Below are 52,485 nucleotides of genomic sequence, written 5' to 3'. Positions count from 1 at the left end.
GGGTGAAAACCATGGTGATGCGCGGCGGCTACCATGGCGGCGTGCTTACCTTCGCCAGCGAGCGGAACGCGGTGAACGTTCCGATCCCGCTTGCCTTCACCGACTTCAACGACCCGGAGGCGGCACGCCGCGACATCCTGGCCGAGGGCGACCAGCTCGCCGCGGTGCTGGTCGAGCCGATGCTCGGCTCCGGCGGCTGCATCCCGGCGACGCTGGGATTTCTCACCGCGCTGCGCGAGGCGACGCGGAAGACCGGCGCGGTGCTGATCTTCGACGAGGTGATGACCAGCCGGCACGGCGCCGGCGGGCTGCAGCAGCGGACCGGGGTGATCCCAGACATGACGACGCTCGGCAAGTACATGGCGGGCGGGATGAGCTTCGGCGCCTTCGGCGGCAGGCGCGAGATCATGGCGGTCTTCGACGGCCACCGGCCGGGCACGCTGCCGCATGCCGGCACTTTCAACAATAATGTCTGGTCGATGGCGGCCGGCTGCGTCGCCATGGGCGAGATCTTCGACGCCGCGACGGCCGAGGCGCTCTACGCGCGTGGCGAGGCGCTGCGCGATGCACTGAATGCCGCCTGCGCCCGGGCCGGCGTGGCGATGCAGTTCACCGGCCGCGGCTCCATGCTGACGGTGCATTTTCGCGGCAACGCCATCGACCGCCCCTATGCCGCCAGCCCGGCGGAGGACCGGCTGCGCGAGCTGTTCTTCTTCGACATGCTGGCGACCGGGATCTACCTGGCGCGACGCGGCATGGTGGCCCTGTCCCTCCCGGTACAGGAGGCGGACTGCACCCGCTATATCGCCGCCGTCGAGGAGTTCATCGCGGCCCGTCGCCCCCTGCTGGCGGGGGAGGCCGGTCGGGGCTAGCCTGCGCCGCCCGCCAGTTGCACCCGATACCCTGGCCGGCTTCTGGAGACCGCCATGCCCACCACCGTCGCCGCGGATCGCCGGTCGCCCAACCAGGCACGCCGGGTCATGCTGCTGACCGGCGCCTCGCGCGGGATCGGCCATGCCACGGTGAAGGTCTTCTCGGCCGCCGGCTGGCGGGTGATCACCGTCTCCCGCCACCCTTTCCCGGAGGAATGCCCCTGGGAGGCCGGGCCGGAGGACCATATCCAGGCCGACCTCTCGAGCGCCGAGGACACGCTTCGGGCGATCGAGGAGATCCGCCAGCGGCTGGAGCCCGAAGGCGGCCGGCTGGACGCGCTGGTGAACAATGCCGGCATCTCCCCGAAGGGCCCGGGCGGCAGCCGCCTCGGGACCATCCAGACCCAGCTCGACGACTGGAAATGGGTGTTCCAGGTGAATTTCTTCTCCTCCATCATGCTCGCCCGCGGGCTGATTGAGGAGTTGCAGCGCACCCGCGGCGCGGTGGTGAACGTCACCAGCATCGCAGGCAGCCGGGTGCATCCTTTCGCTGGCGCGGCCTATGCGACCTCGAAGGCGGCACTGATGGCCTTGACGCGGGAGATGGCGCATGACTTCGGCCCGCTCGGCATCCGGGTGAATGCGCTGAGCCCGGGCGAGATCGACACCTCCATCCTATCGCCCGGGACGGAGAAGATCGTCGAGGAACAAATCCCGTTGCGCCGCTTGGGCAAACCGGCCGAGGTGGCCAAGGCGATCTACTTCCTCTGCTCGGATGCGTCGTCCTATGTGAACGGCGCCGAGATCCATGTGAACGGCGGGCAGCATGTGTGATCCAGGCCCGCCGATGCCATTTGCGCAGGCCTGACCGGGGGCCGGAATGCGAAGCGCCCGGTCAGGCCGGCCCGGTTTCCGCAGCAGGCCGGGCCGGCCTGGCTCGCCGCAGGGTCGCTGCCTACAGCGTCTTAAGATATTCGATGATGGCATAGCAATCGGCGTCGCTCAGCGCGGCATTGCCGTAGTCGTGCCCGGCATTGTCGTTGCCGGGCTTCGGCAGCCCGGCCTCCCGTGCCACGAAGCGCCAGCGGTTGGCCGGGTCGGCAGGGTCGGTACTGTAGCCGACTTTCACCGGGTCATACTCTCGCGTGCCGAGCGGGAAATCCGCCGATCGCTGTGATTCCGGCAGCAACAGCTCATGAGAGGCTCGGCACCGAGCCATCGTGCAGATAGGGCGCCGTCGCCCAGATCCCGTCGAGCGGCCGCGACTTGTAGCCGAGCAGCGCATTGTCCGCCTTCAAGCAGGCCTCGAGCGCGGCCGGCACCGCGGCCGGCGCTGGCGGCAATGACAGCAGCGCGCCGAGTTCGCGGCGCGGCGGCCGTCGCGACCGCATCCCCGCCACGTTGGGCAGTTGCGGCCAGCCGAACCAGCTCCGCGCGAGGATCGATGCGTCAAGCGTGAAAGACTGGTCCAGCATCGCGCCGGCGACGGTGGATTTCAGCATGTCTGCGACCGCCGCGGTCTCTCCCAGCGGGCCGCCGGCGATGTAGTTCGTCGGCTGGCCCCGTAGCGCGCCGGTCACCGAGCGATAGAACAGAGCATTGCAGGCCATGGCCGGATCGGTTCCTGGCTTTACGTTCGGCGTCGGGTCTCCGGACTCAGGCTTCTTGCTCGCGTCGAGGAAGGTGCTGATGCGGGCGGGGTAGCGGCCATCGGCGAGCGTGGTCTGGGAGACGTGGCAGGAGGCGCATTTCGCCGCATAGAGCGTCGCGCCAGCCTTTACCTTCGCCGGATCGAGTGACGGGAACATCTCCGGCCAGACCGGCGGCTCCAGTCGCATGAGCTGCTGTTCCAGCCCGATCTGGCTTTCCAGCTGCAGGCTGCTGACCACGCGGCGCCTGGCACCCTTGCCCGGCTTGGCCGGCATCTCGATGGCGACGTCAGCGAAGACGCCCACCACCTCGCCCGCATTGCGGGCGACCGCGCCGAGATCGAGCGTGCCGCCGCCATGGCCGACGCGCGGACCGTTGGTGGCGATGGCGTTGTACTGGACCCGCGGCAGGCGGTGGATGTTCCAGAGGAACGGGTAGCTGACCGGCGCGATCGGCAATTGCCGGGTGCCGTCGGCACGGCGACCTGCACAACCTTGTTGAAGATATGGCCGAAGGCATCGACCCGCCCGAAGCCGGCGGCGACCGCCGAATCATTGGCCTGCGCCTGGCTGGCCTGCAAAGCCTTCAGCCGATCGACCGCGGCCTGCAGCAGGTCACGATTTTCCGGATTGTTCCCTTGCCGAAGCACGGCCGCGGCGAAGCGGTCGAACTTGGCCTGATCCGCTAGCGTCCCGTCGAGGCTGTCGTTCAGGGCGCGCATGAAGGCGTCGAAATCGGCCAGCGCCTGGCCGCCCTCGATCCGAAGATTGCGGCCGCGATAGGCGATCTGGCCGGTATGACAGGCGGCGCAGTTCATGCCGACCCATTTCTCGTTCAGCGCCTGCGCCTGCTTCCAGCGCAGCCAAGTCAGCGACAGCCGCTCATCCGGCTGATCGTCCACCGCGAAGCCGAGCGGCAGGCCGGCATCGGTCACGTCGGGGATGTAGCGGAAGCCGGCGATGTGTTCGTCGGCGAGAAAGGGAGGGTCACTGGCCCGCTGTTCCAGCGCATTCAGCCAGTCGAACGGGATGAGGCGTGAGCCCCTGGGTGGCCTGGTACCAGACCATGCGCTGCTCGGCCGTCCAGCCCTGGACCGTGGGATTGAGGAGCGTCTGCGGCCGCGGCAATTGCATCCTGCCAGGGCCAGCAGCGCGAGCGCGGCGCCGCGACGCCGGCCGGGATGCCGATGTGCCCGCATCATTACAGTCTCCGGATGCTAGGAATGCTGGCGCACTCAAACTCAACAAGAAGCGATAATCTGCGTCAGCGTCCGCCGCTGACCGGCAGCAGCGCCCCGGTGACGTAGCTCGCCGAGTCCGAGAGCAGCCACAGCACCGCCTCCGCCACCTCCGCCGCGCTGCCGCCGCGCGCCATTGGCACGCCGGCCGACATGCGCGCGACCCGGTCTGGCATGCCCGCATTGGCGTGCAATTCGGTGTCGATCAGCCCGGGATTGACGGCATTGACGCGGATGCCCTGCGCCGCGGCCTCCTTTGCCAGACCAATGGTCAAGGTATCAACCGCGCCCTTGCTAGCGGCGTAATGAATCCATTCCCCTGCCCCCCGATCTCCGAGGCCCGGGAGGAGACGTTGACGATCGCCCCGCCCGCCGGCAGCATCGCCAGAGCGGCGCGGCAGCAGGCGGCGAGGCCCAACACGTTGGTGCGGAACACCGTCTCCCACACCACATGGGTGCTTTCGCGCAACGTTGCCTTCGACCCGGTAATGCCGGCGTTGTTGACCAGCGCATTCAGCCGGCCGAAGCGATCCCAGGTCGCGGCGAAGGTCGCCGCTACCGCTTGGGGCTCGCCGACATCGGCCTGCATCGCCAGCACCTGCGCACCGGCCGCCTTCGCCGCGGCCTCGGTCTCCGCCGCCCGGGCGGCATTGCCGGCATAGGTGAAGGCGACATCCCAGCCCCGCGCCGACGCCAGCCGCACCACCGCCGCGCCGATGCCCCGCCCGCCGCCGGTCACCAGCAGCACCTTCCTGTCCGCCATGGCCCTCCCCTTCCCCTTCGTTTGCGGGCAGCATAGCCCGGAGAAGAAGACGGAGGGAGCGATGTTCAGGGCGGACCTGTTCGCCGGCCAGCGCGTGCTGGTGACCGGCGGCGGCAGCGGCCTCGGCCGGATGATGGCGGAGAAGCTTGCTCAGCCTCGGCGCCGCCGTGGAGATCTGGGGCCGCCGCGGCCCGGTGCTGGCGGACGCCGCCGCCGCCATGGGCGCCGGCGTCACTCACCAGGTGGTCGACATCAAGGACCCCGAGGCGGTCGAGCGCGCGGTCGCCGCGATGTGGGAGGCTGGCCGCCCCGCGACCCACCTGATCAACAACGCCGCCGGCAATTTCGTCAGCCGCACGGAGGACCTCTCACCGCGCGGCATCCGCGCCATCAGCGACATCGTCTTCCACGGCACGCTGCAGGTGACGCAATCGGTCGGCAAGCGCTGGATCGCGGCGAAGGACGGCAACCACGCCGTCGTCTCCATCACCACCACCTGGGGCCGCACCGGCGCGCCCTTCGTCATCCCGTCGGCGATGAGCAAGGCCGCAGTGGATACGATGACGAAATCGCTGGCAGTGGAATGGGGCCGCCACGGCATCCGGCTCAACACGATCGCGCCCGGCACCATCCCGACGGAGGGAATGTATGCGAGGCTGCGCCCCGGCGACCACGATCCGACGGCGAAGGCGGCCGCGGCCAATCCGCTCGGCCGTGTCGGGAGTGCCGAGGATATCGGCAACCTCGCCGCCTTCCTGCTGGCGCCGAGCTGGATCAACGGCGAGACGATCGCGCTTGATGGCGGATCCTGGATGATGAATGGCGGCGGCTTCCGCGACTTCTTCGCCTATGGCGACGCCGAATGGGCCGATGCGCGCGACCGCATCAAGGCGCGCAACGCGGCCGATCGGACGCAACGTGATTAGCGCCGGCCGCCGCGCGGCGCTGGCCGCCCTGCTGGCGGCGCCCGCCATTGCCCGGGCGCAGGCCCGGATCGTCCGCCTGGTGCTCGGCTTCCCGCCGGGCGGGTCGGCCGACTTCCTCGGTCGTGCCATGGCGGAGCGGCTGGGCCAGGGGCTCGGCGCCACCATCGTCATCGACAACAGGCCCGGCGCCGGCTCGAACATCGCCACCGAATACGTGGCGCATGCCGACCCCGACGGCACCACGCTGCTGCTCGGCGGCAATTTCAGCCATGCGGTGAACCCGGTGATGTATCGCCGCGTCGGCTTCGACCCGGTGGCCGACTTCACCCCGATCGGCCGGGTCTGCGACCTGCCGACCATCATCGCGGTCAGCGCCGCCAGCGGCATCACCAGCCTGGGCGACCTGCTGGCGCGCATGCGGGCGAAGCCCGGCGCCTGGAACTACGGCACGCCCGGCATCGGCACGCCGAGCCACCTGGCCGGCGCCATGTTCAGCCGCGTCACCGGGCTCGACTGGACGCATGTGCCCTTTCGCGGCGGCGCGCCCTCGCTCACGGCGCTGCTGTCCGGCGATGTCGAGGTGATCATCGCCACGCCGCCGGTGGTGCTGCCGCAGATACGGGCCGGGAAAGTGGTCGCGCTGTCGCTCACCACGGCGAAGGCATCGCCGGTGATCGCCGGCGTGCCCGGCGCGGCGGAAGCGGGGCTGCCGGGGCTGGACATTGCCGGCTGGTACGGCCTCTGGGGCCCGGCGCGCATGCCGGCGGCCATACGCGACCGCTGCTTCGCGGCGCTGGGCCTAGCACTCGCCGACCGCGGGGTGCAGGAGCGCTTCGCCGGCGAGGGCCTGCGCGCCTGGCCGAGCGACGGCCCTGAGGAATATGCCGGCTTCATCGCCCGGGAGATCCCCTTCTGGGCGCAGGTGGTGAAGGACGCGGGAGCGACAGCCGAATGAGCACAAGCATCCATCGCTGGCCGGCGCAGCAGCGCGTCCGCACCGGCCGGGTCGCCGAAGCCCTGCCGCCGGAGGTCGCCGATTGCACCCGGGTGCTGCTGGCGACCACGCGGTCGCTGGCGAAGAGCGACATTGCCGCGGCCACCCGCCAAGCCCTCGGCGCGAAGCTGGTGGCGGAGCACGCGACGATGCGGGCGCATTCGCCGGTGGAGGACGTGCTGGCGCTGGCCGCCCTGCTGCGGTCGAGCGGCGCCGAGCGGGTGGTGGCGCTCGGCGGCGGCAGCGTCATCGACGGTGCCAAGGTCGCCTGCCGCGCGGTCTGGGCCGGCGCGGCCGACAAGGCGGCACTGATCGGGCTGGCGGTCTCGCGCGGGGCGGAGACGGATGCCTGGGACGCGACGGAGCCGGTGCCGCGGATCGTCGCGGTGCCGACCACGCTCTCGGCAGCCGAATTCGCGCCGCATGCCGGCTACACGGACCTGGAGGCCGGGCGGAAGATGCGCGCGGTGCAGGCGAGCCAGGTGCCGCGGGCGGTGATCCTCGACCCGGCGGCGATCCTCGAGACGCCGGCCAAGCTGCTGCTCTCTTCCGGCATCCGTGCGGTGGACCATGCGGCGGAGCGGCTCTGCGCGCAGGAGCGCGCGCCCTTCTCCGATGCCGTCTCCCACCAGGCGCTGACGATGCTCGCGGGGGCGCTGCCCACGATCAAGCGCGACCCGGACAACCCGGCGGCACGAGCGGCGGCGCAGCAGGCGATGTGGCTCTCGGTGATGGGCGGCTGGTCGGGCGTCGCGGTCGGGGCCAGCCATGGCATCGGCTATATCCTCGGCGGAGCCCGCGGCGTGCCGCACGGCATCACCTCCTGCCTCAGCCTGCCGGCGGTGATGCAGTGGAACGCGCCGGTCAACGGGGAAGCGCAGGCGGAGATCGCCCGCATCCTCGGCGGGCCAAGCGGGCACGAGGCGCTGCGGACCTTCATCCGCGGCCTCGGCCTGCCGACGACGCTGGCCGAGGTCGGCATCGCGGCCGAGGAAATCCCCGGCCTGGCCGCCCGCTGGGACGGCGGCCCGCCCATTGCAACCAACCCGCGCCCCGTTCGCAGCGCCGCGGATGTCGCCGAAATCCTGTCGCTGATGGTCTAGTCAACAAACTCACGGAAAAAGGAGGAACTTGGGAGAAGCCTCTCCCGGTCTTTCCTGCTTGCCTAGCCGCGGCAACCGGGGCGAGCATCGGCTCGCAACCGGGGCCAAACCCGGGCAGAGGAGGACGGCCCGATGGAATTCGGCTATTTTTCCATGCCTTCCCATCCCCCGAGCGGGGCCTGAAGGAAGGCCATGACTGGGACTTGCAGACTATCCGCTGGCTCGACGAGCTTGGCTTCTCGGAGGTCTGGATCGGCGAGCACCATACCGCGCCCTGGGAGCCGCATCCGGCGCCCGACCTGCTGCTGGCGCAGGCGATGTTGCAGACCAGCCGCATCCGGCTCGGCCCCGGCGGCTTCCTGCTGCCCTACCACCACCCGGCGAAGCTCGCCAACCGTGTCGCCATGCTCGACCACCTGTCGGGGGGCGGCTGGATTTCGGCATCGCCGCCAGCGGCCTGCCGAGCGACTGGGCGATGTTCAACGTCGACGGCATGTCCGGCGCAGATCGCGACATGACGCGCGAGGCGCTCGACATCATCCTGAAGATGTGGTCTTCGGACGAGCCCTTCCACTACGAGGGGAAGTTCTGGAAGGTCGACAAGCCGGACACGATGTTCGGCTTCCTCAAGCCGCACCTGAAGCCGCTGCGAGGCGCCACATCCGCCGATCGGCGTGGCCGGGCTGTCGAAGAACTCCGACACGCTGAAGATGGCCGGCGAGCACGGCTTCCTGCCGATGAGCCTCAACCTCAACCCTGGCTATGTCCGAAGCCATTGGGACAGCGTCGAGGCCGGCGCGCGCAAGGGCGGCCGGACCGCCAACCGGAACGACTGGCGCCTGGTGCGGGAGATCTTCGTCGCCGACACGGATGAGGAAGCCTGGCGGCTTTCGGTCGGCGGCATGATGGGCCGCATGATGGGCGAGTACTTCCTGCCTCTGCTGTCGGATTTCGGCTTCAAGGAGTACCTCAAGCACCATCCGGACGTGCCGGACAGCGACGTCACCGTGGACTACTGCGCCAAGCGGAACTGGCTGGTCGGCTCGCCCGCGACGGTCGCCGAGAAGCTGGAGCAGATCTACGAGGATGTCGGCGGCTTCGGCCAGCTCTGCGTCTTCGGCTTCGATTACCTCGAGAATCCCGGCGCCTGGCGCAATTCGCTGCGGCTGATCCAGGAGGAGGTGATGCCCAGGGTGAAGCACCTAGTGCCGCAGCCGCCGGTGGCGACGCTGGCCGCCGCACAATAACGCCCATAGAGATGGCCGCGGCGGCAATCCCGCCGCGGCCGGTCGCGTTGTCGCTGCCGTACCTGCCGGGAGAACGACAATGCGAATGACCTGCCTTGGACTGTTGCTGCTGCTCGGGGCCTGCGGCCCGGGCGGCATCCAGCCCGGCGCGCGGTATTCCGGCATGCCGGACACCATCACCGGCGACGCCCAGAAGAATCAGGCGACCGGGACCATCAGCACGGGCGGCACGGTCTGGTCGCGGCAGCAGGGCTACCTGACCACGCCGAGCCGCTAGCCGAAGCGCTCCACCGCGAAGGGCATCAGGTTCTGGTTCGGTGCCGGGCCGAGCATGGCCCGCGCCAGCAGCGCCCCGGTTGGCGCCGACCCGGTCAGGCCGAGATGGCCATGCCCGAAAGCACACCACAAGCCGGGCCAGGATTTCACTGGCCCCAGCACCGGCAGGCTGTCCGGCAGGCAGGGGCGGTGGCCCATCCAATGGCCCGCGGCGCCGTCCGTCCGGGCCTGAGGGAAGGCCTTCAGCAGGTCTTCCAGCAGCAGCGCCCCCCGGCGCGACGTCGGCGGCGCGTCCAGCCCGCCGAACTCCACCGTGCCGGCGACGCGCAGGCCGCCCTCCATGGGGGAGATGAAGGCCTTCCGGTCGGCCGGCACTACGGGGCGTTGCAACGTGATGCCCGCATCCGGAAGCATGACATGGTAGCCGCGTTGGGTCTCGAGCGGGACGCGTAGGCCGAGCGGCGCCAGCAGCCGGGCCGACCAGGCGCCGGCCGCCAGCACCACCTGGTCCGCGGCGATGGGGCCGGCCGCCGTCGCCACGCCGGCCACCCGGCCGCCCTCGGTCAGCAGCGCCCGTACCGCCTCCCGCCGGATCATGCCGCCCAGCCGTTCCACGCCGCGCGCCACCACCTCTGCCTGCCGCTGCGGATTGACGCTGCTGCCCTGCTCGCGGATCAGCAGGCCGAGCGCGTAGTCGCCCCGCATGTCCGGCTCGAGCTCACGGATCGCCTCGCCACCCTCGAGGAATTGGATCCGCATGCCGTGCTGCTGCCGCAGCGCCCAGCCGCCGGCGTCCTTCGCGTATTGGGCGCGGTCCCGGTAGAGATAAAGCTGCCCGGTCTCCCGGATCAGGTCGAGCGCGCCTTCCTCCGCCAGGATCCGCCGGTGCTCCTCCATCGCATTGCCGAGCAGGCCGGACAGCGCCTCGGCAATGGCGGCGACGCGGGCGGGACGGGCGCTGGCGACGAAGCGCATCAGCCAGGGCGCGGCACGCAGCGCATAGCCCGGCGGGATATGCAGCGCGCCGGCCGGGTCCAGCAGCATGCCCGGCACCTGCTTCAGCACGCCCGGCATGGCGAGCGGCGCGACCGAGCCCGCGCTGATCGCGCCCGCATTGCCGGACGACGCGCCGCTGCCTGGCGCCGCCCCATCCAGCACCGTGACCGCGGCGCCGGAACGCGCCAGGTGCCAGGCGACGCAAAGCCCGACGATGCCGGCGCCGACGACGATGATCCGCTGGCTCATTCCGGCTGCACGCCCGTGCGGGTGGCGATGCGCTGCCACTTCGCCTGTTCCGCCGCGATGAAGGCGCGCGCGGCGGCCGCATCGCCGCCCAGCGGCTCCAGCCCGCGCTCGCGGAAGGCGTCGGTCAGGGCCTCCCGCATCGCCACCTGGACGGTCTCGCCGATGCGCGCCAGCACTGGGTCCGGCGTGCGCGCCGGCGCGACCAGCGTGGACCAGGTGCTGCCGGCCAGGAAGGGAAAGCCGGCCTCCGCCGTGGTCGGCACCTCGGCCAGGGTGGCGGAGCGCGTGGCGCGGCAGAGCGCCAGCGCGCGCACCCGGCCGGACAGCAGGTGCGGCAAGGCGGAGGGAATGACATCGAGCAGCATCTGCACCTGGCCGGATACGAGGTCGGTCATCGCCGGCCCGCCGCCGCGATAGGGGATGTGGGTGATGGCGATGCCGGTCTCGACCCGCAGCAGCTCGGTCAGCAGGTGGTTCGCCGTGCCGGTGCCGTGCGAGGCGTAGTTGAGCCTGCCCGGCTGCTTCCGCGCCAGTGCGACCAGTTCGGCAAGGTTGCGCACCGGCAGGGCGGCATTCACCAGCACCAGGAAGGGCTGCTCGGTCAGCAGGGCGACCGGCGCGAAATCCTCCGGCTGGTAGGGGATGGCGCGCATCACCGCGCGGGCGATGGCCATTTCGGCCGAGGCGCCGACCAGCAGCGTGTAGCCATCGGGCGCGGCCTTGGCGACCAGGTCGGCGCCGAGCGTTCCGGCCGCACCGCCGCGGTTCTCCACCGTGACCGGCTGGCCCCAGGCGCGGAACAGCCGCTCCGCCAGCAGCCGCGCGGACGAGGTCGGTGCTGCCGCCGGCCGGGTAGCCGACGACCAGGCGCACCGGGCGGCTGGGATAGTCCGTCGCGGCCAGCGCCGGCGCCGCCAGCGCCATCCCCAGCATGGCCCGCCGCCCGAACCTGACCATCCGCGCCTCCCCTTGTTGCGCCAATGCTGCGGCGCTGCCGCGCGGCGCGCAAGCTTGACCGCGGGCGGGTGCTGCCGACTCTCCGGCTCCTGGAGGAAACAACGATGCGCATCACGCCGAACAATGCCGGGCTGGGCGCGCGGGTCGAGGGCATCGACCTGGCGGCGCCGCTGACGGACCCGGATTTCCGCACCGTGCTGCGCGCGCTCGGGCAGTATGGCGTGCTGTGCTTCCCGGGTCAGAACATGCAGGCCGCACACCTGGCCGAATTCGGCAGCCGCTTCGGCGAGCTCGAGGTGAACGTCGCCAACCTGTTCCATGCGCCGGACCATCCGGAGGTAATGATCCTCTCGAACATGAAGGATGCGGAGGGAAAGCCTCTCGGCCTGCACGATGCCGGCCAGGGCTGGCACACCGACATGTCCTATTCGCACGACATCGCCCTGGCCAATGCGCTGCATGCGAAGACCATCCCGATGCGGGACGGCAGGCCGCTGGGCGACACCCAGTTTCGCAACATGCACGCGGCCTATGACGACCTGCCGGCCGAGGTGGTGCAGCGGCTCGAAGGTCGAGTCGCCATCCATGATTTCGAGAAATTCTGGGAGGTGATGCGCACCCGCCCGGGCAGTATCCGCAAGCCGCTGACGCCGGAGCAGCGGGCGAAGAAGCCGCCGGTGCCGCAGCCGATCTTCCGCATCCACCCGATCACCGGTCGCCGCGTGCTGTACTGCAACCCCGGCTATGCCACGCGGATCGAGGGCCTGGAGCCCGCCGAGAGCGACGCAATGCTGGAATACCTGTTCCGGCACCAGGCACAGGAGAAATACCTGTATAGCCACGCCTGGACGCCTGGTGACCTGCTGATGTGGGACAATATCGGCACGGTCCACAACGCCGCCGCCGATTACGGGCCGGACGAGCCGCGATACATCCTGCGGGTGCAGGTAATGGCAACGCGCGATTATGCCGCGTTGGCCGCCTGAGATGAAGCTGGTCACCTTTCAGGCCGTGGATGCCGAGCGCATCGGCGCCGTGCTTGGCGAGAGCGTCGTGGGATTCCAGCCGGCGCTTGATGCCGCCCGCGCCGCGGCGGGCGAGCCGCCGCTGGTGCTGCCCAGTGACATGCTGGGGCTGCTGGCCGCCGGCGAGGCAGCCATGGTGCAGGCCGCTCGTGCGCTGGCCTTCGCCGCCCGGCCGGAGAACGCGGCGCTACGGCGGCCCCTGTCCGGCGTGCGGCTGCGGGCGCCGCTGCTGCCCGGCAAGATTCTCGGCGTCGGGCGCAACTATGCCGACCATGCCAAGGAGGTCGGCGGCCCGAAGCTGGCCGCGCCGCGCATCTTCCTCAAGCCGACCTCCTCGGTCAGCGGCCCGGGCGATGTGGTGCGCATCCCCGCCGCGGCGCTGAAGCCCGACTGGGAGGTGGAACTGGCCGTGGTCATCGGCCGCACCGCCTGGCAGGTCAGCGAAGGCCAGGCGCTCGATCACGTCGCTGGCTACACCGTGCTGAACGACCTGACCGATCGCGCGCTGCAATTCGACCACCCGATCGGGATGACCAGCTTCGGCAAAGGCCTCGACGGCTTCTGCCCGATGGGGCCCTGGATCGCCACGGCGGAGGAGGTGGGAGAGCCCTGGGCACTCGACCTGACCTGTCAGCTGAATGGAAAGGAGGTGCAGCACGGCAACACGCGCGACCTCATATTCCCGGTCGCCACGCTGATCGCCTGGCTGTCCCGGTTCGTGGCGCTGCACCCCGGCGACGTGATCGCCACCGGCACGCCGGCAGGCGTCGGGCATTTTCGCAGCCCGCCGGTCTACCTGAAGCCGGGCGACCGGCTGCGGCTGGAGGTGGAGAAGGTCGGCGTGCTCGAACATTCGATGGGAGGCCCGGCATGATCGCCCGCACGCTGGCGCTGCTTCTGGCGCTGGCCGGCACCGCTGCCGCACAGCCGAAGGCGCCAGGCACCGACTACCCGAACCGGCCGGTGCGGATCGTCGTGGCGCTCGCCCCAGGTGGCAATGCCGACCTCAACGCGCGGCTGGTGGCGTCGCAGCTTTCGGCGCAGCTCGGCCAGCAATTCGTGGTGGAGAACCGGCCGAGCGGTGGCGGCACCGTGGCCTTCGAGACGGTCGCGGCGACGCCGCCCGATGGCTATACGCTGCTAGTCGGAGCGCTGGGGTCGCATACGCTGAACGTAGGCCTCTATGGCGAACGGCTGCGGGTGCATCCGCTGACCGGCGTTGATCATGTGACGATCTCCAGCCATTCGGCCATTGCCGTCGCGGTGCAGCCGAGCCTTGGCGTGAAGACGCTGGCCGAGTTCCGGGCGTTGCTGGCGGCCAATCCGGGCAAGTACGACTACGGCTCCTCCGGCAACGGCACCACCGGGCATATCGCCGGCGCCATGTTGGTGCAATTGCTTGGCGTGCAGGCGCAGCACGTGCCCTATCGCGGCTCGGCCGCCGCCTTCACCGACTTGGCGGCGGGGCGCACCGCCTTCCAGGCCGACACGATCTCCTTCCTCTCGGACCACTTCAAGGCCGGCACGGTGCGTGGCATCGTCATCGCCACGCCCGAGCGTTCGCCCATGGCACCCGAGGTGCCGACCAGCGCCGAGGCTGGGCTGCCGGAATACCAGGCAACCACCTGGACGCCCTGGAGCACGACGCTCGGCACCCCTGCCGATCCGGCAGTTCCTGTATGAGCAGATCGCCGAGGCGCTGCATGTGCCGGCAGTGCGCGACCGGCTGCTGCAGCTCGGCAACACCATTCCCGAGGGCATGACGCCTGAGAAGACCCGCGCCTTCATCGCCAGCGAGATCGACCGCTGGGTGCCGATCGTGAAGGCGACCGGCGCCCGCGTCGACTGAACCGCTTCAAGGAAAAAGACGAAACCCATGGCCAAGAACGTCACCAGCGGCCGGCCCGTGCCGGCCGAGAGCATCCGGGCGCAGATCCACGCCATCCTGACCGCCTGGGGCATGCCGGACGACCACGCCAGGACCACCGCGGATGTCATGGTCGAGACCGACCTGATGGGGGTCGACAGCCACGGCCTTTCCATGCTGATGACCTATGAGCAAGGGGTGAAGGCCGGACGGCTGCAGATGCAGGCGCAGCCGCGCGTCGTCCGAGATACCGGGCCGACCGCGTTGCTCGATGCCGGCAACGGCCTCGGCCATCCGGTGTCGGCGCTGGCTATGAACATGGCGGTAGACAAGGCGCTTGCCCATGGGATCGGCGTGGTCGGCGTGGTGAACAGCCACCATTTCGGCGCCGCCGGCGCCTATGCCCGCATCGCCTCGGCGCGCGGCGTGATCGGCATGGTGACCAGCTCGGCCCAGGGCATCACCATGGTGCCGACGCGCGCCGCCATGCCGGTGCTGGGGACCAATCCGCTGGCCTTCGCCGCCCCCGCGAAGCGCAACCCGCCCTTCGTGCTGGACATGGCGACCACGACCGTTGCCGCCGGCAAGGTGAAGGTGCACCACCTGAACGACGCGCCGCTGCCGCCCGGCTGGGTGGTGGACGGCGCCGGGCAGACCATCACCGACCCGCACGAGGGCAATGCCTATGTCTTCGAGCGGAAGGAGGGCGGTATCACGCCGCTGGGCGGGATCGAGAACCAGGGCAGCGCCAAGGGCTATGGCCTGGCGATGCTGGTCCATATTCTGGGCGGTACGCTGGTCGGCGCCGCCTTTTCGCCGATCCACAAGCGCACCTGGACGCCGGACCAGCCGCAGAATATCGGCCACTTCTTCCTGGCGCTCGACCCCAAGGCCTTCCGCGAGGAAAGCGCCTTCGAGGGCGACCTCGACGACATCCTCGACGTGCTGCACGCGACGCCGCCCGCCGACCCGGCCGAGCCGGTGCTGGTTCCAGGCGAGCCGGAGGACATCATGCGCGCCAAGCGGCTGGCCGAGGGCGTGCCGGTGCCGGATACGCTGGACGAGCTGATCCGCGGCATCTGCGAAAGGTCGGGTGCGCCCTATCTGCTGCGGCCGAACAACTGAGGATGTTCGGGGAGGAAAATGCGTTTTCTTCCCAAATCCTGTCTCTGCTTTTTGTGGACCTGCCTGCGGCCTTAAGGCCGCACCGCGGGCGTCTCCACCACCAGCCCGCGGGCGCGCTGCGCCAGATAGGCCTCGAGCGCGACGTATTCCGGCGCGCCGGGCGGGTAAGGCTCCGACCGGACGCCGGCGATGCAATTGCGCAGCCGGCGCTGCAGCGATCCCAGTCCCTGCCATTCGAGGCGGTAGAGCGGATAGCCGTTGGCATGCCCCTCGGGGATGGTGCTGCCGGCCAGCTTGCGGCCGGCATTGTCGTCGTGGCACTGCGCGCAGGACAGGTTGAGCTGGCCGCGCCGCTCGCGGAACAGCGCCTCGCCCTGCCGCCGAGCCTCGTCCAGCCGCGGGTCGGGCTGCAGCGGCATCCCGCGCGACTGGTGCGCGACGAAGGCGGTCAGAGCCAGCATCGGCGCGCCTTCGCGCGGCAACGGCGGCTTGCCCTGCCGCGTCTCCCGGCACTGGGCGATGCGGCCGGTCAGGTCGGTCGGCGCCTGGCTCGCCGCGTCGAGCGCGGGGTAGCGCGCCGCAACGCCGCGCATGGCGGCGGCCGTGTGGCAGGATCCGCAGCCCTCCCGGTCCCACACGGCCTCGCCTTCCGCGACATAGAGCATGCCGGGATTGGCCAGGTCGTCGCGCTGCATCGCCTGCAGCCTCCGGCGTCATCGTCTCGAAGCCCGAGCGCGGCGCGGCCCCCAGCGTCAGCGCCGCCAGCGCCGCGGCCGCCAGTCGCCTCATGCCACCGTCAGCGCGCGGGTCTCGGTCTGCGAGAAGCCGTTGTCGCCCTCCCAGGTGAAGGCGAGGATGCCGCTCTCCTCCACGCGCAAGCTGAAGGTCAGGTATGGGTTGGCGGCGATCGCCGGATGCAACTCCGCCTCGAAGACCGGGCGATTGTTGTAGAGGCAGGTGAACCGTCGGATGATGTCGCGCTCCAGCATTCTGCCGTTCTCGCCGGATCGGAACCCGGTCTCCATCGGATGCTGGATCAACGTGCGGATCTCCACCACCTCGCCGCGCGTCGCAGTGGCGGGAACCCGAAGCAGCGTGCGCGCCATGGCTCAGCCCTCCACGCAGGCGGCGAGGGTGACGATCACCTGCGCCTCGCCGAAGCGGTAGCTGCCATCGCTCAAGGCCGCGACGGCCACCAGGCGCTGGGTATTGGACAGGCGGATGCGCGTGCCGATCCGCGCCGCGCCGGACCAGGGACCGAGCTTCGCAGTCAGCACATGCGGCAGCGGGTTGCGTTCGTTGAACAGGCCAATGGCGCGGACGTGCTCGGCCTCGGTCATCGGGCTCTCCACCTCGACCGAGACCGGTACGGTATTGCCGTTCTCGACCAGCGGGGGGATATCGAGCACGACGCCGCCGGGCCGCGGCGCGACGCCCTTGGTGAAGTCGAGGATCGCCTCTCCCAGCGCCTCCGGCGTCGCCCCCACCGGCCGCACCAGGGTGATCGCCAGCAGCCCGCCGAGCAGCGCCCGACGGTCAGTCACGCAGCGTGGCCAGGAAGGCGACGACATCCTCGATCTCCTCCGCGGTCAGCACCGTGCGGCCCTGCCAGGCGCGGCCGACGCGCACCAGCCCCTCCAGGCTGAAATAGGAAGGCATGATGGTGTCGGTGTTCAACCGCCGTCCATCCACCATCCGCAGGCGCAATTGCGCCTCGGTCAGCCGGGACCCGGCCCTGGTCAGGCTGGGTGCCAGGTCGCCCTGGAACCGCTCCTCCGGGAAAGGGCCACTGTGGCAGAGAAGGCAGAGCCCGCGCTGCCGATCCAGCACGATGGCCCGGCCGCGCGCCGGGTCGCCCGGCGCACCGGTGAGCGAGGCTGGGATGCCATCGCCCACCACCACCGGCTCCGCGGCCGCTCCGCCCCCGAGCAGGAGGAGGAGGAGCGCCGCGAGGATCCGCCTCACGCCCTCCGCAGGTCGGCGTGCTTCAACGGCAGCTGCCGCACCCGCCGCTTGCCGGTGGCGGCGAAGATCGCATTCAGCACCGCCGGCGCCGCGACCGCGATGGTCGGCTCGCCGACGCCGCCCCAGAAACCACCGGAGGGCATGACGATACTCTCCACCGCCGGCATCTCCGCCAGGCGCATGATCGGGTAGGTGTCGAAATTGGCCTGCTCCATCGCACCGTCCTTCACGGTGCATTCGCCATAGAGCATCGCCGTCAGACCATAGGCGAAGGAGCCCTCGATCTGCGCCGCGATCTGCTGCGGGTTGACGGCGTGGCCGCAATCCGTCGCCGCGGTGATCTTGTGGATCGTCACCTCCCCGGCCGGGGAGACGGAGACCTCGGCGCAGGCCGCGACATAGCTCCCATAGCCCATGATCTGCGCCAGGCCGCGATGCCGGCCAGCCGGCGCCGGCGTTCCGTAGCCACCCTTCTCCGCCACCGCATTCAGCACGGCCAGGTGCTTCGGGCTGCCCTTGAGGAGGGCACGGCGGAACTCCAGCGGGTCGCGGCCGGCGGCATGCGCCACCTCGTCGATGAAGCATTCCATGTAGACTGCGTTCTGGTTCACGTTCACGCCGCGCCAGAAACCCGGAGGCACATGCGGGTTCCGCATCGCGTGGTCGATGAGGAGGTTCGGCACGGCATAGCCGAAGGCGCCTTCCGCCCCGCCAGGATTCAGACCTTGGAAGACCCGGCTATCGGCGCCGCCCTGCAGCATCTGCGGCGCGATGCCGGCGATGATGGACTGGCCGGAGATGCGCATGTGCAGGCTGTCGAGATCGCCCTGCGCATCCAGACCCGCGGTCAGCTTGCAGGCAGTGATCGGGTGGTAGCGGCCATGCAGCATGTCCTCCTCACGCGACCACAGCAGCTTCACCGGCGTGCCCGGCAGTTCCTTGGCGATGGCGACCGCCTGGCGGACATAGTCCTGCCAGCCGCGCCGGCCGAAGCCGCCGCCGAGCAGCACCTTGTGCACCTCGCATTGTGCCGGGCGCAGACCGGCCGCCTCGGCGGCGGCGGCCAGCGACGCCTCGCCGTTCTGGGTCGGGCACCAGACCTCGCAGCGATCCGCGGTCCAGACCGCGGTCGCGTTCATCGGCTCCATCGTCGCGTGGTTCTGGAAGGGGAAGGTGTAGGTCGCCTCCACCGTCTTCGCCGCCTTGGGCAGCGCCGCCGTTGGCGTCGCCCGCCTTGTTGCCGACGAAGGCCTCCGTGGCACCCAGCCCCTCCTTCAGCGTCGCGTCGATGGTCGCCTGCGAGACGGCCTGGTTCGGCCCGGCATCCCATTCGATCTTCAGCGCGTCGAGCGCGGTATTCGCCTGCCACCAGGTCTCGGCGACCACGGCGACGGCGCTCTCGCCGACCCGGACCACCTTCTTCACGCCGGGCCGGGCCATCGCCGCAGCCTCGTCGAAACCTTTCGGCTTGCCGCCGAAGACCGGGCAGTCGCGGATCGAGGCATTGAGCATGCCCGGCAGCCTCAGGTCGGCGCCGTAGATCTGCTTGCCGGTGGTCTTATCCACCGTGTCGAGGCGTGGCAGCGGCTTGCCGGCGATGCTCCAATCCTTCGGGTCCTTCAACGCGATGTTGGCCGGCGGCGCCAGCTTCGCCGCCGTGACGGCCAGGGCTGCCATAGGTCGCGGTGCGGCCGGAGGCCGTGTGGGTGACGACGCTCCTCGCCGCGCGGCACTCGCCGGCCGGCACGCCCCAGGCATTGGCGGCGGCCTGCACCAGCATCATCCGCGCCGCCGCGCCGCCCTTGCGGACATATTCGTTGGATTCCCGGATGCCGCGGCTGCCGCCGGTCGAGAAATCGCCCCAGGCGCGGTTGCGCGCCAGGTTCTGGCCGGGCGTCGGGTATTCGGTGGTGACCTTGGCCCAGTCGCAATCCAGTTCCTCGGCGACGAGCTGGGCGAGGCCGGTCAGCGTGCCCTGTCCCATCTCCGATCGGGCGATGCGGATGACGACGGTGTCGTCAGGCTTGACGACAACCCAGGCGTTGATCTCCGGGACGCCGCCGGAGGTCGCGCCGGGCAGCGCCGTGGTCTGGGCCAGCGGCGCGCGGATGCCGAGGGTGAAGGCGCCGGCGGCGGCCGAGACGGAGAGGAAGCCGCGGCGGGAGAGCGGTGCGATCGCGTTCATGGTGGCGCTCCCCCTCAGCCGGCCGCGCCGGTGCCGGCCGCCTGCTGGATGGCGGCCTGGACCCGGTTGTAGGTGCCGCAGCGGCAGATATTGGTCATGCCGGTGCGGATGTCCTCGACCGAGGGCTTCGGCGTCTCGGCCAGCAGCGCAGCCGCAGCCATGATCATGCCAGATTGGCAATATCCGCATTGCGGCACGTCCAGCGCTACCCAGGCCTTCTGCACGGGGTGACTGCCATCGGGCGACAGGCCCTCGATCGTGGTAATCTTCTGTGCCTCGGTCACCGCCGAGACGGGCATGGAGCACGAGCGCGTGGCGACCCCGTCCACATGCACCGTGCAGGCCCCGCATTGCGCAATGCCGCAGCCGTATTTCGTCCCCGTCAGGCCGATCTGCTCGCAGATCACCCAGAGCAGCGGTGTCTCGGGGTCGACCTGCACCTCGTGCACGCGCCCGTTGATGGTCAGCTTGGCCATTGCTTGAACCCCCACACGCCCCGGCCGGGGCGGGCTATTTGCGTGGAGGATATGATAGATGCGGCACCGGGCGGTAGGGTCGGTCGCCCGACCGGCATCAAACCGGGCCGGGCATCGGCCATGGCCAAGCCGAGAAAACCGTGGCCCGCAACCATCGCCGCACCGTGATGCGGCATAGGGACCTGGAACGGGTCGATTGGCAGACTGGCCCATGACCTATTGCGGAGCCATGCCCGCCAGCCCGGTGCATGGCCCGAGCGCCGCGGGCCACCACTTATTCGCGGATATCGGCGCGGTAGATCTTGCTGACGATCCGCCAGCCCTCGCTGGTCCGGTTCAGCACCAGATAGTCGGTGAAGTAGCGCGGCGGCAGCTGGCAGGCGACCTTCACGAAAGCGGTCTCCGGCCCGCTGATATCCATCATCAGGATGCGGTCGTCGCGCTCGAGGCCCTTGCTCGCCGCGCTCTCGCGCTTCCGCACCGCCTCGAACCACGCATCGCGCGGCACGTCCACCACGCCGCCATCCTTCTCGCAGTACAGGTGGCTGACCGGATGGAAGGCGGCGGCGAGCTTGTCGGCATCGCCTTCGTAGAGGCCGTCGAAATAGGTCTGGATCACCGCCTCGATCTCGGCGACGGCGCTGGCCGCCATGGGGCGGCCGCTGGCATCGGGCATGGGTCTCTCCTCGTCTCTCCCGCGCCCATCCTGGCATGGAAGCCGGGGCCTTGCATCCGTGCCGTACCGCCCGATACTCGCGGCCAAACCGGGAGAGAACGATCCATGCCACTCGGCCGCCGCAGTCTGCTGGCCGTCCCCGCCCTGCTGGCGCCTTGCGCTCGTCGGGCCGCCCTGGCGCAGACCTGGCCGACCCGGCCCATCCGGCTGATCGTCCCCTACGCCACCGGCGGCGGCACCGACCTGCTGGCCCGGGCGATCGCCGAGGCGCTGCGTCCCGCCCTGCCGCATCCCGTGGTGGTGGAGAACCGCGCCGGCGGCGCCGGCGTCATCGGCTCGGAGGTGGTGGCGCGGGCGGAGCCGGATGGCCATACCCTGATGGCCGTGGTCTCGACCCATGTCGCCAACCGCTACTTCCTGCCCTCCCTGCCCTACGACCCCATCAAGGATTTCACCCCGGTCGCGCTGCTGTCGCGCAACACCATGGTGCTGGTGACCGGCGCGGCGCAGCCCTATGCGGACCTGCGCGCCATGCTGGACTATGCGCGGCGTAATCCCGGCAAGGTCGGCACCGGCAGCACGGAAAGCCTCTCCTCCTTCATCGGGCAGGAACTCGCGCGGCGCGCCAATGTCGAGATGGCGGATGTCCAGTACCGCTCCGGCGGCCAGCTTGATGAACGACATCGTCGCGGGGCACCTGCCGGTCGGCTGGACCAGCACCGCCAGCGCCATGCCGCACATGCAGACCGGGCGGGTGCGGGTCCTCGCCGCCTCGACTGCGACGCGGACGCCCTTCTTCCCGGATGTCCCGACGGCGCAGGAACAGGGCGTGGCGGATTTCGACCTGTCCGGCTGGGTCGGGCTCTATGGCCCGGCCGGCCTGCCGGAGGCGGTGGTGGCCAGGTTGCAGGAGGCGCTGAAGCGCGCCTTCGCCGACCCCACGCTGCAGCAACGCTTCACCGCCATGGGGATCGAGCCCGACCTTCGCCCCGCCGCCGGCCTGATGCAGGCGGCGCAGCGTGAGGACCGGCTCTGGGCCGCGGCTGCCGCCGCGGGACACATCAAGAAAGAGCAGTAGGACAACAGACATGGCCGATCCGCGCCTCAAGGCCGCCTTCGCCGCGCGCCGCTTCGTCGTCGCCCCTGGCATCTTCGACATGATCTCCGCCAAGGTGGCGGACGGCATGGGCTTTGATTGCCTCTACGTGACCGGTTTCGGGACGGTCGCATCCCATCTCGGCGTCGCTGATGCCGGCATCGCCACCTATACCGACATGGTCGGCCGGGTCGGCACCATGGCGCGTGGCTGCCGCACGCCGGTGATCGCCGATGCCGATACCGGCTATGGCGGGCTGCTCAACGTCCGCCACACGGTGATGGGCTACGAAGCCGCGGGCGTCTCCGGCATCCAGCTCGAGGACCAGGAGATGCCGAAGAAATGCGGCCACACCCCCGGCCGCCGCGTCATCCCGGCGGAGGAGATGGTGCTGAAAATCCGCGTCGCCGCCGAGGCCCGCAAGGACCCCAACTTCCTGATCGTCGCCCGCACCGATGCCCGCACCACGCTCGGCCTTGATGAGGCGATCCGCCGCGGCAGGATGTTCGAGGCGGCCGGCGCCGACGTCATCTTCATCGAGAGCCCCGAGAGCGAGGCGGAAATGCAGGCGATCGGCAAGGCGATCACCAAGCCGCTGCTGGCCAACATGGTGGAAGGCGGCCGCACGCCCATCCTGCCCGCCGCGCGCCTGGCCGAAATCGGCTACGGCATGGCGATCTACCCGGCCATCGGCTTCCTCGCGGCTGCCGCGGCGCTGGAGAAGGCCTACGCCCATCTGAAGGCCACCGGCGACAGCACGGCGATCGGCGAGAGCTACGGCTTCAAGCGGATGACCGAGCTGATGGGCTTCCCGAGGTCTGGGATTTCGACGCCAAATGGGCGCAGGAGAATACGAAGTGAGCCGCTTCGACAGCGTGAAGGCCCTGGTCTTCGACGTCTTCGGCACCGTGGTCGACTGGCGCGAGGGCATCGCCCGCGATGCCGCGCCGGTGCTGGCGCAGCTCGGCCGGCGCGACATCGACCCGCGCGCCTTCGCAGATGCCTGGCGCCGCCGCTACCAGCCGGCGATGGAGGAATGCCGCAGCGGCCGCCGGCCCTGGACGCGGCTCGACGTGCTGCACCGGGAGAACCTGGACGGCGTGCTGCAGGACCACGGCATCGACCCGGCCCAGCTCGGCGAGGCGGCGCTCGACGACCTGAACCGCGCCTGGCACCGGCTGGACCCCTGGCCGGAGGCGGTGGCGGGGCTGACCCGCCTGAAGCGCAGTTCATCATCGCGCCGCTGTCGAACGGCAACATCGCGCTGATGACCAACATGGCGAAGCGCGCCGGCATCCCCTGGGACGCCATCCTCGGCGCCGAGGTGGTGCAGGCCTACAAGCCGCAGCCGGAGGCCTATATCCGCACCGCCGAGGTGCTCGGCATCCGTCGCGACGAGCTCTGCCTGGTGGCGGCTCATAACGGCGACCTGAAGGCGGCGCGCATGGCCGGGCTGGCGACCGCCTTCGTGCCGCGGCCGACTGAGCACGGGCCGGGACAGAGCGGCGACCTCGAGCCGAGCGAGGCCTGGGACGCGGTCGGCCGGGACTTCCAGGACCTCGCCCATAAGCTCGGCTGCTGATGCCGCCAGCGCCTGCCGGCTTCGTGCCGATGCCGGGGCACGATCCCGGCATCTATAACAGCCTGATCGGCCCCTTCTGGGCCAGGCCGGAGGGCGAAGGCCTCGCCATCGGCTTCCGGGTCGAGCCGCGCCACAGCAACCCGGTGGGGCAATGCCATGGTGGCATGCTGGCCGGCTTTGCCGATATCGTCCTGGCCGGCGGCTGCAACTACGTCGCCCGGCTGAGCCGCTTTTTGGTCACGGTGTCGCTGACCACGGATTTCCTGGCGCCGGCCCCGCTAGGTGCCTGGGTGGAGGCGCGGCCGGAGGTGCTGACGGTGACCCGCAGCACCCTGTTCGGCCAATGCCTGGTCACCGCGGAGGGCGTGCCGGTGCTGCGGGCCAGCGGCACCTTCCGCTTCGGCGGCGACCCCGACCCGCGCTTCGACCGGCTGCGGCGGCTGCTGGAGGGGCAGAGTTAGCGGCAATGGCACTTGCCGCGCCGCAGCATCCGCCCGACATTTCGGCCATGAGCATCAACCAGCCCCGTCATATCCGGCTGACCTCGCATCCCGACCAGCAGGCGCATCGCTGGCAGATCAACTGGGCCGCTGCCACCCCGGCGGAGCGCGGGCCGGTGATCGGTTCGGTCACCCGGCCAGGCGACCGCAACGTGGTCGGCACCCATGGCGGGTCCTATTCGCTCTATCGTGCGCTGGCGGTCTCCGCCGGCACGCTGTCGCCGTTGCAGCGGCCGGACCTGGCGAATACCCACCCCGTGACGGCGATCGGGCCACACCCGCAGTGGTCGGAGCCCGGCAAGATCGTCTCGCTCGACCCTTGGGGCCATGTGGTGGGGGAGGCCTTCGGCGAGGCGATCGGCGAGGGCATCGACATCCGCCCGACCATCGCCATCACCAAGGCTCGGCTGAACATGGCCGAGCTGAACGCGTTGATCTCGACCGGCGACCTGAAGCCGGATGGCCAGGTGATGCATCCCGGCGGCGACGTCTCCGTCACCAAGGCGGCCATCGACCCGGTCTGGTGGTTGCCCGGCATCGCCGAGCGCTTCGGCGTGGCGGAACACAGCCTGCGCCGCACCTTGTTTGAGCAGACCGGCGGCATGTACCCGGAGCTCGTCACCCGGCCCGATCTCTCGGTCTTCCTGCCGCCGATCGGCGGGATCACGGTCTACATATTCGGCGAGCCGTCGCATCTGGCCGACCGCCGCGTGCCGCTGACCTGCCGGGTGCACGACGAGTGCAACGGCTCCGACGTCTTCGGTTCCGACATCTGCACCTGCCGCCCCTACCTCATCCACGGGATCGAGGAGAGCGTGCGCGCGGCGCAGGAAGGCGGCGTCGGCCTCGTCGTCTACAACCGCAAGGAAGGCCGGGCGCTGGGCGAGGTGACCAATTCCTCGTCTACAACGCCCGCAAGCGGCAGGAGGGCGGCGACCAGGCCGCCACCTATTTCGAGCGCACGGAATGCGTCGCCGGCGTGCAGGATGCGCGCTTCCAGCAGCTGATGCCGGACGTGCTGCACTGGCTGGGGATCACGAAGATCCACCGCCTCGTCTCCATGTCCAACATGAAGCACGACGCCATGGTCGAGCAAGGCATCGAGATCGGCGAGCGCGTGCCCATCCCCGGCAACCGCATCCCACCCGATGCGAGCGTCGAGATGGAGGCGAAGAAGGCCGCCGGCTACTACGCGCCGGAGGTGCCGAGTGCCGAGGACCTCAAGCGCACTGTGGGCCGCGCCCTGGGGGAGATGTGACTGCGGCGGTGGCTCTGCTGACGCCGGAGGCAGTGCGGGAGCGGTCGCAGGAACTCTACGCGCTCGGCCTCGACAACCGGCTGCAGGGCTGGACGGTGCAGCCGGAAGCGATGGCGGCGACCGCCGACCTCGTCGCCGAGGTCGTGCGCACGAACTATCCGGATTTGAAGGTGCCCTTCCATGCCCGCTGGCGGCATTTCCTGCCGGATGGGGCGGCGACGCTGGGTGGTGAGGGGCGGGAGCCGGCGGCGCTGCTGCGGGCGCGGATCGACCTGGCCATCGTCTCCGTCCTGCTCGATGCGGGGGCGGGCATGGCTTGGCGCTACCGGGATGCCGCCACGGGTAGGACCTATGCGCGCTCTGAAGGCTTGGCGATGGCCAGCCTGGCGCTCTTCGCCGCCGGCGCCTTCGCCGATGACGGGGTTTCGCCTCGCGCCGATGCCGCGCGCCTTTGCGCCGTCACGGCAGCGGAACTCGGCCAGGGCCTGCAAGTCCGCGCGGACAACCCGCTGACCGGGCTCGAGGGCCGCGCCGCGTTGCTGCGCCGGCTGGGCGCGACGCTGGCCGCCGCGCCCGAGGTGTTCGGCCAGGCCGATACGCCGCGGCCAAGTGGCCTGGTGGACGGACTGGCCGGGCAGCTTGAGGGCGGCGCACTTCCCGCCCGCAGCATCCTGATCGCCCTGCTGCAACATCTCGGGCCCATCTGGCCGGGCCGGGAGACGCTGGCCGGTGTCAATCTCGGCGACTGCTGGCGGCATCCGGGCATCCGCCGGGCTGATGCAACCACCGGTCTGATCCCCTTCCACAAGCTCTCGCAATGGCTGGCCTATTCGCTCATCGAGCCGCTGGAGTTCGCGGGTATGCGGGTGACCGGCATCGATGCCCTTACCGGCCTGCCGGAATACCGCAATGGCGGTCTCTTCCTCGACATGGGCGTCATTCGTCCGCGCGACCCGGCGGTGTTCGAAGCCGGGCATGCGCCTGGCGATATCCTAGTCGTCGAGTGGCGGGCGCTGACCGTCGCGCTGCTCGATGCCGTCGCACCTCTGGTGCGGGCGCGGCTCGGGCTCTCGGCGGCCGACTTCCCGCTCGCCTGCGTGTTGGAGGGCGGCACTTGGTGGGCCGGGCGGCGCCTGGCAGGCGAGCGCCGCGCCGATGGTGGCCCGCCGCTACGCATCATCAGCGATGGCACGGTGTTCTGAGGCTTCGTCCCGCAGCACCGGCAGCGCCACAAGCCTCGGCGTGCCGAAATCCAGGAAAGCCCTGACCCGCGGCGGCAACAGGCGGGCCGAGGGAAAGACCAGGGAGACCGGCAGCGCCGGCGGCTCCCAATCCCGTAGCAGCCGGACCAGCGCACCGCTCTCGAGCTTCAGCCGCCATCTGGTAGGACAGGGCACTGACCAAGCCTTGGCCGGCGACGGCCGCCGCCACCGCGGCGCCAGCTTCGTTCACCGCGAAGCGCGGCACCACCCGTTGCGTCACCTCCCGCCCGTCCGGCCCGGTGAAGCGCCATTCCGGCGGCGTCGCACGGCTGTGGAACAGCACGATGTCGTGCCCGGCCAGTTCCTCCGGCACAGTCGGCATGCCGCGCGCTGAAAGATAGCCGGGGCTTGCCGCAACCAGCCGCCGCACGCTGCCGACGCGCCGCGCCACCACTCCGCTCTCGCGCAGCACGCCGATCCGCAGCGCGACGTCGATCGCCTCCTCCAGCAGGTCCACGTTCCGATCGGCAAGTTGCAGGTCCGCCGTCACCTCGGGCTGCACCGCGAGGAAGGCGGTGAGGATCGGGGCGACGTGCAGGCGGCCAAAGACCAGCGGCGCCGCGACGCGCAGCCGACCCCGCGGTGCCGTTCCCTCGCCCGCCGCCTCCGCCATGGCCTCGGCATAGTCCGCCAGTAGCCGGCGGGCATGCTCAGCGAGCCGCCGCCCGGCCTCGGTCGGCGCCAGGCGGCGGGTGCTGCGCTCCAGCAGCCGCACGCCCAATCGTTCCTCCATCGCAGCCAGCATCCGGGTCATCGCCGGCGGCGAATGGCCGAGCCGCCGCCCGGCCGCGGCCAGGCTACCGGCCTCCAGCGCCGCAACGAAGAGCCGCATCTCGTCCAGTCGGTCCATTCTTCCTGATCCGGGAACTGTGACTTTCGATCGGAGCGCATTCTTCTCCGGCACGGCAACCGCCATTTTCTGGGCCGCCGGCCAGCAATTTCCGGCAGGAGACGTCGAGATGGCCAACCTGAACCTCGTCGGCGACGAAAATGCCGCCACCCACGCCAGCTTCGAGGGCATACGCAAGCAACGCGGCCTGATGCCCAACCTGCTTCGCGTACTCGGGATCGCGCCCGCCCGCTTGCACGGCTATCTAGGCCTTTCGGGGACACTCGGCGGCGGCATGCTGCCAGCGGCGCTGCGCGAGGGGATCGCGCTGCTGAGCGCCGGGACGAATGGCTGCGATCATTGCCTCTTGGCGTACAGCATGATCGGCGCTGGCGCCGGGCTGAGCGCCGTGGCGGTCGGGACGGCGCGTACCGGCAAAGCCGAGACCGTGAAGGACAAAACGGCGCTGTCCCTCCCTCGCGCAGTGCTGGCCCGACAGGACCGCGGTGCCGAGGCCGAGCCGGCGCCGGCGCCGGCGAGGGACGATGCGGCGATCATCGAGATCGTGCTGAATGTCGCGATGAGCCTGCAAACCAACCGCATCAATACTCCGGCCGGGGCGCCGACCGACTTCGCGGTCCGGCACACCGGCCACTGAGACGCTGCGGCCTCAACTCTCCCCACCCGATCCAGGAGCATGCCGCCATGGGCAGGCATTTCGCCAAGATTGCCTTCACACCTGCAGTGCAGGCAGAGCAGAAGCAGCTCGGCTCCCATCTGCACTATGCCGGGGTCGCCGAGCGCGGGCCGGACGACAGCGCGCTGACCGCACGCGAAGCCGGCTTCATCCAGGCCCGCGACAGCGTCTACCTGGCCACGGTTTCAGAGACCGGCTGGCCCTACATGCAGCACCGTGGCGGCCCGCCGGGCTTCATGCGCGTGCTGGATGCGCGGACCATCGGCTTCGCCGATCTCACCGGAAACCGGCAGCACATCTCGCTGGGCAACCTCGCCAGCAACGACCGCGTATCCCTGTTCTTCATGGATTACGCCAACCGCCGCAGGCTGAAGCTGCTTGGCCATGCGCGCGTGGTGCGGGACGACCCAGCCCTGCTGGCCCGGCTTACGTCGCCCGGGGCGGAACGTCAGGCGGAAAGCGCGGTGTTGATCGAGGTTGCCGGCTACGACTGGAACTGCCCGCAGCACATCACGCCGCGGCTGACCATGCAGGAGTGGCAGGCCATCGCCGCCTCGGCATAGACAGCCCGGTCAATCCGGCTTGATGCCAACCCGCTTCACCACATCGGTCCAGGCCATCGTTTCCCGCCGCATGCGGGTGGCGACGGCATCGGCATCGGCGAAGGCGGCAAAGGTGCCGGCCTCCGCTGCCCGCCGCTGCACTAGCGGCTCGGCCAACACGGTCCGCAGCTCCTCCTGCAGCCGCAGGAGGGTGGGCGCCGGCGTGCCGACCGGCGCGAGCAGCGGGAACCAGCTGTCGATCGGGATGGGGGCGAAGCCCTGCTCGATCATGGTCGGCACCTCGGGCAGCGCGCGGTGGCGCTCTTCCCCGGTGGTGGCGACCGGGCGCAGCCGCCCATCCTTGAAGAAGGCGAGCACCGGCGGCGGGCTGTTCATGTAGAACTGGATGCGGCCGGCCAGCAGGTCGGAGATGGTCTCGCCGGTGCCGCGATAGGGCACATGCACGATATCGATGCCAGTGCGCAGCTTCAGCAACTCGCAGCCGAGATGGTGCAGCGAGCCATTGCCGGAGGAGCCGTAGTTCAGCTTGCCCGGATTGGCCTTCGCATGGGCGACGAACTCCGTCAGCGTCCGCGCCGGCACGGATGGGTGCACCATCATTACCTGCGGCGAATTGGTGATCTGCGCCACCGGCAGCAGGTCCCTCGCCGGATCGTAGTCGGCGACGCCCTCCACCGCCGGCTTGCCGGTCAGCGTGCCGGAATAGCCGACCAGCAGCGTATGCCCGTCCGGCCGCGCGCGAATGGCGGCCAGCATGCCGATGGCACCATTGCCGCCCGGCCGGTTCTCCACGACCACCGACTGGCCGAGGCGCTGGCCGAGCGGTTCGGTGATCAGGCGCGCAGCGAAATCGGTGCCGCCGCCGGCCGGAGAGGCGACGATTAGGGTGATGGGGCGCGAAGGCCAGTCCTGCGCCCGCGCCGTCGGCGCCAGCAGCAACGCAGGCGCCGCCAGCAGGCCGCGCCGCCGCATCAGACCGGGCCCGCGGCGGTGAAGCCGCCATCCACCACGATCTCGGTCGCGGTGATGTACTTCGCCTCGTCGCTCACCAGGAACAGCACGGCATGGGCGATGTCCCAGCCGGTACCCATATGGCCCATCGGCACGCTGGCATTGCGCCGGGCGATCAGCGCCTCCGCATCATTGGCGCCGAGTTGGCGCACCAGGCGGTGCTCCACCAACGGGGTGTGCATCAGCCCGGGCACCACCGTGTTGCAGCGGATGCCTTTCTTCGCGTATCCCATGGCCACCGACTTGCTGAAGGCGATGATGCCAGCCTTGCTGGCCGAATAGGCGCTGTGGACGCGCCCCGTCCCCATGCGCAGCCCGGCGACCGAGGACAGGTTCACCACCGCGCCCCTGCCTTGCGCATCCATATGCGGCAGGACGTATTTGCAGCCGAGGAACGCGGATTTCAGGTTGAGGTCGATCTGGGCGTCCCAGGCTTCCTCCGCCATGTCCACCGGACCGCCGGGGGCGGAGCCGCCGACGTTGTTCACGAGGATATCGATGCGGCCGAAGCGCGCGATGCAGGCGGCAGCCGCGGCCTCCACCTGCTCTGCCGCCAGCATGTCGCAGCGATGCGCCACGGCGGTGCCCCCTCCCCGGCGATGATGTCGCGCGTCTCGGCGGCGGCGGATTCGGTGATGTCGATGCCGAAGACCTGCGCCCCGGCGCGCGCCAGCAGCACGGCGGTCGCCTTGCCGTTGCCCCAGCCTGGTCCGACCGAGCCCGCGCCGGTCACCAGCGCCACCTTGCCATCAAGCCTGAACACGATGCTTCTCCGGTGCTTCTTGCCCGGCCGCTGCCGGGATCACGGTTCGATCGGGGATGGCTCCGTCCCCCTTCTGAGTCCCGCACCTATCGCGCGACGGGTGCAGGACTCAAAGGGAGTAGAGCAAGATCCAGGGAGGATACCTCCTCCCCGGCCTTGTTGCCTCAGGTCGCCGTGTGGCGGAACATGATCTTCCGTGCGTCCTCGTCCATCTCGGCCTTGAATGCATGACGCGTCTTGATCGCCTCGGCGCGCGCTGCGGCTGGACGCGCGTTGATCGCGGCGAGGTGTCGCTTGACGTTGCCCAGCTTGTCGAATTCCTCGGCACCGAGCACGAAGGCGCCGAGCCGCTCCCAGCCCCAGGCCGCCATGTCGACGAAGGAGTAGCTGTCGCCGACAATCCAGTCGCGGCCTTCCAGCTGGTCGTTCAGAATGCCCCAGTGGCGCTTCGCCTCGAACTCGTAGCGCTTCACGCCGTAGTCGTTGCCGGCGGGCGCGAAATTCTTGAAGTGGACATACTGGCCGGAATAGGGGCCGATGCCTGAGGCGATGAACATCAGCCAGGACAGTGTCTCCCCGGCAAAATCCGGCTTCGGCAGGAACTGGCCGGTCTTCTCCGCGAGGTAGAGCAGGATGGCGTTGGAATCGAAGACCGGATTGCCGTCATCGACGATCGAAGGCGCCTTGGAATTCGGGTTGATCGCCACGTAGTCCGGCTTGGATTGGTCGCCCTTGCGGGTGTCGACCGGGATCGCCTCATAAGGCAGGCCGCTCTCCTCAAGGAAGAGCGCCACCTTCATCGGGTTCGGCGCGGCGTTGTAGTAGAATTGCAGCATGAAGGCCTCCGGGTTCGGGTGGCGGATGGGAGCGCACATGGCGGTTGCCCGCAAGCGGCCCGTCATGCACCACTCATTCGCCGGGCGCCACTGCGGGCCGCGCCGTGGCGTCCTGCGCGTGCAGGTCGCGGTCGATTTCCTCAATCGAGCGGCCCTTGGTCTCGATGCCGAGGAAGAGGTAGACCGCGCCCGCCAGCACGAACCAGGACGCCAGGTACAGGAAGGCCGGCAGCACGTTCTCAACGCTCGCCTCAGGCTTGATGACGTTGCTGCTGCCGACAACCAGCGCCAGGCCGAGCGGGCCAATCACCTTGCCGATCCTGCCGAACCCATAGGCCGATCCCATGCCGGAGGTGCGAAGCTGCGCCGGCCAGACCTCGGCCGCATAGGGACCGACCACGGCGAAGCCACCATCGGCGAAGAAGAAGCCGACAATCAGCAACAGCCAGAGCGCCGAAAAGCCGAACCAGATCTGGTCGTGGTAGACCCCGGCCAGCGCAATCATCACCGCGGCGCCGAAGCCGAGCAGGCCGCCGGCGCGGCGCCGACCGATCCCCTCCGACAGCAGGGCGAAGGAGACGCGGCCGACCAGACCGCCGAGCGTCAGCCCGATCATCATCTTGGACGCCTGGGCCGGCGGGACGTGCAGGATCAGCATGAAGAGTGTCGGCGCCCATAACGTGACGCCATAGACGCCAGTTTGCGCGCCAAGATTCCCGAACCAGGAGACGATCAGGCTGCGCGGGTAGCGGAACAGGTCGGTCCAGCGGGTGTTCGGCTCGGCATAGTCTTCCGGCCTCGGCAGCGACAAGCTCTCGGGCGGCACCTCAAGCGCCCAGGCGAGCGACTTGCGCGCCTCCTCCGGCCGGCCCTGGCGAGCGAGCCAGCGCGGCGATTCCGGCACCCAGATGCGCACCAGGAAGACCAGCAGGCCGGGTAGCACGCCGGCAGCGAACAGCCCGCGCCAGCCAATCTCGGGCGCCAGATAGGCGCCGAAGATGGAGCCGAGCAGCACGCCGACGGGGATGAAGACCGTCACCAGCCCGCCGATCAGTCCACGCTTCTTCGATGGCATGAACTCCTGCACCAGCGGCAGGTCGACGCAGTAGAGCCCGCCGACGCCGAAGCCGACGATGAAGCGGAAGATGGTGAGAAAGATCCAGCCGTTTTCCGGCGTGAAGGCATAGCACGCCGGTGGCCAGCGAGAAGTTCAGGATGGTCAGGTTGAAGACTGGCCGCCGGCCGATGCGATCGGCCATCCAGCCCCAGAAATACGCCCCACCGATTGCCCCGAATCCGGAGGAGAGCAGAATGATGGCGGATTGCCCGAAGGTCAGCCCCCAGGGCCCGACCACGAAGGCCAGTACGAAGCCGATCAGGAAGTAGTCGAAGAATTCCAGCATGTCGCCCATCACTGCGGCGGCGACGATCCGTTTTTGGTTGCCGGTCAGGCTGGTCCTTCGGTCGAGCTCCTCGAACATTGATGGTCCTCCCGCGACGGGGTCGCTGCCCGTTGATGTCCCGATCCTTGGGCCATCTTCGCGGCCATTAGCAGCAGCGTCGGACGACCGACCAAGCGCGTCAACCAATTCCTCCCCGCGGCGTTGGCTCGCCGGTCATGGGGGCGATGGGATGAGCGACGGCACGACACGGCGCGGGATCATGCGGGCGGGCGGCCTCGCCGCGGCGGGCGTGGCGGCGGGCGCCGCCGGCGTGCCGGGCTACCCGCCGCCCTCGCCAATCGATGCCGGCGGCGTGCGGGACGGCCGCGTCGCCTTCCCACCTTGGCGCGGCGAGGCCGACCCGCCCGGAGAGCCACCGCCAGCCCCGCTGCCGCCCGAGGAGCGTGTCGGCTTCGCGATCATCGGCCTTGGCCGAATCAGCCTGGAACAAGCGCTGCCTGCCTTTGCCGAATGCCGGATGGCCCGGCCGGTGGCCCTGGTCAGCGGATCCCCGGAAAAAGGCGCGCCTGGTGGCGCGGCAATACGGCATCCGTGACGCGGCCGTGCATGGTTACGACCAGTTCGAACGGCTACGCGATGACCCGGCGGTGCAGGCGGTCTACATCGCCCTGCCCAATGCTATGCACCGTGGCTTCACCGAACGCGCGGCGGCCATCGGCAAGCATGTGCTGACCGAGAAGCCGATGGCCACCAGCAGCGAGGATTGTACGGCGATGATAACCGCCTGCGCCCGCGCCGATGTGCGGCTGATGGTCGCCTATCGCTGCCAGTACGAACAGGTGAACCGCGCGGCGATCCGCGCCGCGCAGGGTGGTGCGCTGGGCAAGCCGCGATTCTTCCAAGCCGCCAACCTTCAGGCCAACGGACCCGGCCCGCAGTGGCGCTACAGCCGGGCCCTGGCCGGCGGCGGCGCCTTACCGGATATCGGGCTCTACTGCCTGAATGCCGCGCGCTACCTGAGCAATGAGGAGCCCGTCGAGGTCGTCGCTCAGGCCTACAGCCCGCCCAATGACGAGCGCTTCCGCGAGGTGGAGGAAAGCATGTCTTTCACTCTACGATTTCCCTCCGGCCTGCTTGCCCAGGCACAGTCTAGCTACGGCGCCTTCCAGGAAAAGTCGCTGCGGCTGCACGGCGAGCGGGGCAGCCTGATGATCGAGGACGCCTTCGCCTACAAGGGCCAGCGGCTGCATTTGTTCCGGCGCGACGGCGAAGTTGGCAGCGAGCAGGTGCCGCAGCTTCATTCGCGCAACCAGTTCGCGCTCGAGATCGATCACATGGCCCGCTGCGTGCGGGAGTCGCGTCAGCCCCACACACCAGGCGAGGAGGGCCTGCGCGACCAGCAGGATCATGGAGGCGATCATGCGCGCGGCGCAGAGCGGTCGCCCGCAAGCGATCGCGCCCCTCCCGGCGGAAACCCAGACGCGCGGCCCCTCGCCTGATCCGAGTTGACCTGGAGGCATCAATCACTGCTGGGCGAACCGCAGCGGGCTTCAAGCGCTGAGGCGCGCACGCGCCGCGCCAAGGCGCGCATGCATTGTCACGGAGCTATTGATGACCCACACGATCTCGCCTAATTTTGCCGACGTTGCTGCTGCTCGGCCTAGCTTCCTGCGAGCAGCCGGGTCCGGCGGAGCGCGCCGGCCGGAGCCTGGACAAGGTGGGACAAGGCGTCAGGGATACCGTCGATCCGCCACGCGGCCCGGTGGAACGGCTGGGCCGTTCGGTAGATCGTGCGGTGAACTGAGGAGCTGAATAGGCTCGGGCGGCGTTAGATGCGCCGCTCGGGCTCATGCCGCTGGTGGAGCGATCCCGGCCCCTCACCATCACTGATCATGTCGTGCAGCACGGCTGCAGCCAGCGACGGTGTGAAGGGCTTGGCGAGAAAACGGGATCCATCCACGGCCTGTCCGTCTTCCGCGCCGCCATATCGGCCGGAGGCATAGACCACGGGCAGTTGCGGCCGGATGACGCGCGCCGCACGTGCCAAGGCAAACCCATCCGACCCGCCGGGCAGGTTGATATCGGTCAGCATCGCCGAGATGTCGTCGCGGTCGCAGACCAGGTCAGCGCTTCCTTCGCGTCGGCCGCTTCGAGCACTTCGAAGCCGCCATCGCTGAGCGCATCCACCAATGTCAGTCGTACCAGGAAGTCATCCTCTACGACAAGCAATACGGGTGATTCGGCCTGCATTCCTCGGGTTCCCCGCCTTGCACTAGGCAAGCGCCGATAGCGGGCTCCGTTGCCATTGCGTCCATGTGACGAGCGCGTGACTTACGTCGCGGCCACGCGTTCGATGCAGGTGTCGTGTCCGGAAGGAAGGTTTGCGGTCTGCGCGAATCACCTTTCCACACTTGATGAAACGGCGATGCCACGATCACTCCGCTGGACGTCGTCGACCCGCGTCGCGGATGAAACACCAGAACGCGACTGCTAGGTCCTATTCGAAGTGATGGTGCCGCCCCGCCATCTGGAAAGACGGCCCGACAGGGCGGTGACGGCAAGGTGAGCCTACCCCACACCACCCAGGAGGCTGCGCGCACACCTACTGCGGCCATTTCGTCTCGCTCATTGTCACGCTGCCCTGACGAATGCCCCCGCCTCAGCTTTGCGACGGAACCGAGGATTTGCGGGCCGTGCTACCCTGGGCTGCCGCAAAACCGACCAGATGAGGCATTAGGCTGGTCTGGATTGGGGAGTGAGACTTCCATGCGCCGCTTGTCCCGCCGAGCCCTTATCGCCGCCTGGCCCCTGCTGGCTGGAGCGATGCCGGTGCCTGGGCAGAGCGCGGAAGCAGTGCTCTATCCATCCGCGCCGGTCACGCTGGTTGTGCCCTTCTCAGCCGGCGGTGCGGCAGATATTGCCCGCGCGGCTGCTGGTCCGGCATGTCCAGCGGCACCTGCCGAACCCACGCGCAAGCCTGCTGGTCGAGAACCGGCCCGGTGCCTCGGGCGCGGTGGGGACCCAGTTCGTCGCCAAGGCAAGACCGGACGGCCAGACCCTGCTGCTCGCCCGCGTCGCCTCCTCGGCCATCCTGCCGGCCACCGACCCGCGCACGCCCTATGCCTGGGACGAGTTCACCATGCTTGGCCTGCTCGAGGAAACGCCTTTCGTCCTCTGCGTGCGGGCCGATCTCGCCTTGGGAGAGCGCTGCGCGACCTGATCACGGCGCTGCGGGAGCAGCCCGGGCGCATCCCCTTCGCCACGACAGGACCGGCGACCTTGCTCGATCTTGGCGTCCGCCACCTCTTTGCCACCGCGGGCCTGCCGATCGATGCCGGCTTCGCGGTGCCCTTCCGGGGTGGTGGTGACGCCGTCGTTGGCCTGCTGGAGGGACGGGCGCAGTTCCTCGGCACCAATCTCAGCGATGCGCTACCCGCGCTGCGGGACGGCAGGCTGCGCGGCCTGGTGATCGGAACCAATGAGCGGCTGAGGATCCTCCCCGCCATCGCCACGGCACGGGAGGCGGAGGTGCTGGCCTGACCGGCGTCACGGGCTGGAGCGCACTGTTCGCTCCCCCGGCTCTCGAGGAAGAGGCGCAGCGGAGCTGGGTCACCGCGCTGGCCGCACTGCGGAACGACCAGGCCTGGCCGGAAGCCGTTCGCGGCGCCGGGGGATTCCTCGCCTGCTCACGCCGGACGAAACGCGCGCCTATATACGCGGCCAGGTCACCTTCTACCGTGACCTGGGGCGCCGGCTCGGCCTGATCTGAGGCGCAATGCCCGCCTGAATCCCCGGCTCGAACCGTTCTGGCCCCAGTGTCTCGAAGGTCACATTGTTGCCGTGGCGCCAAGGCGCTTAGGAACGTGAGAGGAAATTTACGACGGCTCGCGGCACTAGGGGAGCGTGGCAGGCCGGCATGGCCTGCACCGGGTGGGCCCTCCTGTGCCCTGCCCGTGCGCAATAGCAGGCCGGAGCCCTCCCTTGCCCCCGTACTCCCAGTGCCGTCCCCTGGTCCGCTGCTGCGCCCCGCACAGGGATCGGGCCGCTTCTGGCCGTCATGCTGGGAGTTACCCTGCCCAGCCTGGTTGCCGTCTTGATGGTGATTATCGGCAATGGCGGCGAGTTCTCCCTACGGGATGGACGGGCCCTACATCCACATGGCGATGGCCGACCAGATCCGGCAGGGGACTACGGCCTCAACCCGGGTGAGCCGGCCTCGCCGAGTTCCTCGATCCTCTACCCCTTCCTGCTCGCGCTGCTGACCCCCCTGCCCTTCGGCGCGGCGACCAGCCTGATCTTCTGCCTTGCGGCCAATGCCGGCTCGGCGGTGCTGCTCTGCCTGATCGCCACCGAATGCGGGATCCGGCTGCGGGCGGTGGCGCCGGCCTACCTCGCGCTGATGGCGGCGGCCATGTCGCTCGGCCTCAACCTGGTCGGTCTCGCCATGGGTGGCCTGGAACATGCGCCGCAGGTCACCTTCAGCCTGGCCGCCCTGCTCGGCCTCGTGCGGTTCTGCCATCGCGGCCGGGCGGAGGCCTGGTGGATCGCCGCCCTGGTCCTGCTGCCGCTGCTGCGCTTCGAGACCGGGTCCATCACCCTGGGCTGCGTGCTGGTCATGCTGGCCCTTGGCCGCTGGCGGCTGGGGGCGGTGACCATCGGCCTCAGCCTGCTGGTGCTGGGCGGCTTCTTCGCCACCATGCATGCGCTGGGCCTGCCGGCGCTGCCGCAATCGGTGCTCGACCGTTCGATGGTCGCGGGCACCGGCGCGCACACCGATTGGCGGCGGTTGCCCGGCCGGCTTCATCTGGATCCTCTACACCAATCTGCGGGTCAACCTGCTGAGCCATGGCGGCGCGCATATCCTGCTCGGCCTGCTGGTGACCGCCTGGGGGACCGTGGTCGGGCTTGGCCCGCGCAATGCCACCTTCCGCTGGACCAGCCCGCTGGCCGGTTTCGATGGGCGCGACCGCGCCAGGATCGCTGCGGCGATGCTGTTTGCCTGTGCCGGCCTTGCACATGTTCTGGCCGGCAGCCTGGTCTCAATCTCGCGCTACGAAGTCTACGTCGTCGTGCTCGGCCTCGGCGCCATGCTGGTGGTTTTCGACCGTCCGGCGGCGACGCTATTCGGCCGCATGGGGGCTTGGACCTGTGCCGCGGTCTGCGCCTCCTTCCTGCTCGGCGGCGCCGGCTACGCACTGCGGAGCATCGATGCGGTGAAGTCGGCCCAGGCGCTGCACGCGACCGACGACCAGATGGCCCGCTTCGTCACGGAATACTGGCGCGGGCCGGTTATGGTCACGCGCTGGGGGCGGATCAATTGGCGCAACCCCAATGTCGTGGCGCCGATGCCGCCCCCTTCCGTGGCAATCCCCGAGGCGGTGCAGATCGCCCAGGCGGAGGCCGAGGCTGCGCGGCGCGGCATCGGTCTGGCCCTGCTGTATGACGGCGGCGGTACGGTGGAACCGCCGGCCTGGCACCCGGTGGCGCGGCTGGCGGCACGGCGGATCGGCGCCGGGGAGACCAATTCTGGCATCACGCTCTATGCGGTGACCGGCGACGACGTGCCGCGCATCCAGGCAGCGCTGCGGGACTTCGCCCCCACCGTGCCGGCGATCACCATGCTGGAGATGCTTCCCTGAATCGGCCCCCTTCCGCCGCTGGTGGCGCCGCCGAGGCTTGCCACCGGCGGCGTTGCCGTTAGCCTCGCCGGAAAGCGAGGATTGGTTGCATGGACAGCATGCCCCTACCACCACCCAGCAGGCGGCGCTCGCGGCGCGCTATGGCGCCGCCGTGCCGATGGCCGGCCCGTGGAATTCTACCATCGCGGGAATGCTGGACCACCGCTCGGTACGCGGCTACCGGCCGGACGCCCTGCCACCCGGCACCCTGGAGACGCTGGTGGCGGCCGCACAATCCGCCGCCACCTCCTCCAACCTGCAGACCTGGTCGGTCGTCTCGGTGGAGGATCCGGCGGCGCGGGCAGTGATGGCAGAGATCGCCGGCGGTCAGAAGCACATCCTGGAGTGCCCGCTTTTCCTGGTCTTCCTCGCCGATGTCGGCCGCAACGACCGGTTGGGAATCGAGGAGGGTAGGCTGCTGGCCGGCATGCCTTACTTGGAGACCTTCCTAGTGGCAGCGATCGATGCCGCTCTGGCGGCGCAGAACGCCGTGGTGGCGGCCGAGAAGTCCGGGCCTGTCCACCGTCTATATCGGGGCGCTTCGCAATGATCCGCAGCGGGTGGCGGACACGCTTGGCCTGCCACCGGGAGCCGCCGGCGTGTTCGGGCTGTGCGTCGGCTATGCAAAGCACGGGTCGGAAGGCGAGGTGAAGCCGCGCCTCCCGCAAGCCGTCACCCTGCATCGAGGTCGCTACGATGCCTCGGGCGAGACCGCAGCGCGTGCCGCCTACGATGCCGAAATGAGCGGTTTCTCCCAGCGCAACGAGATGGCGGCGGATACCTGGACCGCCCGAGTCATTGCCCGCATCGGCACCATCAAGGCGCTGCGCGGGCGCGACCGGTTGGCCGCCGCCTTGAACGCGCTGGGCTTCCCGCTGAAGTAGCCACCGCGCGGGCCGCGCCGGTGATCCGGACGCGGCCCGGCCTTCATGCGCTCAGTGATCCCGGCCGCGGCCGGTCCTGGCCTGCAACTCGTCGATCCGGCGCGAGGCATCGGCCTTGCTGAGGTCGGGGTCGAATTCCTCGCCGGCCTCCTCGCTCAGCGTCTTTAGGTAGCTTGCCTGAGCACCAGTCATCCGCTCGTCGCCCGTGGTCCAGTCATCCGGATCCTTGATGGTGTTCGACCCGGGCTCCGGATCGCGCTTCGGGTTCTCGGGCGCGTGCTCAGGGGCATGCTGGGCTGGAGCGGGGTGCTTCGCCATAGGTCGGGCTTCCTCTGCCATTTCAGTGTTCACTTAACGTTCGCCCTGGCGCAGTGGTTCCTGGCGCCCCATCTGAAGCTCATGCTGCAATGCAACAATAATACATGCTGCGATGCAGCGAAACTTGCCTCCACGCTTCACGCTGGTCATGGCGCCGCCGCGCGCGGCGTCCTGGAAGGACCACCGCCTTGAATCCCAGCCGCATCGACATTGCTGATCTCGTCCGCCGCAGCCAGGCCATGGCGCAGGGCACCGGCTTCACCACCGGCAGCCTGGGCGGCGCCCCGCCCGGCGACGGAGCGCTCACCGAGGTGAGCGGCTTCGGCAGCAATCCGGGCCAGCTGCGCATGCTGGAATTCATCCCCGAAAGGCTGTCCACCGGGGCGCCCCTGGTCGTCGCCCTGCATGGCTGCACCCAGGGCGCCGGCGGCTATGACCACGGCACCGGCTGGTCCAGTCTGGCTGCGCGCCGCGGCTTCGCCCTGCTGCTGCCGGAACAGCGGACGGCGAACAATGCCAATCGCTGCTTCAACTGGTTCGAGCCGGGCGACACCCGGCGCGACCGCGGCGAGGCCGCCTCCATCCGGCAGATGGTCGCGCATATGATCACCCGCCACCGGCTGGACCCGCAGCGTGTCTTCGTCACCGGCCTCTCGGCCGGCGGCGCCATGACCTCGGTCATGCTCGCCACCTATCCTGAGGTCTTCGCCGCGGGCGCCATCCTGGCCGGCCTGCCGCATGGCGCGGCGCAGTCGATGCCGGAGGCATTCGAGGCCATGGCGACCGGCCGGCCACGCCCTGCCGCCGAGCGGGCAGCGGCGGTACGCGAGGCCTCGCCACATCGCGGTCCCTGGCCCCGCATCGCCATCTGGCAGGGCGATGCGGACATCACCGTACGGCCGGCCAATGCGGCGGAAATCCTGAAGCAATGGCGCACGCTGCACGGGCTGGACAGCCTGCCGGAAGCGGGCGCCCCGCTCGGCCGGGCGCACCGCGTCGAGCTTGGCGCGGCGCAGACGGCAGCCCGCTGATCGAGCACCACATGATTGCCGGCATGGGGCATGGCGTGCCGATCGCCCCGGGCGCCGAAGCGGCCAATGGCGAGGCGCCTGTCGGCGCGGCGGCACCCTTCATCCTGGATGTCGGGGTGGCCTCGACCACCGCCATCGCCGATTTCTTCGGCCTGGGCGAGGCCGCCCCCCGCCCGGCCGCCGCGCCTCGGCCCCGGCCGGAGCGGGTCGAGCCTGAACCCCCTGCCCAGCCAAGCTGGCTCGACCGCATCATCGCGGTCGGCCGCGACGGCATCGCGCATGTGGCGCCGGCGGTGCCAAAGGCCGCGGAGGCTCCCGCGGCCTGGCTGAAGAAGCTGCTGCCGGACGAGGCGCCGAAGCGCCCCGAGGCGCCACCGCCGGAGGCGCCGGCGGCCGGCGGGCGGGTCGATCCCGGCCGGGTCATCCGTCGCGCGCTCCGCGCTGCGGGCCTGCTGGACCGCTGACCGCGCCGCCGGCATCCTGGCCGCCGAGCACGAGGAGAAACGTCATGCAGCACCGCAACCTGGGGCGCAGCGGGATCGCCGTCCCGCCCATCGTCTTCGGCGGCAACGTCTTCGGCTGGACGTTGGACAAGGCGGCGTCCTTCCGCATCCTCGACCGGCTGGTCGATGTCGGGCTGACCGGCATCGACACCGCGGATGTCTATTCCGCCTGGGTGCCGGGCAACCAGGGCGGCGAGTCGGAGGCGATCATCGGCGAGTGGCTGGCCGCGCGCGGCGCCCGGTCGAAGGTGACCATACTGACCAAGGTCGGGATGCAGATGGGCCCGCGCGATGCCGCCGGGAACGGCCCGAAGCACGCCGTCGGCCTATCGCGCCGCTGGATCATGGAAAGCGTCGATGCATCCCTGAAGCGGCTGCGGACCGATGTCATCGACCTTTACCAGGCGCACAAGGACGACCCCGAGACGCCGCTCGAGGAGACGCTGTCGGCCTTCGCCGACCTGATCAAGGCCGGCAAGGTGCGCGCCATCGGCGCATCCAACTACGGCGCGGCGCGGTTGGAGGAAGCGCTGGCGACGAGCAAGAGGCTTGGCCTGCCGCGCTATGAGACCATGCAGCCGCAATACAACCTGATGGAGCGCGAGGGATCTCGAGGCCGAGCTCGGCCCGCTCTGCCACCGTGAGGGCGTCGGCGTCATCAACTACTATGCCCTCGCCTCCGGCTTCCTCTCCGGCAAGTACCGCTCGGCGGCGGATTTCGGGAAGAGCGCGCGCGGCGGCGGCATGGCGAAGTACCTGACGCCGCGCGGCCATGCGGTGCTCGATGCGCTCGATGCGGTGGCCCGCGAGATGTCGGCGACGCCGGCCCAGGTGGCGCTCGGCTGGCTGCTGGCCAAGCCCGTCGTCACCGCGCCGATTGCGAGCGCGACGAACGACGCGCAGATCGACGACTTGGTGAAGGCGGCATCGCTCAGGCTGTCGCCCGACGCGGTGGCGAAGCTGGACGCTGCCAGCGCCTGAAAAGTGTTGGGCTGCCGCGCCGGAACGGGCGGCAACCCGCCCCCGCCCCAGCCCGTTCCCGCCCCGACGCGGCCATCCCGGCCGCGACGATCGGGGAAACGGCAGATGGACGAGATCACCAAACTGATGGTCGAGCAGCTCCGCGATGCCTATAGCGCGGAGAAGCAGGGCCTGCGCAGCATGTCGCGTTTGGGCAAGAAGGCGAGTGCGCAATCGCTAAAGGACGCGCTGCAGACGCACGCTGAGGAGACCGAGGGCCAGGTCGAGCGGCTGGAGAAGGCGCTCGAGATGCTGGGCGGCAAGGCCGGCCGCAAGGTCTGCGAGGCAATGCGCGGCATCCTTGAGGAGGCGCAACATGAGCTCGAGGACCAGGAGAAGGGGCCGGTCTACGACATGCTGCTGACGGCTGCGATCCAGAAGGTCGAGCACTACGAGATCGCCGCCTACGGCACGCTGGCCACGCTGGCAAAGTCGGCCGGCCAGACGGAACTCGGCGAGCTTCTCGGGCAGACGCTCGCCGAGGAGAAGAAGACCGACGAACTGCTGACCCAGCTTGCCGAGCGCGAGATCAACACGGCCGCGATTGAGTCGATGCAGGCGCCGGAAGCAGCGAACGACAGGCGCGGCGGCAGCAAGAAGTCTGCCTGACCTGATCGCCAGCGGCGGGCAGCGATGCCCGCCGCACGCTTTCGGGAAATGCGGGCGTCATTGCCGCATCGCGGCCAAACCTGGCGCCGCGCTCCCTGTTGACTCCTGGTCCGCAAACTCCGGGAGCATCCATGTTCTATACCGATGGCAAGCTGCAGTACCCCGTCCGCGTCGAGACGCCGAACCCCATCTTCGCCCGTGCCCTGCAGCAGGCGATCGGCGGCGTTGAGGGCGAGATCCGCGTCATGATGCAGTACCTGTTCCAGGGCTGGGGCAGCCGCGGCCCGAAGAAGTACCGCGACATGCTGATCAACACCGGCACCGAGGAGATCGGCCACATCGAGATGCTGTCGACCGCGGTCGCGCTGAACCTCGAGGGCGCGCCGCTGTCGCTGCAGGAGGATGTGGCGAATGACGGCATCGCCGGCGCCGTGCTCGGCGGCATGAACCTGCGGCACATCCTCAGCACCGGCCTGGCTGCGACTCCGGAGAACTGCAACGGCGTGCCGTTCAACGCCAGCCATGTCTACGCCAGCGGAAACATCGCCGCCGACATGTACGCCAACGTCGCCGCCGAGGCGACCGGCCGGGCCTTGGCGACGCGGCTCTATGGCATGACCAACGATCCGGGCATGAAGGACATGCTGTCCTTCCTGATCGCCCGCGACACCATGCACCAGCAGCAATGGCTGGCGGTGATCGAGGAGCTGGGCGGCCAGACCGAGCAGCTGCCGATCCCGAACAGCTTCCCGCAGGAGCAGGAGGCGAACCGCTTCTCCTACGCTTATTTCGGCCATCGCATCGACAAGCAGATTCCGATGGGCCGTTGGACCGAGGGTGCATCGCTGGACGGCAACGGCAAGTTCGAGCCGATGATCTCCGAGCCGCTGGGCGGCGAGCCGGTGCTGGCGCCACCACGTCCGGACAGTGGCGCGCAGACGGAGCAGGTGATGGGCGGCATGGCAGTGCCGCAGGCGGCGAACGATCCGTCAAAGGGCAGCTCGTCCAACGTGGCCTGATGCCGATGGGCCGCAGCGGACCCGTTCCGCCGCGGCGTCTGGCTTGACACCGCCCGCGCGGATTCGCAGGATCGACCCGTGGGGCCCCGCGAACGCCCCGTGAGGCTTCGGCCCAAGTGTCGCGTCCATTGCTCGGAGTGGACGCCATGCCTGCGCCTGATGCCATTGCAGTCCCCCAACTTGCCCGCCTGATCGGCACGCCGGACGCGCCTCGCATCCTTGACGTCCGACTGGCCGAGGATTGCACTGCCGATCCACGACTTTTGCCGGCCGCCACCCTCCGTAGCCACGCGGATGTTGCCGATTGGGCGCCCGGCTACATCGGCCGCCATGTCGTCGTCGTCTGCCAGCGCGGCATCAAGCTCAGCCAGGGCGCCGCCGCTTGGCTGCGGCACGCAGGCGCACGCGCCGAGGTGCTGGAGGGTGGCTTCGAGGCCTGGGCCGCGGCCGGCCTGCCGCTGCTGCGAGCCGACCGCATCCCGTCGCGCGACAGGCTCTGTCGCACCGTCTGGGTGACGCGGGCGCGGCCGAAGATCGACCGCATCGCCTGCCCTTGGCTGATCCGCCGTTTCGTCGACCCCACCGCGGTCTTCCTGTTCGTCGCACCGTCCGAGGTCGCCGCTGTCGCTGACCGCTTCGGCGCCACGCCCTTCGACATCGAGGGCGTGGCCTGGAGCCACCGCGGCCCGCTCTGCACCTTCGACGTCATGCTGGAGGAATGGGGCGTGGCAACGGAGCCGCTGCAGCGGCTGGCGCTGATCGTGCGCGCCGCGGACACCGCGCGGCTCGACCTCGCGCCGCAGGCGGCCGGGCTGCTGGCGGCCTCGCTCGGCCTATCGCGCATGTACCGGGACGACTTGGCGCAGCTCGACGCCGAGATGGGGCTCTACGACGCCTTCTTCCGCTGGTGCCGCGATGCGGTGGAGGAGACCCACAACTGGCCGACCCCGACCCGGGCCTAAGGGAAGATTATAGACATGCGCAAGGCAGCATTCGTGCTTCTGGCGGCGCTCGTGCCCCTCGCATCCGCCATGGCCGAGCCCGACTGGAAGGGCGTGGAAGCGGCGCTCGGCCGGCCCGCCGCGCTGCAGCCGGACGGCGTGCGCCGCTTCGGCTTCCCGCGCAGCGACCTCGTGGTGCAGGTCGACGGCTTCGCGGTGCGGCCGGCGCTGGCCCTGGGCAGCTGGCTAGCCTTCGTCGAGCATGGCGGCGTGACCGAGGTGATGGGCGACCTGGTGCTGACGCAGCCGGAGGTGAACCCGGTGCTGCGCCGGCTGCATGCCGGCGGCCTCGCGGCGACGGCCCTGCACAACCACCTGCTGCGCGCGGCGCCGGCAACGATGTACCTGCACGTGCATGGCCATGGCGAGGCGGTGGCGTTGGCCCGCGCGCTGCGGACGGCGCTGGAGGCAAGCGCCACGCCGCTCGGCCCGCCGGGCCCGGCCGCGGCGGCGCCCGACTTCGACCTCGCGCCGCTCGACCGGATCATCGGCACCGCCGGCAAGGTGAATGGCGGCGTCTGGCAGGCCGTGCTGCCGCGACCGGAGCGCATACTGGAAGCGGGGATGCCGACGCCGGCAAGCCTCGGCACCGGCATGGCGATCAATGTCGAGCCGCTGGAGGCCGGGCGCGTCGCCGCCGCTGGCGACCTGGTGCTGTTGGCGGATGAGGTCGAGCCGGTGCAGCGGGCGCTGGCGGAGCACAGCATCGAGGTCACGGCGCTGCACAACCACACCCTGCGGGAGGAGCCGCGGCTGTTCTACATGCATTTCTGGGCCGTCGGCCCGGTCGAGGCGGTCGCCACCGGCCTGCGCGCCGCGCTCGACCGCACCGCGGTGAAGCGTGGCTAGGTGGCTCGCGGCCGGGCTCGCCACCCTGCCGCTGTCTGGCTTCACACATGCGCAATGTGAAGCCGCCGTCACCGCTGGCGGCAAGCCGCCCGCGTGCTGGGAGCGCGCCGAGGGCGGCGCGACCGAGGCGACGCGGCTGCGGTTCGCCGATCGCTACCCGCTCTGCATCTATCCCGCGCCGGTCGCGCGGGATGTCGAGGTGAAACTGCGCTTCCGCCCGGTCAGCGGCCGCATGGACCGGGCCATCGGCTTCGCGGTGCGGCTGCAGGACCCGGACACCTACTGCGTGTTGCGGGCCAATGCGGAGGAGGACAATGTCCGGCTCTGCCGGGTCACCGGTGGGCGCCGCGTGCAGTTCGCGGGGCGCGAGAGGCTGCCTATCGCCATGAGCGCGTGGCATACCCTGAGGCTTCGCGCAGAGGGGGACCGCTTCATGGCATGGCTGGACGGGGAGTCGCTGTTCGAGGCGCGCGACAGCCGCATCTCCGGCGCTGGGCGCATCGCGCTTTGGTCTATCGCCGACAGCCAGGCGATCAAGGCTCCCCGCATCGAGGTTCTCCGGTGAGCGAGCCGGCCGGGTTCCCGAGCTTCGCCGAGGCGGTTCGCGTCTGGTTCCGCGTCGGCTGCCTTTCCTTCGGCGGTCCGGCCGGGCAGATCGCGCTGATGCACCGGGAAGTGGTGGACGAGCGCTGCTGGGTTTCCGACGCGCGCTTCCTGCATGCGCTGAATTTCTGCACCCTGCTGCCGGGGCCGGAAGCGACGCAGCTGGCCACTTATCTCGGCTGGTTGCTGCATGGGGTGAAGGGCGGGGTCGCGGCCGGGCTGCTCTTCGTGCTGCCCGGCGCCGCGGTGATGCTGGCGCTCTCGGCGATCTATGCCGCCTTCGGCGAGGTGCCGCTCGTCGCCGGGCTGTTCTACGGCCTCAAATGCGCCGTCCTGGTCTTGGTGATCGAGGCGCTGCTGCGGGTGGCAAGGCGCGCGTTGAAGGGCCGGGTGCCTTGGGCGGTCGCCGGCCTCGCCTTCGCTGCGCTGTTCCTGCTGAAGCTGCCCTTCCCCGCGGTGGTGCTGGCGGCGGGCCTGGCGGGCTATGTCGTCCCCGCGGCCTTTGCGGGTGGCGGGCATGGCGCGGCGAAAGCGGGCCCGCCGGCCTTGCTCGACGCGCTGCTGGCCGCCGAGCCCGACCGGATCGCCCGGCTGACCGGCGCGGCGCGGCGGGCCGGACTACTGGCGCTGGTGCTCTGGGTCTGGCCGGTCGTGATGCTGCTCGGCATGCCGGTCTGGGGCGACATCGCCTGGTTCTTCTCGAAGATGGCTGTCGTCACCTTCGGCGGCGCCTATGCCGTGCTGGCCTATGTGGCGCAGGAAGCGGTGGAGAACTACCGCTGGCTCTCGGCCGGGCAGATGCTGGCCGGGCTGGGCCTGGCGGAGACGACACCCGGGCCGCTGATCCTGGTGCTGCACTGTCGTCGGCTACATGGCGGGCCATGCCCAGGGCGGCTTCTGGGGCGGCACGCTCGGGGCGCTGCTGACCCTGTGGGTCACCTTCGCGCCCTGCTTCGCCTGGATCTTCCTCGGCGCGCCCTATGTCGAGCGGCTGCACGATGCGCCGCGGCTGAAGGGGCCCTGGCAGGCGTGACGGCGGCCGTCGTCGGAGTCATCGCCAACCTGGCGGTCTGGTTCGGCCTGCGCGTGCTGTTCGGCGCGATGTGGGAGGTGCCGATCGGCCCGGCGCGGCTGGAGGTGCCGATCCTGGCCAGCATCGACCCGGTGGCGGTGCTGCTGGCCATGCTGGCGGCAGTCAGCCTGTTCCGCATGCGTATGGGCGTGGTGAAAACGTTGGGGATCGCCGCGGCGGCGGGGCTGGTGCTGCGGACGGCCTTCGGCTGGCTGCTGGGGTAGTCGGCTACGCCGCCTGCCCGGCCACCCAGCCGCTGCTCCAGGCCCATTGGAAGTTGTAGCCGCCAAGCCAGCCGGTGACGTCCACCGCCTCCCCCACCACGAACAGGCCCGGCACCGCCCTGGCTTGGCAGTCGCGGGAGGACAGTGCGGCGGTATCCACCCCGCCGAGCGTCACCTCGGCCTTGGCATAGCCCTCCGTCCCCCCGGCAGCAGACGCCAAGCCTTGATCTGGGCTGCGGCGGCATCGATGGCGCGATCGGGCAGGTCGGCCATCCGCAGCCCCGGCAGGTGCAGCCCCGCCAGCGCCTGGGCGAGGCGCTGCGGCAGCACCTCGCCGAGGATGGTGCGGGGCTCCGCCCGCGGCCGGGTGCGGCGCGCCGCCCGCAGCAAGGTCGCTGGGTCCTGCCCGGGCAGCAGGTCGAGCAGCAGCGGCTCTCCCGCCTTCCAGTAGGAACTGGCCTGCAGGATGGCCGGGCCGGACAGGCCGCGATGGGTGAAGAGCATCGCTTCGCGGAACGCCACCCTGCCGCAGCGGGCGATGCTGTCGAGCGCGACGCCTGAGAGCGGGCGCATAAGCTCGAGCAGCGCGCCCTCGAAGGTCAGCGGCACCAGGCCGGGGCGCGGCGGCACCAGGGGTAGGCCGAAGCGGCGGGCGAGGTCATGCGCCAGGCCGGTCGCACCCATTTTCGGGATCGAAAGCCCGCCGGTCGCCAGGACCAGCGCCGGCGCCTCGAAGGTGCCGCGATCCGTCTCGACCCGGAAGCGCTCGGCCCGGGTGACGCCGGTGACGCGGTGCGACAGCCGGAGATCGACCTGCGCCGCCACGGCCTCCGCCAGCAGCATCGCCACAATCTGCCGGGCAGAGCCGTCGCAGAACAGCTGGCCCAGCGTCTTCTCGTGGAAGGCGATGCCATGCTTGCGGACCAGGGCGACGAAGTCATGCTGGGTGTACCGGGCCAGGGCCGACTTGGCGAAATGCGGATTGGTCGAGAGGAAACGGTCGGGCCGGCAATCGCTATTGGTGAAGTTGCAACGCCCGCCGCCGGAGATGAGGATCTTCTTCCCGGCCTCCTCGGCATGGTCGAGCAGCAGCACGCGGCGGCCGCGCTGGCCGGCGGCGATGGCGGCGAACAGCCCCGCCGCGCCTGCACCGAGGACGATCGCATCGAAAGGCGGCGGACTGGTCAGCGCAGGCACCCGGGAGAGATGGTTCGGCGACGTCGGGGATAGCGTCCCCGGTCCAACCTTCCTAGACCAAGCTCTCTTGCGCTGGCGATCCAGGCCCTGGGTACTCCCGCTCAGGACGATCGCAGGCCCAGGCGGCGGGCCGGATTTCAGGTTTGGCCCGTCGCTCTCCTGCAATGTCCGCGAAGCAGAGTTACGCCCCCAGGCAGGCCTGCCCTCCGGCGATCTGCTTCAGGGCGTCGCAGAACGCCGCTCCGTCGGCAAGGGCACTTCCGCTGCCGCCTCGCTAGCCGGCACCGGCCGCCCCGGCCCTGCCACAGGAAACCGCAGCAGGCAGAGCGTTCCGCCCACCTCGCCCCCGCGCAGCTCGACCCGTCCGCCGAGCTGGGAGGCAAGCGCCCGCACCAGCCGCATGCCGCTGCCGCCTTCCACCGCCGCCAGCCGGACCTGGCCAAGCCCCACGCCGGTGTCGGACACTGCAAGCCGGTAGGCCTCGCCCTCTCGTGCGAAGCAGACCCGGACGATGCCGCCCTTGCCGCGTGGGAAGGCATATTTTAGCGCGTTGGTAACGAGCTCGTTCACCACCAGCCCCAGGTCGCCGGCGATCGCCACCGGCAGCGGATGCGCCTCAGTGCCGACGGTCAGGGCGATACCGCTCTCGGGCAGCAAGGCGGCGCGCAGGTCGTCCACCAAGCCTTCAAGGAAGGCCCGGCTGTCCACGGCATCGCTGCCGGCGCGCGTGGCCAAACGACGGTGCACCCGGCCGAGGACCTGGATGCGCCCGGCCGCCTGCAGCAGCGCGCCGGAGGCGACCGGGTTGTTCCCCGCTTCCGCCTGAAGCAGGCCGACCAGACGCTGCATGTCATTGCGCACTCGGTGAGACATCTCCTCGAGCAGCAAGGCCCGTTCACGGGCCACCACCTCCGTCCCGCGCAGCCGCGAGGCCAACCGGACGAGATCAACGCGCGGCAGCGCGATGGCGGCGGCGATGCCCTTGGCCAAGGCGAACCAGAGCAGCGCCCGCAGCAGCGTGGCGATGCCGAGGGTGCCGGCCGCAGCGGCGGGCCAGAGCAGCCAGGCGAAGCCGGCGGCCGCTGCGGCGAGGGCCGCGCCGAGTCCCAGTCCGAGGGCCGCCAGCGCGACGGCGCCGAGCAGCATGGCCTGCAACTCGGCCGCGCCGAGGGCCGGGATCGCCGTCGCCACGGCACCGACGGCCAGGGCAAGCGCGATCCCCAACGCGACCCGCAGCACGACGGGCCAAGCCTGAACCGGAGCCGGCAGTTGGGCGGAATCGTCAGTCAGGTCGGCATCCTTCACCCGGGTAGCGCCGCAGCCGGCATGGCACACCAATGCGGGCGCCGCCGCGCGGAACGCGGTGACCAGGAACAAGATGCCAAGGGACCGAGAAAGTTGCGCCGCTGCGACCCGACGCTACAGCGGCTTGCGTTCAAAGATGAAGGCGCCGCTGCTGTAACCTTTTGTTTTACAAAAAACTCAGGCGTGCGAGGGATCACGCTCCTTCGCCATTCGCTTTAGAAGCGCGCAGCCCAGGACAGGAAGACGAAGAAGCCCACCAAGCCGGTGAAGACATGCATGACGAGCAGCGGTTCGGCGGCCTTGCGGGCGCGGCGGGCGATCAGGCGGGGCAGCAGGCCGCCCAGCACGGCGGCGCCGAGCAGGATGCCGGCGGCCATGCCGGACGGCGGCGTGTGCCCCTCGGGCGGGACGTGCAGCAGCAGGAAGAACAGCCAGGCACCTGCGGCGCCGCAGGCAAGGTGAAGGGTCACCAGCCAGGGCCGCCGCCGGCGGGCAAGGTATTGAAGGCCGACCAGCACGCCGAGGGCCACCGTCGCCAGCAGGAACAGGATGCCCAGCGTCTTCATGTGGCGGCACCTTCAGCCAGTGACGCGGGCGAGCCTACCGCCCGCCGATTGCCCCCACCATCCGCCGCAGCCCGACCACCTGCTGCCGCAGCCAGCCGCCGCTTGCCAGGGCTTCCGGCTCCTCCGGCGCCCCAGTCGGTGGGAAGACGCCGCGGCGGAAATCGCCGGTCCCGAAAGCCCAGTCCCAGACGGGCAGCAGCACGGCGTAGTTCCGCCCATGCGCCCCGGCCGAAAGCGGCGCGTGATGCAGCCGGTGGAAACGCGGCGAGACCAGCAGCCGCTCCCCCACCCGGCCATAGTCCAGCCGGACATTCGCATGGGACAGGCTCTCTCGCCAGCCGCAGCACCAGCACGATGACCGGGAACTGCCCGGGCGGCACGCCGATCAGCAGGGCGATGCCGCCGAACCAGAGCGCGGCGATGACATCGTCCAGCACATGGTTGCGGTCGTCGGTCCAGAAGGTCATCTGCCGCTGCGCATGGTGGATCGCATGCAACGCCCACCACCAGCGGAAGGCGTGCTGCGCCCGGTGCCGCCAGTACTCGCCGAAGTCGAGGATCACGACGTAGGCGGCGAAGGCCAGGACCGGATGCTCCCGCAGCAGCGGCACCAGCTCCTCGAGCGTTGGCGGCAACAGCCCGGCCTCGGTCAGCCACCCCTCCCAGGCCGCCTGGACGGAGGCCAGGAAAACGAAGGCGAGCAGCGGCAGCACCCCGAGCCGGTTGAGGAAGGTGTAGAGCATGTCGGTCCGCACCGCGCCGCGCCGCGAGACCGGTTCCACTGGCCGCCAGGCCTCGAGCGGCCGGCAGACCGCCCAGGCCACGGCGATGCCGAACAGGCCGAACAGTGCGAAGTCGAGCCAGGCATAGGCGTCCTCGGCCCAGTCCATCAGCTCCAGCGCGTAGAGCAGCGGCTGCAGCGCATGCTCGAAGATCCAGCCGGTGGCGTCGGTGTAGAGTGCGGCGATGGCGGTCATGCGCGGCCCTCGGCCGGCAGCGGGGCGAAGCAGAAGCCGCGCGCCTGCAGGCCGCCGATCACCTCGTCCAGCACCCCGGCGAAGGGGTCGCGCCGGCTGCGGATGCCCCAGTGCAGCACTGCCACCTCGCCGTCCCGGGTCCGCTCGATGGCGCGGCGGGCAAGCACGGCATTCGGGTGCTTCGTGCTGTCCAGCTCGTCGCCCCAGAAGCCGTTGGCGGTCCAGCCCTGGTGCCTGAGGCCGCAGGCGGTGGCCAGGGCGATGGCATTCGGCGTGGTGATGCCGCCCGGCGCGCGCCAGAGCGGCAGGACCTGCGCCGCCGGCGCCAGCTGCCGCAGCCGGTCCATCGGCCGGCGCAGCTCGGCGCAGAGCGCGGCGGCGTCCAGCACCTCCTCCCCCGCTTTCTGGCTGGAGACGTAGCGGACCCTGCCCGGCGCCGGATCGCCGCGGAAATACCAGTGCCGCCAGGTATGGCTGGCGAAGGCATGGCCCTCGGCTGCGCGGGCGCGCCAGAAGGGCGCCCAGCCATCATCCAGCGTCCGGTCGCCGCGATAGGTCGGCTCATCCGCCAGGAAGAGCGTCGCCCGCACCCCGCGCTGCCGCAGGATGCCAGCGATCTGCTCGGCCTCGCGCGACCAGCCGGTGTCGATGGTCAGGTAGACGGTGCCGCGGCAGGCCGGCTGGGCCCTGGCCTGTGCGGCGACCGGCGGCGTGCCGGCCAGGGCGCCCAGCAGCGTGCGGCGCCTCATCGGCCGAGCATGCGGCGCCAGACCGCCGGCTGCTGCGCCGGGGCCTCGGCCCCGGTCGCGGCAGGCGTGGGCGTGACCTCGGCCGGCGGCGCGGTCTCGGACACGGCGAGCGGCGGCAGCGGCGTCGCCCGCGGCTGCACGAAGACCCCGTGCGGCGACCTGCCGACCGGCACGGTCTCCCACTCGCCGGTCGCCGGGTCGACGATCGCCAGCCGCCCGGTCCAGCGCAGGGTCACCCAGAGCCGGCCGCGCGGGTCGAAGGCGATGCAGTCCGGGCCGCCCGGCAGGTCCCAATGCGCCCGCGGCTCCAGCGTCTCCCCGTCCAGCACGGTGATGCGGCTGTCGACCCGGCTGTTGACGTAGAGCAGCTTGCGGTCCGGCGAGGGGAAGACGGTATGCGCGCCGCGCCCGGCGAAGATGGTGCGTTCCACCTTGCCGTCCGCCGGGTTCACCACGGCGACATGATCCGAGCCCATGATGCCGACCAGCAG

68 protein-coding genes and 4 pseudogenes (2 of these 72 only partly in view) are annotated in these 52,485 nt (G+C 70.1%); 40 read left to right on the top strand and 32 right to left on the bottom strand.

Going from position 1 to position 52,485, the window contains the following annotated elements; translation table 11 throughout:
* Positions 1-872 carry the 3' portion of an aspartate aminotransferase family protein gene (locus ACQ86J_RS31785; RefSeq protein ID WP_431268648.1) on the top strand. It extends 487 nt beyond the left edge of the window, so the window shows 872 of its 1,359 coding nt (coding positions 488-1,359); its start codon lies beyond the left edge, outside the window; its stop codon occupies positions 870-872.
* 54 nt (positions 873-926) lie between these two features.
* Positions 927-1,706: an SDR family NAD(P)-dependent oxidoreductase gene (locus ACQ86J_RS31780; protein WP_431268647.1), complete on the top strand. Its 780-nt coding sequence runs from the start codon at positions 927-929 to the stop codon at positions 1,704-1,706.
* A 121-nt stretch (positions 1,707-1,827) separates the two neighbouring features.
* Here ACQ86J_RS31780 and ACQ86J_RS31775 read toward each other — a convergent pair whose 3' ends face one another.
* The 5 genes and pseudogenes from ACQ86J_RS31775 to ACQ86J_RS31755 all read right to left on the bottom strand — a co-directional run bounded on the left by ACQ86J_RS31775 (position 1,828) and on the right by ACQ86J_RS31755 (position 4,522).
* On the bottom strand, positions 1,828-2,001 hold the full coding sequence (locus ACQ86J_RS31775) for a hypothetical protein (protein ID WP_431268646.1): 174 nt from the start codon (positions 1,999-2,001) through the stop codon (positions 1,828-1,830).
* A gap of 64 nt (positions 2,002-2,065) precedes the next feature.
* Positions 2,066-2,119, bottom strand: a complete 54-nt coding sequence (locus ACQ86J_RS31770) for a hypothetical protein (protein ID WP_431272605.1) — start codon at positions 2,117-2,119, stop codon at positions 2,066-2,068.
* A 12-nt stretch (positions 2,120-2,131) separates the two neighbouring features.
* Positions 2,132-3,720: pseudogene (locus tag ACQ86J_RS31765) on the bottom strand (di-heme-cytochrome C peroxidase); the annotation flags it as partial.
* A 65-nt stretch (positions 3,721-3,785) separates the two neighbouring features.
* Positions 3,786-4,034 carry an SDR family oxidoreductase gene (locus tag ACQ86J_RS31760; RefSeq protein WP_431268645.1) on the bottom strand — a complete coding sequence of 83 codons (249 nt, stop codon included), beginning with the start codon at positions 4,032-4,034 and terminating at the stop codon, positions 3,786-3,788.
* Positions 4,031-4,522 (bottom strand): SDR family NAD(P)-dependent oxidoreductase, encoded by a 492-nt coding sequence (locus tag ACQ86J_RS31755; RefSeq protein WP_431268644.1) that lies wholly within the window; start codon positions 4,520-4,522, stop codon positions 4,031-4,033. The genes ACQ86J_RS31760 and ACQ86J_RS31755 overlap by 4 nt, the downstream gene beginning before the upstream one ends.
* A gap of 146 nt (positions 4,523-4,668) precedes the next feature.
* Between ACQ86J_RS31755 and ACQ86J_RS31750 the strand changes: the two genes are divergently transcribed.
* The 6 genes and pseudogenes from ACQ86J_RS31750 to ACQ86J_RS31725 all read left to right on the top strand — a co-directional run bounded on the left by ACQ86J_RS31750 (position 4,669) and on the right by ACQ86J_RS31725 (position 9,069).
* The gene (locus ACQ86J_RS31750; RefSeq protein WP_431268643.1) at positions 4,669-5,448 is read left to right on the top strand and encodes an SDR family oxidoreductase; all 780 of its coding nucleotides are present in this window, start codon (positions 4,669-4,671) and stop codon (positions 5,446-5,448) included.
* Positions 5,441-6,403 carry a Bug family tripartite tricarboxylate transporter substrate binding protein gene (locus ACQ86J_RS31745; RefSeq protein ID WP_431268642.1) on the top strand — a complete coding sequence of 321 codons (963 nt, stop codon included), beginning with the start codon at positions 5,441-5,443 and terminating at the stop codon, positions 6,401-6,403. Before ACQ86J_RS31750 ends, ACQ86J_RS31745 begins: the two co-directional genes overlap by 8 nt.
* Positions 6,400-7,545 carry an iron-containing alcohol dehydrogenase gene (locus tag ACQ86J_RS31740; RefSeq protein WP_431268641.1) on the top strand — a complete coding sequence of 382 codons (1,146 nt, stop codon included), beginning with the start codon at positions 6,400-6,402 and terminating at the stop codon, positions 7,543-7,545. Before ACQ86J_RS31745 ends, ACQ86J_RS31740 begins: the two co-directional genes overlap by 4 nt.
* A gap of 203 nt (positions 7,546-7,748) precedes the next feature.
* Positions 7,749-8,104, top strand: a pseudogene (locus ACQ86J_RS31735) (LLM class flavin-dependent oxidoreductase); the annotation flags it as partial.
* A 115-nt stretch (positions 8,105-8,219) separates the two neighbouring features.
* Complete coding sequence (locus tag ACQ86J_RS31730) at positions 8,220-8,792, top strand: LLM class flavin-dependent oxidoreductase (RefSeq protein WP_431268640.1); 573 nt, start codon at positions 8,220-8,222, stop codon at positions 8,790-8,792.
* Positions 8,793-8,871: 79 nt separating this feature from the next.
* The gene (locus ACQ86J_RS31725) at positions 8,872-9,069 is read left to right on the top strand and encodes a hypothetical protein (protein WP_431268639.1); all 198 of its coding nucleotides are present in this window, start codon (positions 8,872-8,874) and stop codon (positions 9,067-9,069) included.
* Here the strand turns inward: ACQ86J_RS31725 and ACQ86J_RS31720 are convergent.
* Both ACQ86J_RS31720 and ACQ86J_RS31715 read right to left on the bottom strand, forming a co-directional pair.
* Positions 9,066-10,313, bottom strand: coding sequence for an NAD(P)/FAD-dependent oxidoreductase (locus tag ACQ86J_RS31720; protein ID WP_431268638.1), 1,248 nt, complete (start codon positions 10,311-10,313; stop codon positions 9,066-9,068). The two genes, ACQ86J_RS31725 and ACQ86J_RS31720, sit on opposite strands and share 4 nt — an antisense overlap.
* A complete protein-coding gene (locus ACQ86J_RS31715) occupies positions 10,310-11,086 on the bottom strand; it encodes a tripartite tricarboxylate transporter substrate-binding protein (protein WP_431268637.1) in 777 nt (258 codons plus the stop codon). The genes ACQ86J_RS31720 and ACQ86J_RS31715 overlap by 4 nt, the downstream gene beginning before the upstream one ends.
* 288 nt (positions 11,087-11,374) lie before the next feature.
* Here ACQ86J_RS31715 and ACQ86J_RS31710 point away from each other — a divergent pair, with 288 nt between their 5' ends.
* From ACQ86J_RS31710 to ACQ86J_RS31690, 5 genes are read left to right on the top strand one after another with little or no spacing between them, the layout of a single operon-like run.
* Positions 11,375-12,256: a TauD/TfdA dioxygenase family protein gene (locus ACQ86J_RS31710; protein ID WP_431268636.1), complete on the top strand. Its 882-nt coding sequence runs from the start codon at positions 11,375-11,377 to the stop codon at positions 12,254-12,256.
* A 1-nt stretch (position 12,257) separates the two neighbouring features.
* Positions 12,258-13,169, top strand: a complete 912-nt coding sequence (locus ACQ86J_RS31705; protein ID WP_431268635.1) for a fumarylacetoacetate hydrolase family protein — start codon at positions 12,258-12,260, stop codon at positions 13,167-13,169.
* A complete protein-coding gene (locus ACQ86J_RS31700; protein WP_431268634.1) occupies positions 13,166-13,978 on the top strand; it encodes a Bug family tripartite tricarboxylate transporter substrate binding protein in 813 nt (270 codons plus the stop codon). The genes ACQ86J_RS31705 and ACQ86J_RS31700 overlap by 4 nt, the downstream gene beginning before the upstream one ends.
* Before the next feature lie 22 nt (positions 13,979-14,000).
* Entirely contained in the window at positions 14,001-14,144 is a 144-nt protein-coding gene (locus ACQ86J_RS31695; protein ID WP_431268633.1) for a hypothetical protein, read from the top strand.
* Positions 14,145-14,171: 27 nt separating this feature from the next.
* Positions 14,172-15,287, top strand: a complete 1,116-nt coding sequence (locus tag ACQ86J_RS31690; protein WP_431268632.1) for an Ldh family oxidoreductase — start codon at positions 14,172-14,174, stop codon at positions 15,285-15,287.
* Positions 15,288-15,358: 71 nt separating this feature from the next.
* Here the strand turns inward: ACQ86J_RS31690 and soxA are convergent, their stop codons facing one another.
* The 5 genes from soxA to ACQ86J_RS31665 form a co-directional block, all read right to left on the bottom strand.
* Complete coding sequence (gene soxA / locus ACQ86J_RS31685; RefSeq protein WP_431268631.1) at positions 15,359-15,982, bottom strand: sulfur oxidation c-type cytochrome SoxA; 624 nt, start codon at positions 15,980-15,982, stop codon at positions 15,359-15,361.
* A gap of 90 nt (positions 15,983-16,072) precedes the next feature.
* Positions 16,073-16,393, bottom strand: a complete 321-nt coding sequence (soxZ, locus tag ACQ86J_RS31680) for a thiosulfate oxidation carrier complex protein SoxZ (RefSeq protein WP_431268630.1) — start codon at positions 16,391-16,393, stop codon at positions 16,073-16,075.
* Positions 16,394-16,396: 3 nt separating this feature from the next.
* Positions 16,397-16,831, bottom strand: coding sequence for a SoxY-related AACIE arm protein (locus ACQ86J_RS31675; RefSeq protein WP_431268629.1), 435 nt, complete (start codon positions 16,829-16,831; stop codon positions 16,397-16,399).
* Positions 16,824-17,252: a sulfur oxidation c-type cytochrome SoxX gene (soxX, locus tag ACQ86J_RS31670; RefSeq protein ID WP_431268628.1), complete on the bottom strand. Its 429-nt coding sequence runs from the start codon at positions 17,250-17,252 to the stop codon at positions 16,824-16,826. Before soxX ends, ACQ86J_RS31675 begins: the two co-directional genes overlap by 8 nt.
* Entirely contained in the window at positions 17,249-18,442 is a 1,194-nt protein-coding gene (locus ACQ86J_RS31665) for a xanthine dehydrogenase family protein molybdopterin-binding subunit (protein WP_431268627.1), read from the bottom strand. Before ACQ86J_RS31665 ends, soxX begins: the two co-directional genes overlap by 4 nt.
* Positions 18,443-18,471: 29 nt before the next feature.
* Here ACQ86J_RS31665 and ACQ86J_RS31660 point away from each other — a divergent pair, with 29 nt between their 5' ends.
* Positions 18,472-18,792: a hypothetical protein gene (locus tag ACQ86J_RS31660; protein WP_431268626.1), complete on the top strand. Its 321-nt coding sequence runs from the start codon at positions 18,472-18,474 to the stop codon at positions 18,790-18,792.
* Between the two features lie 18 nt (positions 18,793-18,810).
* Here ACQ86J_RS31660 and ACQ86J_RS31655 read toward each other — a convergent pair whose 3' ends face one another.
* The 3 genes from ACQ86J_RS31655 to ACQ86J_RS31645 all read right to left on the bottom strand — a co-directional run bounded on the left by ACQ86J_RS31655 (position 18,811) and on the right by ACQ86J_RS31645 (position 20,589).
* Positions 18,811-19,437 (bottom strand): molybdopterin cofactor-binding domain-containing protein, encoded by a 627-nt coding sequence (locus ACQ86J_RS31655; protein WP_431268625.1) that lies wholly within the window; start codon positions 19,435-19,437, stop codon positions 18,811-18,813.
* A gap of 14 nt (positions 19,438-19,451) precedes the next feature.
* Positions 19,452-19,913: a (2Fe-2S)-binding protein gene (locus ACQ86J_RS31650; RefSeq protein WP_431268624.1), complete on the bottom strand. Its 462-nt coding sequence runs from the start codon at positions 19,911-19,913 to the stop codon at positions 19,452-19,454.
* A gap of 274 nt (positions 19,914-20,187) precedes the next feature.
* Positions 20,188-20,589: a nuclear transport factor 2 family protein gene (locus tag ACQ86J_RS31645; protein WP_431268623.1), complete on the bottom strand. Its 402-nt coding sequence runs from the start codon at positions 20,587-20,589 to the stop codon at positions 20,188-20,190.
* A gap of 105 nt (positions 20,590-20,694) precedes the next feature.
* Between ACQ86J_RS31645 and ACQ86J_RS31640 the strand changes: the two are divergent.
* The 7 genes and pseudogenes from ACQ86J_RS31640 to ACQ86J_RS31610 form a co-directional block, all read left to right on the top strand.
* Positions 20,695-21,198, top strand: a pseudogene (locus tag ACQ86J_RS31640) (Bug family tripartite tricarboxylate transporter substrate binding protein); the annotation flags it as partial.
* Positions 21,104-21,667, top strand: coding sequence for a tripartite tricarboxylate transporter substrate-binding protein (locus ACQ86J_RS31635; RefSeq protein WP_431272604.1), 564 nt, complete (start codon positions 21,104-21,106; stop codon positions 21,665-21,667). The pseudogene ACQ86J_RS31640 and the gene ACQ86J_RS31635, both read left to right, overlap by 95 nt.
* Positions 21,668-21,677: 10 nt before the next feature.
* Positions 21,678-23,267, top strand: a complete 1,590-nt coding sequence (locus tag ACQ86J_RS31630; RefSeq protein ID WP_431268622.1) for an isocitrate lyase/phosphoenolpyruvate mutase family protein — start codon at positions 21,678-21,680, stop codon at positions 23,265-23,267.
* Positions 23,267-23,728, top strand: coding sequence for a PaaI family thioesterase (locus ACQ86J_RS31625; RefSeq protein WP_431268621.1), 462 nt, complete (start codon positions 23,267-23,269; stop codon positions 23,726-23,728). Before ACQ86J_RS31630 ends, ACQ86J_RS31625 begins: the two co-directional genes overlap by 1 nt.
* Before the next feature lie 47 nt (positions 23,729-23,775).
* Entirely contained in the window at positions 23,776-24,774 is a 999-nt protein-coding gene (locus ACQ86J_RS31620) for a GTP cyclohydrolase II (protein WP_431268620.1), read from the top strand.
* On the top strand, positions 24,747-25,025 hold the full coding sequence (locus ACQ86J_RS31615; protein ID WP_431268619.1) for a hypothetical protein: 279 nt from the start codon (positions 24,747-24,749) through the stop codon (positions 25,023-25,025). Before ACQ86J_RS31620 ends, ACQ86J_RS31615 begins: the two co-directional genes overlap by 28 nt.
* An 8-nt stretch (positions 25,026-25,033) precedes the next feature.
* Positions 25,034-26,227: a DUF1688 family protein gene (locus tag ACQ86J_RS31610; RefSeq protein ID WP_431268618.1), complete on the top strand. Its 1,194-nt coding sequence runs from the start codon at positions 25,034-25,036 to the stop codon at positions 26,225-26,227.
* On the opposite strand, the gene ACQ86J_RS31605 is transcribed toward ACQ86J_RS31610, so the two are convergent.
* Positions 26,205-27,137 (bottom strand): LysR family transcriptional regulator, encoded by a 933-nt coding sequence (locus ACQ86J_RS31605; RefSeq protein ID WP_431268617.1) that lies wholly within the window; start codon positions 27,135-27,137, stop codon positions 26,205-26,207. The two genes, ACQ86J_RS31610 and ACQ86J_RS31605, sit on opposite strands and share 23 nt — an antisense overlap.
* A gap of 109 nt (positions 27,138-27,246) precedes the next feature.
* Between ACQ86J_RS31605 and ACQ86J_RS31600 the strand changes: the two genes are divergently transcribed.
* Positions 27,247-27,774, top strand: coding sequence for a hypothetical protein (locus ACQ86J_RS31600; protein WP_431268616.1), 528 nt, complete (start codon positions 27,247-27,249; stop codon positions 27,772-27,774).
* Between the two features lie 47 nt (positions 27,775-27,821).
* The gene (locus ACQ86J_RS31595; protein ID WP_431268615.1) at positions 27,822-28,376 is read left to right on the top strand and encodes a pyridoxamine 5'-phosphate oxidase family protein; all 555 of its coding nucleotides are present in this window, start codon (positions 27,822-27,824) and stop codon (positions 28,374-28,376) included.
* Positions 28,377-28,385: 9 nt separating this feature from the next.
* On the opposite strand, the gene ACQ86J_RS31590 is transcribed toward ACQ86J_RS31595, so the two are convergent.
* The 5 genes from ACQ86J_RS31590 to ACQ86J_RS31570 form a co-directional block, all read right to left on the bottom strand.
* On the bottom strand, positions 28,386-29,348 hold the full coding sequence (locus ACQ86J_RS31590) for a Bug family tripartite tricarboxylate transporter substrate binding protein (protein ID WP_431268614.1): 963 nt from the start codon (positions 29,346-29,348) through the stop codon (positions 28,386-28,388).
* Entirely contained in the window at positions 29,348-29,965 is a 618-nt protein-coding gene (locus ACQ86J_RS31585; RefSeq protein ID WP_431268613.1) for an SDR family NAD(P)-dependent oxidoreductase, read from the bottom strand. Before ACQ86J_RS31585 ends, ACQ86J_RS31590 begins: the two co-directional genes overlap by 1 nt.
* Positions 29,872-30,150 (bottom strand): hypothetical protein, encoded by a 279-nt coding sequence (locus tag ACQ86J_RS31580; protein ID WP_431268612.1) that lies wholly within the window; start codon positions 30,148-30,150, stop codon positions 29,872-29,874. The genes ACQ86J_RS31585 and ACQ86J_RS31580 overlap by 94 nt, the downstream gene beginning before the upstream one ends.
* 164 nt (positions 30,151-30,314) lie before the next feature.
* Positions 30,315-31,052, bottom strand: a complete 738-nt coding sequence (locus tag ACQ86J_RS31575; protein WP_431268611.1) for a glutathione S-transferase family protein — start codon at positions 31,050-31,052, stop codon at positions 30,315-30,317.
* Between the two features lie 7 nt (positions 31,053-31,059).
* Complete coding sequence (locus ACQ86J_RS31570; RefSeq protein WP_431272603.1) at positions 31,060-32,121, bottom strand: MFS transporter; 1,062 nt, start codon at positions 32,119-32,121, stop codon at positions 31,060-31,062.
* 497 nt (positions 32,122-32,618) lie between these two features.
* Here ACQ86J_RS31570 and ACQ86J_RS31565 point away from each other — a divergent pair, with 497 nt between their 5' ends.
* Both ACQ86J_RS31565 and ACQ86J_RS31560 read left to right on the top strand, forming a co-directional pair.
* Entirely contained in the window at positions 32,619-32,984 is a 366-nt protein-coding gene (locus ACQ86J_RS31565; protein ID WP_431268610.1) for a hypothetical protein, read from the top strand.
* Positions 32,959-33,888, top strand: coding sequence for a Gfo/Idh/MocA family protein (locus ACQ86J_RS31560; protein WP_431268609.1), 930 nt, complete (start codon positions 32,959-32,961; stop codon positions 33,886-33,888). Before ACQ86J_RS31565 ends, ACQ86J_RS31560 begins: the two co-directional genes overlap by 26 nt.
* Positions 33,889-34,217: 329 nt before the next feature.
* On the opposite strand, the gene ACQ86J_RS31555 is transcribed toward ACQ86J_RS31560, so the two are convergent.
* Both ACQ86J_RS31555 and ACQ86J_RS31550 read right to left on the bottom strand, forming a co-directional pair.
* The gene (locus ACQ86J_RS31555; RefSeq protein WP_431268608.1) at positions 34,218-34,481 is read right to left on the bottom strand and encodes a hypothetical protein; all 264 of its coding nucleotides are present in this window, start codon (positions 34,479-34,481) and stop codon (positions 34,218-34,220) included.
* The gene (locus ACQ86J_RS31550) at positions 34,475-34,639 is read right to left on the bottom strand and encodes a hypothetical protein (protein WP_431268607.1); all 165 of its coding nucleotides are present in this window, start codon (positions 34,637-34,639) and stop codon (positions 34,475-34,477) included. Before ACQ86J_RS31550 ends, ACQ86J_RS31555 begins: the two co-directional genes overlap by 7 nt.
* 655 nt (positions 34,640-35,294) lie before the next feature.
* Here ACQ86J_RS31550 and ACQ86J_RS31545 point away from each other — a divergent pair.
* Both ACQ86J_RS31545 and ACQ86J_RS31540 read left to right on the top strand, forming a co-directional pair.
* On the top strand, positions 35,295-35,609 hold the full coding sequence (locus ACQ86J_RS31545) for a tripartite tricarboxylate transporter substrate-binding protein (protein WP_431272602.1): 315 nt from the start codon (positions 35,295-35,297) through the stop codon (positions 35,607-35,609).
* Positions 35,513-35,929: a tripartite tricarboxylate transporter substrate-binding protein gene (locus ACQ86J_RS31540; protein WP_431272601.1), complete on the top strand. Its 417-nt coding sequence runs from the start codon at positions 35,513-35,515 to the stop codon at positions 35,927-35,929. The genes ACQ86J_RS31545 and ACQ86J_RS31540 overlap by 97 nt, the downstream gene beginning before the upstream one ends.
* Before the next feature lie 607 nt (positions 35,930-36,536).
* Here ACQ86J_RS31540 and ACQ86J_RS31535 read toward each other — a convergent pair.
* Positions 36,537-36,908 (bottom strand): hypothetical protein, encoded by a 372-nt coding sequence (locus ACQ86J_RS31535; protein WP_431268606.1) that lies wholly within the window; start codon positions 36,906-36,908, stop codon positions 36,537-36,539.
* A gap of 181 nt (positions 36,909-37,089) precedes the next feature.
* Between ACQ86J_RS31535 and ACQ86J_RS31530 the strand changes: the two genes are divergently transcribed.
* The 3 genes from ACQ86J_RS31530 to ACQ86J_RS31520 all read left to right on the top strand — a co-directional run bounded on the left by ACQ86J_RS31530 (position 37,090) and on the right by ACQ86J_RS31520 (position 38,951).
* Positions 37,090-38,028, top strand: coding sequence for a hypothetical protein (locus tag ACQ86J_RS31530; protein WP_431268605.1), 939 nt, complete (start codon positions 37,090-37,092; stop codon positions 38,026-38,028).
* Between the two features lie 85 nt (positions 38,029-38,113).
* Positions 38,114-38,617 carry a nitroreductase family protein gene (locus ACQ86J_RS31525; protein ID WP_431268604.1) on the top strand — a complete coding sequence of 168 codons (504 nt, stop codon included), beginning with the start codon at positions 38,114-38,116 and terminating at the stop codon, positions 38,615-38,617.
* A gap of 49 nt (positions 38,618-38,666) precedes the next feature.
* A complete protein-coding gene (locus tag ACQ86J_RS31520; protein WP_431268603.1) occupies positions 38,667-38,951 on the top strand; it encodes a hypothetical protein in 285 nt (94 codons plus the stop codon).
* A 51-nt stretch (positions 38,952-39,002) separates the two neighbouring features.
* Here the strand turns inward: ACQ86J_RS31520 and ACQ86J_RS31515 are convergent, their stop codons facing one another.
* Positions 39,003-39,269, bottom strand: a complete 267-nt coding sequence (locus ACQ86J_RS31515) for a DUF3072 domain-containing protein (protein WP_431268602.1) — start codon at positions 39,267-39,269, stop codon at positions 39,003-39,005.
* Between the two features lie 188 nt (positions 39,270-39,457).
* Between ACQ86J_RS31515 and ACQ86J_RS31510 the strand changes: the two genes are divergently transcribed.
* The 10 genes from ACQ86J_RS31510 to chrA all read left to right on the top strand — a co-directional run bounded on the left by ACQ86J_RS31510 (position 39,458) and on the right by chrA (position 47,200).
* Positions 39,458-40,300 (top strand): extracellular catalytic domain type 1 short-chain-length polyhydroxyalkanoate depolymerase, encoded by an 843-nt coding sequence (locus tag ACQ86J_RS31510; RefSeq protein WP_431268601.1) that lies wholly within the window; start codon positions 39,458-39,460, stop codon positions 40,298-40,300.
* A gap of 11 nt (positions 40,301-40,311) precedes the next feature.
* Positions 40,312-40,764 (top strand): hypothetical protein, encoded by a 453-nt coding sequence (locus tag ACQ86J_RS31505; RefSeq protein ID WP_431268600.1) that lies wholly within the window; start codon positions 40,312-40,314, stop codon positions 40,762-40,764.
* A 44-nt stretch (positions 40,765-40,808) separates the two neighbouring features.
* A complete protein-coding gene (locus tag ACQ86J_RS31500; protein ID WP_431268599.1) occupies positions 40,809-41,447 on the top strand; it encodes an aldo/keto reductase in 639 nt (212 codons plus the stop codon).
* A 13-nt stretch (positions 41,448-41,460) separates the two neighbouring features.
* Positions 41,461-41,784 carry an aldo/keto reductase gene (locus ACQ86J_RS31495; RefSeq protein WP_431272600.1) on the top strand — a complete coding sequence of 108 codons (324 nt, stop codon included), beginning with the start codon at positions 41,461-41,463 and terminating at the stop codon, positions 41,782-41,784.
* 105 nt (positions 41,785-41,889) lie between these two features.
* A complete protein-coding gene (locus ACQ86J_RS31490) occupies positions 41,890-42,432 on the top strand; it encodes a ferritin-like domain-containing protein (RefSeq protein WP_431268598.1) in 543 nt (180 codons plus the stop codon).
* 131 nt (positions 42,433-42,563) lie between these two features.
* Positions 42,564-43,451 carry a manganese catalase family protein gene (locus tag ACQ86J_RS31485; protein ID WP_431268597.1) on the top strand — a complete coding sequence of 296 codons (888 nt, stop codon included), beginning with the start codon at positions 42,564-42,566 and terminating at the stop codon, positions 43,449-43,451.
* Positions 43,452-43,597: 146 nt separating this feature from the next.
* On the top strand, positions 43,598-44,413 hold the full coding sequence (locus tag ACQ86J_RS31480) for a chromate resistance protein ChrB domain-containing protein (protein WP_431268596.1): 816 nt from the start codon (positions 43,598-43,600) through the stop codon (positions 44,411-44,413).
* A gap of 15 nt (positions 44,414-44,428) precedes the next feature.
* Positions 44,429-45,301 (top strand): DUF1259 domain-containing protein, encoded by an 873-nt coding sequence (locus ACQ86J_RS31475; protein WP_431268595.1) that lies wholly within the window; start codon positions 44,429-44,431, stop codon positions 45,299-45,301.
* Positions 45,294-45,866 (top strand): hypothetical protein, encoded by a 573-nt coding sequence (locus tag ACQ86J_RS31470; protein ID WP_431268594.1) that lies wholly within the window; start codon positions 45,294-45,296, stop codon positions 45,864-45,866. Before ACQ86J_RS31475 ends, ACQ86J_RS31470 begins: the two co-directional genes overlap by 8 nt.
* The gene (chrA, locus tag ACQ86J_RS31465; protein ID WP_431268593.1) at positions 45,863-47,200 is read left to right on the top strand and encodes a chromate efflux transporter; all 1,338 of its coding nucleotides are present in this window, start codon (positions 45,863-45,865) and stop codon (positions 47,198-47,200) included. The genes ACQ86J_RS31470 and chrA overlap by 4 nt, the downstream gene beginning before the upstream one ends.
* Positions 47,201-47,204: 4 nt before the next feature.
* Here chrA and ACQ86J_RS31460 read toward each other — a convergent pair.
* The 7 genes and pseudogenes from ACQ86J_RS31460 to ACQ86J_RS31430 form a co-directional block, all read right to left on the bottom strand.
* Positions 47,205-47,429: pseudogene (locus ACQ86J_RS31460) on the bottom strand (NAD(P)/FAD-dependent oxidoreductase); the annotation flags it as partial.
* On the bottom strand, positions 47,372-48,397 hold the full coding sequence (locus ACQ86J_RS31455; RefSeq protein WP_431268592.1) for an NAD(P)/FAD-dependent oxidoreductase: 1,026 nt from the start codon (positions 48,395-48,397) through the stop codon (positions 47,372-47,374). The pseudogene ACQ86J_RS31460 and the gene ACQ86J_RS31455, both read right to left, overlap by 58 nt.
* 219 nt (positions 48,398-48,616) lie before the next feature.
* Complete coding sequence (locus ACQ86J_RS31450) at positions 48,617-49,636, bottom strand: sensor histidine kinase (protein WP_431268591.1); 1,020 nt, start codon at positions 49,634-49,636, stop codon at positions 48,617-48,619.
* A gap of 281 nt (positions 49,637-49,917) precedes the next feature.
* The gene (locus ACQ86J_RS31445; protein ID WP_431268590.1) at positions 49,918-50,268 is read right to left on the bottom strand and encodes a hypothetical protein; all 351 of its coding nucleotides are present in this window, start codon (positions 50,266-50,268) and stop codon (positions 49,918-49,920) included.
* Complete coding sequence (locus tag ACQ86J_RS31440; RefSeq protein WP_431268589.1) at positions 50,265-51,245, bottom strand: sterol desaturase family protein; 981 nt, start codon at positions 51,243-51,245, stop codon at positions 50,265-50,267. The genes ACQ86J_RS31445 and ACQ86J_RS31440 overlap by 4 nt, the downstream gene beginning before the upstream one ends.
* Positions 51,242-51,994 carry a polysaccharide deacetylase family protein gene (locus tag ACQ86J_RS31435; protein WP_431268588.1) on the bottom strand — a complete coding sequence of 251 codons (753 nt, stop codon included), beginning with the start codon at positions 51,992-51,994 and terminating at the stop codon, positions 51,242-51,244. Before ACQ86J_RS31435 ends, ACQ86J_RS31440 begins: the two co-directional genes overlap by 4 nt.
* Positions 51,991-52,485 carry the final stretch of a YncE family protein gene (locus tag ACQ86J_RS31430; protein ID WP_431268587.1) on the bottom strand. The gene runs 567 nt beyond the window's last position, so only the last 495 of its 1,062 coding nucleotides appear in the window; the start codon falls outside the window, past its right edge; its stop codon occupies positions 51,991-51,993. Before ACQ86J_RS31430 ends, ACQ86J_RS31435 begins: the two co-directional genes overlap by 4 nt.

This window comes from Dankookia sp. P2 (assembly GCF_050632255.1).
Classification (GTDB): Bacteria; Pseudomonadota; Alphaproteobacteria; order Acetobacterales; family Acetobacteraceae; genus Paracraurococcus.
This window is presented reverse-complemented; position numbering and strand designations above follow the sequence as displayed.

Bases quoted from the DNA above. Each gene is read 5' to 3' on its own strand.
- ACQ86J_RS31645 (WP_431268623.1), bottom strand. From the start codon at position 20,589: ATGCCCGATGCCAGCGGCCGCCCCATGGCGGCCAGCGCCGTCGCCGAG.
- ACQ86J_RS31595 (WP_431268615.1), top strand. From the start codon at position 27,822: ATGGGCAGGCATTTCGCCAAGATTGCCTTCACACCTGCAGTGCAGGCA.
- ACQ86J_RS31565 (WP_431268610.1), top strand. From the start codon at position 32,619: ATGAGCGACGGCACGACACGGCGCGGGATCATGCGGGCGGGCGGCCTC.
- ACQ86J_RS31650 (WP_431268624.1), bottom strand. From the start codon at position 19,913: ATGGCCAAGCTGACCATCAACGGGCGCGTGCACGAGGTGCAGGTCGAC.
- ACQ86J_RS31500 (WP_431268599.1), top strand. From the start codon at position 40,809: ATGCAGCACCGCAACCTGGGGCGCAGCGGGATCGCCGTCCCGCCCATC.
- soxA (WP_431268631.1), bottom strand. From the start codon at position 15,982: ATGCAGCGCGACGACCTGGCCAATCCCGGCATGCTCTATGTCGCGGAA.
- ACQ86J_RS31605 (WP_431268617.1), bottom strand. From the start codon at position 27,137: ATGGACCGACTGGACGAGATGCGGCTCTTCGTTGCGGCGCTGGAGGCC.
- ACQ86J_RS31475 (WP_431268595.1), top strand. From the start codon at position 44,429: ATGCGCAAGGCAGCATTCGTGCTTCTGGCGGCGCTCGTGCCCCTCGCA.
- ACQ86J_RS31490 (WP_431268598.1), top strand. From the start codon at position 41,890: ATGGACGAGATCACCAAACTGATGGTCGAGCAGCTCCGCGATGCCTAT.
- ACQ86J_RS31690 (WP_431268632.1), top strand. From the start codon at position 14,172: ATGGCCAAGAACGTCACCAGCGGCCGGCCCGTGCCGGCCGAGAGCATC.
- ACQ86J_RS31445 (WP_431268590.1), bottom strand. From the start codon at position 50,268: ATGAAGACGCTGGGCATCCTGTTCCTGCTGGCGACGGTGGCCCTCGGC.
- ACQ86J_RS31655 (WP_431268625.1), bottom strand. From the start codon at position 19,437: ATGAACGCGATCGCACCGCTCTCCCGCCGCGGCTTCCTCTCCGTCTCG.
- ACQ86J_RS31780 (WP_431268647.1), top strand. From the start codon at position 927: ATGCCCACCACCGTCGCCGCGGATCGCCGGTCGCCCAACCAGGCACGC.
- ACQ86J_RS31435 (WP_431268588.1), bottom strand. From the start codon at position 51,994: ATGAGGCGCCGCACGCTGCTGGGCGCCCTGGCCGGCACGCCGCCGGTC.
- soxZ (WP_431268630.1), bottom strand. From the start codon at position 16,393: ATGGCGCGCACGCTGCTTCGGGTTCCCGCCACTGCGACGCGCGGCGAG.
- ACQ86J_RS31635 (WP_431272604.1), top strand. From the start codon at position 21,104: ATGCGGACCTGCGCGCCATGCTGGACTATGCGCGGCGTAATCCCGGCA.
- ACQ86J_RS31720 (WP_431268638.1), bottom strand. From the start codon at position 10,313: ATGAGCCAGCGGATCATCGTCGTCGGCGCCGGCATCGTCGGGCTTTGC.
- ACQ86J_RS31725 (WP_431268639.1), top strand. From the start codon at position 8,872: ATGCGAATGACCTGCCTTGGACTGTTGCTGCTGCTCGGGGCCTGCGGC.
- ACQ86J_RS31710 (WP_431268636.1), top strand. From the start codon at position 11,375: ATGCGCATCACGCCGAACAATGCCGGGCTGGGCGCGCGGGTCGAGGGC.
- ACQ86J_RS31600 (WP_431268616.1), top strand. From the start codon at position 27,247: ATGGCCAACCTGAACCTCGTCGGCGACGAAAATGCCGCCACCCACGCC.
- ACQ86J_RS31700 (WP_431268634.1), top strand. From the start codon at position 13,166: ATGATCGCCCGCACGCTGGCGCTGCTTCTGGCGCTGGCCGGCACCGCT.
- ACQ86J_RS31625 (WP_431268621.1), top strand. From the start codon at position 23,267: ATGCCGCCAGCGCCTGCCGGCTTCGTGCCGATGCCGGGGCACGATCCC.
- ACQ86J_RS31555 (WP_431268608.1), bottom strand. From the start codon at position 34,481: ATGCTGACCGATATCAACCTGCCCGGCGGGTCGGATGGGTTTGCCTTG.
- ACQ86J_RS31755 (WP_431268644.1), bottom strand. From the start codon at position 4,522: ATGGCGGACAGGAAGGTGCTGCTGGTGACCGGCGGCGGGCGGGGCATC.
- ACQ86J_RS31620 (WP_431268620.1), top strand. From the start codon at position 23,776: ATGAGCATCAACCAGCCCCGTCATATCCGGCTGACCTCGCATCCCGAC.
- ACQ86J_RS31485 (WP_431268597.1), top strand. From the start codon at position 42,564: ATGTTCTATACCGATGGCAAGCTGCAGTACCCCGTCCGCGTCGAGACG.
- ACQ86J_RS31590 (WP_431268614.1), bottom strand. From the start codon at position 29,348: ATGCGGCGGCGCGGCCTGCTGGCGGCGCCTGCGTTGCTGCTGGCGCCG.
- ACQ86J_RS31630 (WP_431268622.1), top strand. From the start codon at position 21,678: ATGGCCGATCCGCGCCTCAAGGCCGCCTTCGCCGCGCGCCGCTTCGTC.
- ACQ86J_RS31740 (WP_431268641.1), top strand. From the start codon at position 6,400: ATGAGCACAAGCATCCATCGCTGGCCGGCGCAGCAGCGCGTCCGCACC.
- ACQ86J_RS31705 (WP_431268635.1), top strand. From the start codon at position 12,258: ATGAAGCTGGTCACCTTTCAGGCCGTGGATGCCGAGCGCATCGGCGCC.
- ACQ86J_RS31530 (WP_431268605.1), top strand. From the start codon at position 37,090: ATGCGCTGGGCCTGCCGGCGCTGCCGCAATCGGTGCTCGACCGTTCGA.
- ACQ86J_RS31515 (WP_431268602.1), bottom strand. From the start codon at position 39,269: ATGGCGAAGCACCCCGCTCCAGCCCAGCATGCCCCTGAGCACGCGCCC.
- ACQ86J_RS31480 (WP_431268596.1), top strand. From the start codon at position 43,598: ATGCCTGCGCCTGATGCCATTGCAGTCCCCCAACTTGCCCGCCTGATC.
- ACQ86J_RS31575 (WP_431268611.1), bottom strand. From the start codon at position 31,052: ATGACGGGCCGCTTGCGGGCAACCGCCATGTGCGCTCCCATCCGCCAC.
- ACQ86J_RS31440 (WP_431268589.1), bottom strand. From the start codon at position 51,245: ATGACCGCCATCGCCGCACTCTACACCGACGCCACCGGCTGGATCTTC.
- ACQ86J_RS31535 (WP_431268606.1), bottom strand. From the start codon at position 36,908: ATGGCAGAACCGCACGAGGCCGAGCAGGGCGGCCAGGCTGAAGGTGAC.
- ACQ86J_RS31505 (WP_431268600.1), top strand. From the start codon at position 40,312: ATGATTGCCGGCATGGGGCATGGCGTGCCGATCGCCCCGGGCGCCGAA.
- ACQ86J_RS31550 (WP_431268607.1), bottom strand. From the start codon at position 34,639: ATGCAGGCCGAATCACCCGTATTGCTTGTCGTAGAGGATGACTTCCTG.